Source organism: Flavobacterium sp. (assembly GCF_027490375.1).
In the GTDB taxonomy this organism is placed as follows: Bacteria; Bacteroidota; Bacteroidia; order Flavobacteriales; family Flavobacteriaceae; genus Flavobacterium.
Window position 1 is genome coordinate 1 of sequence record NZ_JAIXYH010000071.1, and the last position, 47,817, is coordinate 47,817.

Here is a 47,817-nt window from a genome sequence, read left to right on the forward strand (position 1 = left end):
GCGATGAACGACAAAGAACGCTTCTATATCTCGTTAGAACGCGCGCTTCATAACTTCCTGAAAGCCAAATTGCAAATTGAAACTTCGGAAATGAGTAAGGTGAAAATTGCCGAACTTCTGCAAAACAAACACGCTACCAACGAAACGACTTCGGCGCTAATTCGACTCATCGAAAGCTGCGAATTTGCACGTTATGCGCCGACCTCAGAATCGGTTATAAATGCCGATTACGAAACGGCGGTCGACTTATTAAACCAACTCGAAAAGCAAATTAAGTAAGATGAAAAGGTTTCTTTTTTTTAGCCTGCTTTGCTGCCAGTTTTTAAGTGCGCAGCCGCTTTTTGACAAAGCCAATAATTTTTACCGTTCGGAAAAGTATAGCGAAGCGGCGAAAGCATATGAGGAAATTTTGGCCAGTGGAAAATTCTCTCCCGAAGTATATTTCAATTTGGGAAATACCTATTACAAATTAGGTAAAGTAGCGCCGGCTGTGTACAACTACGAAATGGCACTTTTGTTAAAACCCGGCGATGAAGACATAAAAAACAACCTCAAATTTGCCGAACAGCTGCGTATCGACGATATCAAAGAAGTCGGCGAAGCGGGTTTTGCTGTTTTGCTTGCCGATACTTTTCCAGGCTTTAACCACAACAGTTGGGCAAAAATTGCCGTAGTATTTATGCTTTTGGCCTGCGTTGGCATTGGCTTTTATTACTTTGGTTCACGACGCTTAGTACGAAAACTCAGCTTTATCTTTGCGAGTATTGCATTTTTTCTCGGAATTGTTGCAGGCGGATTCGCACAACTAAGCTTTACAAGCAGTAACAGCAAAAGAGAAGCTGTGGTTTTTGCAGAGAATTTACCGGTAAAATCGGAACCTAAAGCGCAATCGGCCGACGCGTTTTCAATACACGCTGGAACCAAAGTGCGCATACTCGAAACACTCGATCGTTGGTTTCACATTCAATTGCAAAACGGCAACGAAGGTTGGGTACTAGCTTCGGAAGTTAAAGAAATCAAAAGGCAGCGTTAGCTTCAAAGTCAAATCGGGGAAATACAAAACACGCCAAACGCATAGATTGCTGGATGATCGGATTTTCATAAAACCAAAAAAATTCGGGATAGTACTGCATTTCGAATGCGCGTTCGAAATAGCACATCAAAATTCCAAAAATCAACATAAACTGTACCGTGTAAGCAGCAACGCCAATAAAGTTGTTTATGATGCCCAAATTTTGAAAACGGTAGGTAGATGCTAAATCGATTATCTGCGAACGTTGATACGCCTCTAACAGAATGTAAGCACCTATAAAAGCGCAATTTTGACAAATTTGACGAGGCAATTCGAATAAAAGTCCGATTAACTGCGCCAACGACGGCTGAATTTGTAAAGCCGCATACACCACAAAAAAACGCCAGGCAAGTAACATACACGACGTATATCCCGCTAAATATAAGCCACGCAACATCGCAAGGATGAACAAAAAGTACACAGCCAATTCTTGATACATCGGACAACTATAATTTCATTCGAATTTAAATTAAAGTAAACCTAAGTTTCTAATTATTTTTGTCGAAATTAAACGAAAAACATAAACTAAAAATGTCGAGAGACCAACAATTAAAAGAACGATGGGAAGCTGTGGTGAAAAAACTCTCGGACCAATTTGCCGACGGGGAAGAACTCGACCTCGACGCCATAATTTACCTCATTGGCGTTCAAGAACTGGGACAACTGCATCGCAAGTTCGAAAAAGACGAGAAGCTCAATTTAATGCACATCGCTATCTGCCGATTGTTACAGCCGTATGGTTATTACGAACTCGACTATGTAGATGCCGAAGGTTGGCCACATTACCGCATTCTCGAACCGCTTCCGCCACTAAAAGCCGGCGAACAACGGTTGTTAATGACCGATGCCGTGGTAAATTATTTCCTCGAAACTAAGTATATTCAGTAATGTTTTTCAAGCAAAAAGGAATTAAACCCTAAATTTGCACTTTCAAAATTTGCTATGATCGATCAGATACATGCCTACATTCAAGAAGTAGAAGCGTTTCAAACTACCGACAAAAACGAACTCGAACAATTTCGAATCAAGTTTATTGGCTCAAAAGGTATTTTGAAAGATTTATTTGCCGCCTTTAAAGCCGTTCCAAACGAAGAAAAAAAGGCTTTTGGCCAATTGATTAATCAGTTGAAAAATGCTGCTGAAGAAAAAGTAGCACAAATCACGGCCACGCTCGAAGCCGCTACACTTTCGGCGCCTACGCTAAACGACCTTACGCGTCCTGGCGAAGCTTTTAATTTAGGTGCAAGACATCCGATCTCGATCGTGAAAAATCAGATTTTAGACGTATTCGCATCCATTGGATTTAATGTTTCCGATGGACCCGAAATCGAAGACGATTGGCACAATTTCACGGCTTTGAACTTGCCCGAATACCATCCGGCACGCGATATGCAAGACACCTTCTTCATACAAACCAATCCGGATATCTTGCTGCGCACCCACACCTCAAGTGTGCAAGTACGCTACATGGAAGCAAACAAGCCGCCTATTCGTACCATTTCGCCCGGACGCGTGTTCCGTAACGAAGCCATTTCATCGCGATCGCACTGTATCTTCCACCAAGTCGAAGGTTTGTACATCGATAAAGATGTTTCTTTTGCCGATTTGAAGCAAACCCTACTCTACTTCACCAAAGAAATGTTCGGTAAGTCGAAAATTCGTTTGCGACCGTCTTACTTCCCGTTCACGGAACCAAGTGCCGAAGTTGATATTTATTGGGGACTAAAAACCGAAACCGATTACCGAATTACCAAAGGAACTGGTTGGCTCGAAATTATGGGCTGCGGTATGGTTGATCCCAACGTTTTGAAAAACTGCAACATCAATCCCGACGAATTTACCGGTTTTGCCTTCGGAATGGGCATCGAGCGCATTGCCATGCTGCTTTATCAAATCGGCGACATTCGCATGTTTTACGAAAACGACGTTCGTTTCTTAAACCAATTCAGCAGCGCCATTTAAATCGTAAAAACGATGCTAAAAGATTATCAAACTCCGGAAGTAAAAAACGTATTCTTCGCTGCTGTGCAGGAATGGAGCGACGATTTTATGGCCGATGTTTGGTACATTTACTTAATAAACGACAGTGATTTCGACATCGACAGCGTGATGGTTGTTTCAAAGGCCTTCGGAACGATAGACGGCGAAATGAAAAAAACCTCGCTCTTACGCCACGCTTTCATGCAAGTTCCAGCGGTTAGCGCCATAAAAGTCGAGCTCTTAGAAAACAGCCTCATCCAACTCAACAACGAGTTTATGCTCACCTACTTTATCGGAAACACGCTGTACGACAAAAAATTCACCTTCAAAGCCAACAGCGTACACGTAAATCACACCGAAGAAGTTCCGATTTTATTTAAACCTGGCGTAATCGTAAACTAAGTACAGCTAATTTTTTGGGCGTTCCCGCTTCTGTTTTCCCCACTCCGCGAGGCTACGCGCGCAAAACAGTCGCGGTCGGGCTTTCCGCTCTAAGTTTTTTGTGGCTTAAATGCCACCACAAAAAAGCTTTCCGCTATAATCCCTAACGCGGAAAAACGTAACAAACGATCCGACTTAAAACATAATTCGTCGTGAAAAGTCGCGAAACGCAAACAGAAAATCAAACACAACTAAATACCTTTGCAAAAAAAATCTACATGCATTTTCTTTCGGAAGATTTAGAAGATTACATCGCAGCACACTCGCAAGCCGAACCGCCTTTGCTTAAGCAATTAGCCAAAGAAACCTACCAAAAAGTACTCATTCCGCGTATGCTTAGCGGACATTTTCAAGGTCGGGTTTTATCGATGATTTCTAAACTAGTGCGCCCAAATCGCATACTCGAAATTGGTACTTATACCGGTTACGCTACGCTGGCACTTTGCGAAGGTTTACAAAACGAAGGCGAGGTACATACTATCGACATCAAAGAAGAATTACAACCGTTTCAACGCAAGTTTTTCGACCTTTCGCCGTACAGTCAACAAATCACGCAACACCTAGGCGAAGCCATTCACATTATTCCTACGTTAAAACCCGGCTTTGATTTGGTATTTATCGACGCCGACAAAGAAAATTACATCCAGTATTTCGACCTGATTGTGCCTATGATGAACCGCGGCGGCATTATTTTATCCGACAACGTGCTTTGGAGCGGAAAAGTCGTAGAACCGCTCGTTCCCGGCGATGTGAGCACTGAAGTACTACTGGAATACAACAAAAAGGTAAATACCGATCCTCGTGTGGAAACCGTTCTGCTACCAATCCGCGACGGACTCACACTCACGCGCGTGCTTTAAACTACCGCTGATTTCAAGAATTTACTGCCGTAACGCGCACAAACAAATCGATGTAGCGCTAAGGCCAAGGTACCCGACAAAATACCGAAAAGATACCCGCATAGAATGTCGCTCGGAAAATGCAAACCCAAATAAATACGGCTGTACGCAAAAATTAACGGCCAAAGAAATAGCAAGAAAGCATAGCGGTAATGCTTCCGCAGCAGCGCAAAAATAAATACTGCCGACGCCATGGAATTAGATGCGTGTCCGCTGAAAAAAGAAAAGGATTTACTGCTTTTAACTTCACGCATGAATCCTTCGAGAGTCAGATCGTTACACGGACGCAAACGCATGAATGTATTTTTAACCAAATTGGTGGTTTGGTCGGTAAATACTAGCATTAATGCGATAATAAGTATCAGAACCAAAAGGTGTTTCCAACCGTAATTCTTTACCAAAAGATAAAGTAAAAAGAGAAAAAACGGCGTCCAATGCAATTGTTTGGTGATTAACAACCAAAAACCGTCCCAACGTTCTGAACCCAGATTATTCAAAAACAAAAAGACAGCGTGATCGAGCTCCGAAAGATATTCCAACATTAGCGCTGCCGTTTTACGGTTCCTTCTAGTTCTTGAATTCCGGCCTTAGCTGCATCAATTTCCCGATTCACATCGCTAATTAAGGGCGTATCCGGATTCTCGAGAACCTGCGTAATTTCGGTCGGATCGAAGCCTTTTTTCAACTTATCCAACTCCTCGCTCAATCCGCCGGTTAACGATTGCTTGTTAATTCCGTGCTCGTCGGCATTTTTCGTGATCTCATACTTAAGCTCATTGGTAGCGTTTTTGAGCTGCGCCATACCTTTTCCGAGTTGGCGCGCTACTTCGGGAATGTTCTTAGAACCAAATAACATGATGGCAACCAGAACGATAAAAATCATTTCACCACCGCCTATTCCAAACATAGCTAGATTCTTTTAGATTACAAATTTACGCACGTTCCGCGAAATTCAGCTTTAATTATTTCCCAAAAACACCCGAATCTGCCGATTTTGGCCAAGAGTTGTTGCTAACATCCACATCTGCCGTTTCCAACTTCGGATCAACCTTCACACTTTTCAACAACTTTTCGGTTGCAAACACTCTGCTTACTTCAGCGTCGTTAAAACGCCAGATTTGCGCCGGAAAACGATGCATTTCCGTTGTGCCGTCTTCAAAAGTTAGTTCTACCAACAACGGCATTACCAAGCCACCAGGCTTATCAAACGTAATTTCATAGAAATACTTCGGACTCTTCAACTTGGCACGTTCTTCTTCGCTAAACTTCGACTTCAAAAACTCGTCTAAGTTCTTTACATCCTCAATTTTTAGCGGCTTGTTGAGTTCTGTTTTAAAATCTTCGCTCGTTTCAGACAACATATATACCAACGGACCCGAATTTGCCAATCGACGACGGCGACCTACCGGTGGTGCTTTAAAATTCTTAGGCGCATCGTTGCTCACAAAATAACGAGTTACTTGCTTCACGCCAATATCAACATAATCGGTGGTATAAAACCAACCGCGCCAAAACCAATCTAAATCCACCGCCGAGGCGTCTTCCATTGTACGGAAAAAATCTTCTGGAGTTGGGTGTTTAAACTTCCAGCGATTGGCGTACGTTTTAAATGCATGATCAAACAATTCGCGTCCCATAACAGTTTCACGAAGAATATTCAATGCTGCTGCTGGTTTTCCGTAAGCATTATTCCCGAATTGACGGATGCTTTCCGAATTGGTCATAATAGGTTCCAAACCAGTTTGCGCGCCGCCCATGTACGGAGCAATTAAGCGAGCCGGGCCGCGATCAACTGGGAAAGTAGCTTCCCACTCAATCTCTGTTAAATACTCCAAAAAGGTGTTCAAACCTTCGTCCATCCATGTCCACTGACGTTCATCCGAATTCACAATCATCGGAAAATAGTTGTGCCCTACTTCGTGAATAATTACGCCGAGCATGCCGTACTTTACGCGATCCGAATAGGTACCATCGGCTTCCGGACGACCGAAATTCCAGCAAATCATCGGATATTCCATACCCTGATCTTGGGCATTGATGGAAATCGCTTTTGGATACGGATAATCGAAGGTGTATTTAGAGTAGGTCTTTAATGTGTGTGCAACGATTCGCGTAGAAAACTCGCCCCAAAGCGGATTTCCTTCTTTTGGATACAATGAAATAGCCATTGCTGTACCGTTCTGTAACTTCACCGCCATGGCATCGTAAATAAATTTTCGTGAAGTTGAAATACCAAAATCGCGGACATTGGTAGCTTTAAATCGCCATGTTTTCTTCTGATTGCTAAAGCCTTTTTCAGCAGCAATAGCCTCTTCTTGAGTAACAACTACCACAGGTTTATCGAATGTTTTCTCAGCCAATTGATAGCGCTTGAGTTGCTCGGCAGTGAACACTTCCGAACGATTCTGCAAATCGCCGGTTGCTTCCATAATGTGATCGGCCGGAACGGTGATCGCTACATCGTAATCGCCGAAAGGCAAAGCAAACTCGCCCGAACCCCAAAATTGCATGTTCTGCCAACCTTCAACATCGCTATACACTGCCATACGCGGATAAAACTGGGCTAAAACATAAAGTTTATTGCCGTCGGGAAAAGCTTCGTAACCCGATCTTCCACCATCGAGTTGGTAATTGTTTACATTATACCACCACTTGACCTTAAAGCTAAACGACTCGCCTTTCTTCAAAGGTTTTGGCAAATCGATGCGCATCATGGTGTAGTTAATCGTGTACGGCAGTGCCACGCCTTTAGTATCGGTTACGTATTCGATTCGAAAACCACCGTCGAATTTCTCTTCCATAAACCGACGTGAAAATCCGGCAGCAGCCATCGAAGTTTCCATTTTTTGCGAATCGGCTAAAGGTGTTTGCGAATTGCGCGCCTGCTGATTTTGATCAAGCTGCATCCACAAATATTCCAAAGATTCACCTGCGTTATTGGTGTAAGTAACGGTTTCCTCGCCGTACACTTTTTGGTTCTTATCGTCGAGCTCAATCGACATTTTATAATCGGCTTTTTGCTGATAATATGCCGGACCTGGCGCTCCCGAAGCCGTACGATACATGTTTGGCGTTGCTAACAAATCGTACATCTGACGAAACTTACTGGTATCGGTATGTCCGGCCGCAGGTACACGTGGCGTTTCTTGTGCCATCGAAAAAGCGCTAACCAAAAGCGCCGCAGTGCAAAATCTTAGGTTGTATTTCATAAACTCGGATAGGTAAATGTAGGTTCACTGCTGGTGAGAATGACACTCTTTTTGGTACCGTTCCACTCCAACTGAATTATATTTTGTTGTTCGTCGTAAACTTCTGTAATACATGGGTTTGAAAGCTGAATACGATTTATCTTCCCTTTAAACTTCACCCGAAGGTAAACGATAATGGTGTTGTCTTCACGTTCAAATTTCAAATATTCTAACGGCTGTTGTTTGCCGTTTATCAAAAAAGTAAATTTCTTTTGTAAGTAACTTTCTAAAGCCAGTTCGTCGGCTGCTGTGTGTTTGTTGTCGCCTAAATACGTTTTGCGTTTGATAAATGCGGTTAACGCTTCGTTTAAATCATCTATGAAAATGCGACCAGTAATTTCAAATTGAGCGGCTTTAGCATTGTGAATTACTTTGTAAAGCGACACGTAGAATTTGTGTGCGGGCCTTTCGGCGGAAGCCACCGCAGTAGCCATCAGTAAAAACAATACAAAGCACTTTTTCATAGGCCAAAAATACGGATTCTATGGCAGCAATTTATGCCTTTCGGCGTTCTTTACTTTTTGAGATGTTCTTGATAAATCACCCAATAGCGAGAAAGTTGAAACAAAAGTGCCGAATCTGTTGCTTCTTTGGCTATTTTTTGGAATTCAGGTTCCTCTGCCGCAAAACGCACCATATCTTCAACTTGCTGTTTATCAATTTTTAATCTTTTTGCTAACTCAGTAGCATCAAATTTATCGAACACACGCTGTCGAGCAATTTCAGCCCGCTCTGCATCGAGCGCACGTTTGTACTTCCGAATACCGCCATTAAGTTTATTCATAATCGGATCTAAACTAAAAGAAACTCCGCCTACTCCTGGGCCTAGACCCACACTAGGATCTAAACTAGCAATGCGTTTAAAACGCCGTTCGGCCACAGTATATCTCTTGGGTGTATAGCCAATGATACCGGCCATCATGCCGTCGTAATTCGCAATTTGAACCTCTTCCAGCGGAATTGCTTTTGCCGTTAAATTCACGCGCATGCCTAACTTGAAATGATTTTCCTCGACCAACACGCGAAAAAAATCGATGCCCTCGCCATAAAACAACAACAAATCGTCGGCTTGGCACAAAATCTCAAAACTGCCATTTTCTGCTATTTGGGTTTCCTGCTCGGTCGTAGCGTTTTGCACAAAAACCGCCGATGTCGTATAGCCGGAAATCGCAACGGTACCTTTTAAAATACTGCGCTGCGCCACTACTGTAGTCATAGAAAGACAAAAGAACAACAGGCGTATCATCTAAAACTTTTTAAATTCGGTGGCTAATTCACTCAAGGCAAACATAATTTGAAATCGATTTCCGCTCGAAAGCACAACCGTGAATTTCTGATTTTCAGCGGCGTAATACAAAAATCTTGCTACATCATCTTTCGGAATTTTTAAAGATTCTGTAAAGTAGGATTCTTCAAACATGCGATTCAACTTCTCATAATTGCGTTCATACCGCTCATGCTTGGCAGCGCGCTTCAACATTTTAGTGCGACCCGATATCGCATTTATTAATCCATCTATGGTTGTCGATTGTGCCGTATACAACCGTCGTTCGGCAACCGTTAATCGCTTAGGTTGCTTCTGTAAAATGCCCATCTTCACCAAATCATACGACTGCGTATACACGATTACTTCCTCCAATTCTTCAGGTTTTTCTTCCATGAGCAGACTAAAGTTACCCGAAAAATCGGCTTTCTCAACCAAATGTCGAGCTTTCACGTAGCCTGTTTTCTCAAACAAAATCAAGTCGTCTTCCGAAGCAGCAATACTAAATCGGCCCAGCTCATCGGTTCGGGTTTCTTGTTCGGTGCTCAAATTTAAAACAATCACACGCGGCAAGGTTCCGTTAACCGACTTCACGGTGCCGTTCAACATCTGCGCCTGAGCACACGCGGTTAACAAAAAAAGAAAACTGAAAATCGGACGAAACTTCATATAAAAATCAAATTTAAAAGTATCCCGATTCCGTTTTCAGCGTGGTACTATAAAGTTGTGTTAATTTGCCAAAAACTTCTTTTATGCGCAAACTCATCATCGCCAGTACCTCAACACTGCACGGAACCGCTTATTTAGAATACCTAACCGATACACTGGAATCTCATTTTCAAGGTGTTACAAAACTCGTTTTTATTCCGTTTGCACGTCCCGGTGGAATCTCTCACGACACTTACACCGAAAAAGTTGCAGCCGCTTTCGCGAAATTGCACATAGAAGTTGTGGGTTTACATACTTTTGATGATGCCGCAGCAGCGCTTACCCAAGCGCAAGCTATTTTCACCGGTGGCGGAAATACCTTTGTTTTGGTTAAAGAAATGCACGAACGCAACTTGTTTCCTACACTTTTAGCTGCTATAAATGCAGGAACGCCGTATTTAGGTTGCTCGGCCGGATCTAACATTTGCGGACAATCCATGCAAACCACAAACGACATGCCCATAGTCATGCCGCCGTCCTTCCAAACCTTGGGTGTGCTGCCATTTAACTTAAATCCGCATTTTCTGGATGCCGATGCCCAATCGAAGCACATGGGAGAAACACGTGAAACGCGAATTCAAGAATACCACGCCTTCAATTCAACACCCGTACTCGGACTACGCGAAGGAAGTTGGCTCGAAGTTTCCGGCGAAAAAATCATTTTAAAAGGAGCGCTAACCGCACGTTGGTTCACACCGCAACAAAATGCAACTGAACTCGAACCGGAAACCGATTTAACTAAAATGTAGTTTTTTTTGGGCGTTCCCCACACTTTTTTTACGTCGGCCTAAAGGCACTTCTGCAAAAAAGCGTGGGTCAGGCCATTCGCTGTATCCCAAAAATCCCCGACTGAGGGCCAAGGCAATTTTTGGGGATGCCGCTGCTGTCCTTAACGCGGAAAAGTCGTTATCAAAAAATGGTTTCTAAGGAAGATTAGCCCTTTACATTTTTTCATTTGTAATATTGCAATATTACCTCGCATAAATAACTGCCTATTAAGCGATTAATCGTCCAAATCCCGACTGAAAAATCAAAGATTAAGCCTAATTCAAAACTAACTTACTTGCACGAATTGCCTCAATAGTAGCACAGCGACGTCGGTTGGTATCTACAAGTCCGAAACGGAAAAGTTCTTCTTTGAAAAAAATGGTTTTTACGAGATATTCAACTTTACATTTTTTCATTTGTAATATTGCAATATTACCTTTTATAAACAATTGTTTATCAAACTATTAATTGTAAAAAATACGACTAAAAAATCAAAGATTAAGCTTAATTCAAAACTAACTTACTTGCACGAATTGCCTCAAGAGCAGCATCCCAAAGTCCGATGCGCGCTTTCAAAGCTTCGATGGTAGCAGCAGTTGCAGCTTCCCACAAAGCAGCATCGGTTCCGCACAACTCTGAAGTCATTTCTAAAGCTAAATGACTGTGATGACCGCCATCAACTTCAATATGACGCTCGATATAATATACAAACGATTTCAGTGCGTCGGGTGAATCAACGGCCATATCGCGCAGCAGCGAGGTAAACATATTTGGGATCAAGTCTTCCCGACCGAAGGTAAAAACTGCCGCCTGCAACGACACTTTACCGCTTGCTATTAAATTAAAGGTAGTGTTCAGAAATTTCGTAACGCCAGTTGCTAAATCGGCTTGTTCAATGACGTTCTTTACTGCAACACCCGACTGCAATTGCTGCAAAAACGAGGTAATGCCCGAAGTATCGGCACCGGCATTTTGCATGGCTTTCAAATACATTTCAAAATGACTCATGCGAATACCGTTTTCATCCACATCCGACTCTTCGCCACAAACAATTTCGTTGATTAAAAATCGGGTATTGGCATTTCCAACCGGAATCCAAGGAAGATCCACGCAAGTTAATCCGCGTTGCAAACTTTTCAATAAACTCATAAAGTCGAATACCGCAAAAACGTGGTGTTGCATAAAAATCCGCAAGTCGGCTAAGGTTTCCATCTCAGCGTAAAGTGAATGATTTAAGATTTGCTCGCGGTACGGAGCGATTTGCAACTGTAACTTTTCTACGTGGGCGTTCATATTCAAAATTTTTGCGAAATTACGTTCTAATTTTATCGTTTTTTAAAACTTTAGAATTTCCTTACCACTTGTTAAGAACCTTTTGCGTCCGCAGATTCCTTACAATTTCTCAAAATAAAAACTACATTTGATTTTTACTCTAATCATTATGTGGAAAAATCATCCTAAAGCACTTCCTTATTTGTTCTTGTCCGAAATGTGGGAACGTTTCGGTTATTATCTCATGATCGGCATTTTCACGCTGTACCTCAAAGACGTTGAAGCAGGCTTTGCTATGACCGAAAAAGAATCATCTGATTTATACGGAACTTTCATCGCTTTGGTTTTCTTGACACCGTTTTTAGGCGGACTCATCGCTGATCGTTATTTAGGCTATAAAAAATCAATAATCATCGGCGGTTTGTTAATGGGTGTGGGCTACTTTCTAATGGGTGTTCACAACATAACGGTCTTGTACATTGCCATGACATTAGTAATTCTCGGCAACGGCTTCTTCAAACCTAATATTTCGACTTTACTCGGTAATTTCTATTCCAAAGCGCCCTATTTGGATAAAAAAGATGAAGGATACAACATTTTCTACATGGGTATTAATATTGGCGCCTTTGTCTGTAACTTCTTTGGTGCGGCCTTAAAAATTGCACTGGGCTGGCAATGGGCTTTTATGGCAGCTGGTTTGGGTATGTTTGTAGGCGTCTTGGTTTTTGTTTTAGGAAGTAAACACTACCACGGCTATGAAGAAAAGAAAGGCGTACAGCCGGGCGATATGCCTTTTTCGAAGATTTTACTTTACATTTTGTTACCCTCTGTTGGCTTTGGAATCATTGGTTGGTTATTGAAAGGAACTGCTTCAGATACAAATCCAGACAGCTACATTTTTGGATCAGACTCAACAGATGCATTCATTTTTGCATGTATTCCGGTCGTTGCATTTTATGCTTCCCTGTATTTTCGCGCTAAAGCAGAAGACAAACGACCCATTGGCGCCCTACTCGCCATCTTTTCTGTGGTAATTTTGTTTTGGGCTGTTTTTAAATTAAACGGCTCTGCCTTAAATACTTGGGCCGACAGATACACGGATCGCGAAGTTTCAGGTTCTACACAAGAGGTTTTTAGTTCTTTAAAACTTTCACAAGAACTCGATTACAAAAAAGATACGGTTGAAAAATACGACGAACAATTTCGCCTTCAAAAAGTAGATGGTTTTGTTCAAAAAGAAGTTGCTTATCCGCTCTATTTCAGAAATGTGGCAGACGAAAAAAAACCTCAAGACGGAGCTACGATTAGCGTTTGGGCAACCAACTTAAGCCAGTCGATAAATCCGGGTTGGGTTATTTTACTCACGCCGCTGGTCGTAGCGTTTTTCACTTGGTTACGCGGTCGCGGAAAAGAACCGGGAACACCAACAAAAATCGCTTTCGGATTACTGATTTCAGCACTTTCGGTCTTAGTAATGGTCGCTGCGGTAAATGCAGGTGGAAACGGCGCCGAAAAAGTAAGCGTTTGGTGGCTCATTGCTAATTACGGCATCATAACCATTGGCGAATTATTTCTGAGTCCGATGGGATTGTCTGTCGTCTCGAAATTGAGTCCACCGAAAATTACCTCACTAATGATGGGAGGTTGGTTTCTTGCGACGTCAATCGGAAACAAATTAAGCGGCGTTTTAGCTAGTTTATGGGACACTTATCCGGATAAAGCCAATTTCTTCTGGGTGAATTTCGGTCTATTAATGATTGCTACGTTAATGATGTTTGCCTTATTGCGTCAACTCAATCGCGTGATGGCCGAAAAAGGACTGAAATAATGACAGCAGCTATTCAAGATTTTCAGGGTAAGTTTCCGAAGCAACTCTGGCCGCTATTTTTCAGCGAAATGTGGGAGCGTTTCTGCTTCTACGGGATGCGCGGAATGTTGATTATTTTTATGGTCGACGTACTACTGCTCGACACTGAAAAAGCCAATTTACAATACGGCGCCACGCAAGCTTTCGTTTATGCTTTTACGTTTATTGGCGGCTTGTTTGCCGATAAAATACTTGGCTTTCGGAAATCGCTATTCTGGGGCGGCTTACTGATGATTACTGGAAGCGTCATTTTGGCAATCGACCCAAAATCGTTCTTCTTTCTAGGCATCAGCTTTACGATTATTGGAACCGGATTTTTCAAACCCAACATCACAACCATTGTAGGCATGCTTTATAAAGAAGGCGATACGCGTCGAGATGCGGGCTTTTCGGCCTTTTATGCAGGCATCAATCTGGGCGCACTTTTGGGAGGTTATTTATGCATTTCCGTTGGAAACGGATCGCTTTTTTCAGACTATGTTCCAACACATTTGCGCTGGAATGTAGCCTTTAGCTTCGCAGCGGTAGTAATGATTATCAGTTTACTCACATTTATCAATACGCAAAAAAAGTTGGGAACCATCGGTATGAGCCCGTTATTGCATCTAACGGTGTCTAAACGTAGGTTGGTTGAAGCCAGCGTTTTTCTGGGAAGTTTGGTAACTATTCCGATCCTGATGAAACTAGTATCAGTTACAGAATACACCGATATTTTTATGGCAGTAATTGGTCCAGCTGCACTTTTATATCTCTTTTATGAAATGCGAAATTTCTCTCTAGTTGAAAACAAAAAATTGATTGCAGCATTAATATTCATTCTGTTTTCGATTGTTTTTTGGGGATTTTTTGAACAAAGTGGTGGTTCACTGAGCTTATACGCGGCTGAAAATCTGCACAATACATTCTTTGGTCTCACACTCGATCCAAACGGCGTAAACAACTCTGCAAATTCATTATTTGTTATCCTTTTTGCAACTCTTGTTGGTTTGTTTTGGGTTTGGCTCTCGATAAGAAAACGAGAACCTTCAACAACCTCGAAATTTGGATTTGGATTTTTATTTCTAGCAGGCGGATTTCTAATTTTCTTTCTCGGTAAGAACTTCGCTTCAGCAAGCGGACTTACTTCTCTTGAATTATTTACTTTGGGATGGCTGGTGGTTACTTTCGGTGAATTGTGTTTGTCGCCTATTGGAATGTCGGCAATAACAAAATTAGCTCCTGAAAAAATTCAAGGAGTGATGATGGGAATGTGGTTTTTAGCGAGTTCGTACGGACAGTACATGGCTGGAATTTTAGGCGCAGGAATCGCAAAATCGGCAAAAAACATGTCGAATTTTGAGAAACTACAAGTCTACACCGCTGAATACAAGCTGCTGGCATTATATGCGTTATTAGCAGGAATTTTACTATTATTGCTTTCGCCTTATATAAAGCGATTAACAGGCAGTGTAAAATAATTTCAGGCACGAATTTTGTAAAATTGTTAGTATGAAAAAAATACTCTTATTCGGTTTTCTTATGGTCTCATTTTTGGGAATGAGCCAAGAAGTTAAATGGCTTACTTTGGAAGAAGCCCTAGTTGCGCAACAAAAAAATCCAAAACCTATTTTCATGGATGTGTACACCACTTGGTGCGGACCATGTAAAATGTTGGATAAAAACACTTTCGTTGATCCGAGCGTAACAGCTATTATTAATGAAAAATACTACGCAGTAAAATTCAACGCAGAAGGTAACGGCGAAGTGAACTTTAAAGGCGAGACCTACTCAAATCCGGGTTACGACCCAAACAAAAAAGGTCGTAATTCCCAACATCAGTTTGCGCAATTCTTGAAAGTTCCCGGTTATCCATCGATGGTTATTATTTCTCCAGAAGGCGAGATCAAAGAAACGATCGTTGGCTACCACACTCCAGAAAATTTGATTGCACGAATTAAATAAATATGAAAAACACTCTTAAGTTACTGCTAATCTGCCTTCTATTTGCCGCGCCTTCCATACAAGCCCAAGAATTAAAGTGGTATACAAACATGGAAGAAGCTTCAACGATTGCCGTAAAGAAAAAGAAGCCTTTGATGCTTTTTTTCACAGGTTCAGACTGGTGCGGCTGGTGCATTAAATTGCAAAAAGAAGTTTTTCAAACACCCGAATTTAAAAGTTGGGCAGCAAAAAACGTGATTTTAGTTGAACTCGATTTTCCAAGAAGAAAAGCACTCGACGAGAATATTAAAACGCAAAATATGAATCTGCAAAAGTTATTTAACGTTCGCGGTTATCCTACGGTTTGGATTGTTGATGTCGATAAAAAGAACACAGCAAATCTCGAACGTCTTGGAAGTACTGGTTACGTTGCTGGTGGCCCGGCGGCTTGGATTACGGGTGCCGAACAAATCATAGCCAACAAAAAGAAGTAATTTTATCAATAGAATATGAGCTAAGCCGTATTTCTTAACAGGAATACGGCTTATTTTATGGTGATTGCTCCACGCTCGCGAACACTGTAAAAACGAATACGATTTGCGCTGCAGCTTTCTTTCCACATTCGTTCTAAATAAAGCGGAACATCGGCGCAAGCCACCACATACTCTGGTTGGTATTGCTCGATCAATCGCTGTACATTGATTCGTGCCGCCTTATTTAGAATGAAGATATGTGCGTTGCGAAGCGATTCATCTACAAAATTTGTGTCCACATACACCAATTGCTTTCCTTTTACTCGAAAATAATGCTTCGACGAAGCGAAACTCCAATCACGAACTTTTGCTTGGCGCACATAATCATTCAAAACAGATTGACTAGTAGATCTCTTCGCAGTAAAAACAGTTGCGCGATCATTCTTTTGTTCAATTAAAATTGGTGCCGACCGTTGATACACTACCGTTAAAGTATGCGTATCAGATAAAATTAATTTCTCCGCTAAACTTCCGACTTGAAAACTTAGCAACATCACACCTACTGCATAGAGATATTTGTAACGTCTAGTAATACAGTACAAGATCAAAAAAACCAGCAAAAAATAGGTTAGCAGACATTGCCAGCCTGAAAAAGATATGTTCTCAAAAACCAACTGCCTGAAATCAGATAGAAAGGCTACACAGCTGTTCATACCATCAATTAAAAACGAAACTACTTTTGCGTAAAAGTCCGGTATAACTGTAAACAAACTAATCATTACAGCTAAAGTTGCTGCTATCATAACTATTCCCAAAACAGGAATTAAAATCAAATTCGAAATCAAAAATAAAAACGAAAACTGATGAAAATAGAGTACTGTTAATGGTGCTGTGCCCAGTTGTGCTGCGAGTGAAACACTCATCAAATCACGAAAGTAGTTCACAATTCGAAATTTGCTTTCAAACAAGGAAGAGAAACGCGGTTGCAGAATTAAAATCGATAGCAACGACAAATAACTTAATTGAAATCCAACGTCGAATAAATAAACCGGATGAATCGCCAATAAAATTACTGCCGAGGCAATGAGTGTATGAATGGAATTTGTTTTGCGGTTGATGAACTTCCCAATCAAAACAAAGGACACCATAAATACCGAACGTACAACCGAAGGACCAAATCCTGCTAAAAAAGCAAACAGCCACAAAATCAGCAGCAAAGTCAGTAATTTACCGAAGCGCCAAGCAGGCGTGTTTGGTAATTTGTTCAAAAACGCATACATACAAAGCACCAAAATGCCAATATGCAAACCACTAACCGATAAAATATGAACGGCGCCGGCAACGCGATATTCCTCCGTGACGTTATCACTCATTCCTTGCTGCTGCCCTAAAACAAGTGCCATAAGCATGGCTTGCACGTTTGCCGACAATTGGCTGCGCGATAAGTTTTGCTCAGCGGTATTGCGCCACGATTCGGCAACGGTTCGAATACTCCAATCTGTCGAACGAGCAGTGGTGTACGCACAACGGTTCAAATAAATCTGCGCACTAATACCCTTCCGATTTAAATACGCTTTGTAATCAAAAGCTCCTGGATTTTTTGGAGGCTGCAACTTTGAAAAACGACCGTACGTATGAACGATACGTCCAATGGCAACGGCTGTGTCGGCTTCCGAAACGTATACAACTGCATTTCCTAAATACGCTTTCTCTTTAGTTCGATAAACTTTAGCATAAAAACGTTTGTTGTTTGAACTGTTTCGTAGGCGTTCAAAAGGCTTTATCAAAACGTGTTCAGGTTTGTTAAATTGAAAATTAGAAACCTGATTACGGCTGTACAGGCCCGTACAAATTGCTCCACAAAAAAGCGCTAGAAAGTACATCGCAAGGCTTCGAAATGTACCGCGGGTATCGAATGCACTGCGAAACTTTCCGACCGAAAACCAACAAAGCAGCAGACTCGCCGGAACTAACAACAGCAACGGAATCGCACAAAAGAAACCCAGCACGATTCCTATAAGAAACGCAACTGCTGTTTTCGATATTGGAAATTGCAACTGATTCATGAGAAAAAAAGGAGCCGAAGCTCCTTTTACAATTAAATAACCCAGTCGAAATCAGCAAAGGCCTTCCACTTAATTATCTACGTGGCATGAGATTGGATGTTTCGGAAAACAATCGCTTCTTTCAACACGGTAAAAGTAAAAGGGTCGGAAAAAATAATTTTACGGAAAAACCGTAAATTTCAAAAAAATTACGCTTTGTTCGGAATTCGGTTTATTTGAACGAAACTCCTTTTGTAATAAGGCTCTTTTGTAGAAGAAATTATAACGCCTTTATTAGTCGACGAGTGAATGAATTTAATTTCATCGCCGATAATCTCGACAACCATACCCACGTGATTGATGACGCTTCGTCCGTTGGTTTTGAAAAAAATCAAATCGCCGGCTTGTACATCGGCTAAATCAACTTTTTCACCTACTTGCGCCATTTCGTGGGAACTTCGCGGCATTTTGATATCAAAAATATTGAGTACCGCAGTTACCATGCCCGAGCAGTCCATACCTGCAGGAGTGGTTCCACCACCGCGGTAACGAACGCCGAGAAATCCCATAGCATTATTGATCATTTGGTTGCCCAAATAATTTGTGAAAGACGGAAACACCAAGTCGGAATCGGGTTCTTCATTGATGATATTCTTTTTTGAAGGCTTTGCTTGTGGTTTAGGTTTTGCAACCGCAACTTCGGGTTTCGGAGCTGGTTTCTGAGTTGCTGCTGGCTTTGTTACGGCCGGAACTTTTTGCGTTGCTGCAGACGTTTCAGTAGAAGTTTTTGTTGCAGCAGGCGACGTAGTTTCTGTACGCGGTTGGTAAACGCCTTTTTTCATGGCTTGCTTCTTAGACGTAATAATTTGCGACGAACCCACAAATGTGAACATCAAAAAGGAAATCAGAAAAAAGAATCTCAATCGCGTCATAGTTTACTTTTTATTTTTCAGACGATGTCTTTAGCTTTATTAATAAAACTGTGTCGGAGCATAACGGCAAAATTCGTGCCGTAGTACATTACTCGGACCGCAAAAATAGAAATAATTGCCTGAATTTCGATTCGAAAAAATCTTAATAACTGTTAATTAACAACTTGCAAATCGGCGAGAATCAATTCCGCTGTGCGTCGACTCGCACCGAAACTCCCCAGTTTTGCAATCAATGCCTCGTAATCGTGCAACATTTTCGCGCGGTGTTCCGGAGCTAAGCAGCGATCTAGCTCCGACTTTAAATTCTTTTCATTAAACCGATCTTGTATCAATTCGGTTACAATTTCTCGATCCATGATCAAATTCACCAACGAAATATATTTCAAAGTCAAAATACGTTTTGCAATTTGATAGGAAATAAAACTACCGCGATAGCAAACAACTTCGGGAACTTTGAACAAAGCCGTTTCTAATGTTGCCGTTCCAGAGGTTACCAAAGCAGCAGTAGCGTGATGCAGCAAATCGTAAGTAACGCCAAAGAGTAGCTTCACTTGATAATTGGAAATAAACTTTTTGTAAAACGCTGCTTCTTGCCCAGGCGCTCCTGCAATGACAAACTCGTATTGCGGATAATACGCTACCATCTTAAGCATCTGCGCAAGCATTTTCTCGATTTCTTGCTTTCTACTACCTGGCAAGAAAACAATCTTCGGTTTGTTGTTTAATTGATGCTTGGCGCAGAAGGTGTCGAAATCGTCGTAACTGCGCTGAGCCATCGCATCCAACAAAGGATGTCCGACGTAATCCACTTTAAATTGGTGTTTGTCTTCGTAAAACGATTTCTCAAACGGTAAAATAACAAACATGCGATCTACATCTCGCTTTATCGCCTTAATCCTACTTTCTTTCCAAGCCCAAATTTGTGGCGATATATAATAATGTACGCGAATGCCATTTTGTTTCGCCCACTTGGCAATTCGCATATTAAAACCGGGATAATCGATTAAAATCAATACATCGGGTTTAAATACGGCGATATCATTTTTGCAAAAAGCAATATTCTTTAAAATTGTTCCCAGATTCTTTACCACCTCAGCAAAACCCATGAACGCTAAGTCACGGTAGTTTTTTACCACCTTCGCTCCCGCACTTTTCATCAATTCGCCACCCCATGCGCGAATTTCAGCTTGGACATCGAGCTGCACCAATTCTTTAATCAAATTCGAACCGTGTAAATCGCCCGAAGCCTCTCCAGCTATAATGTAATATTTCATGTTACAGGAACAAAGTTAAAAGCGTAAGCAAAATGGCACCCAGTACAATACCACGCGCCAGAAAATCGCGCTTCTTGTACATCAACCAAAAAAATAGTCCCAAGTTTGGGATACTGCAAATGGTAATAAGTTTTCCCAACTTATGCTGCTGATGAAGCAATTCAAGTCCAGGCAAATAACTATACGGTGTTAGCAAATAGATAAACAATACCGACGTTACTACTGTCAGAAGTATTGCCAATAGCGCTCCAATAATAAGTTCTTTCCAATTACTCATTCCAATTCCATGTATTAAGTTCTGAAATGGCGTGATGCGCCGTTAAATCGAACTGCGTCGGAACAATCGAAACGTAGCCTGCTTCCAAAGCATGCTCATCCGTATCGGTTCCCTGATCCAAATTTACAAAGGTTCCGGTAAGCCAGTAATAACTTTTCCCTAATGGCGAAACGCGCTTATCGAACTTTTCTTGCCACATAGCATTTGCCTGCCTGCAGATCTTTACTCCTAGAAACTCCTTGTCCGGATGCGGAAAGTTCACATTTAAAACCACACCTTTAGGTAATCCGTTTGCCAAAACCTGAGCCGCAATACTGCGAACAAAAGGTCGGCACGGCTCAAAGTTTGCATCCCAGTTGTAATCGCTGAGCGAAAATCCAATAGCAGGTATACCTTCGATCCCAGCTTCTACAGCCGCGCTCATCGTTCCCGAGTAAATAACATTGATCGACGCATTACTGCCGTGATTGATTCCCGAAACACACAAATCGGGCTTTCGATGCAAGATTTCATTTACAGCAAATTTCACACAATCTACCGGCGTACCCGAACAACTGAACTCTTCAAAACTACCGTCGTTGCTCAACTTTTGCAGATACAGTGTATTGTTAATCGTAATTGCATGTCCCGTGGCACTTTGTGGTTTGTCGGGCGCCACAACTAAAACATCGCCAAGTAAACACATTTCCGAAATTAGCGTACGAATGCCGGGTGCGGTAACCCCATCGTCGTTGGTAACTAGAATTAAAGGCCTGCTTGTTTCACTAGACTGCATGACAACTATTGTTTAAATTTGTAACGAACGCGAAGACATTGCGTCAAACCCCAAAAATAACTAATTTTAGTGGGGCAACTAAGCTGATTTCGCTTCCGATTCGTTTCTGACACCAAAATGCACTAACAATCAATAAACCAAACAGTTATTGGTTTAACAAAAAATTATAGCGCAGCAAAAAGTATCGGCACGGTTTTTACTTACCTTAGTTATTGTTTTAGATGAAAACTCTGATAGATTTTATGAAAAAGAATTTTAAGATAATCGCAGCACTATTAGTGCTTTGCGTGGCATTGTGGTCGTTTTTTCCAAAGTCGTCCAACAATGATGAAAAAGACAAATTACTACTCGAATTGCTTGCCTTTGTATTACAAAAAGGACATTATGATCCGAAAAACATCGACGATAATTTCAGTAAAAGCGTGTACAAAGAGTACATCGAGGCGCTCGATCCAGCGAAACGCTTTTTCCTAGCATCGGATATCGAAGAGTTTAAAAAATACGAATTGGAAATCGACGATCAAATCAATAATAAAGATCTGACATTTTTTAATCTCACTTACAATCGTTTGATGGAACGCATGCAAGAAAGCAAATCGTTTTACAAAGATCTGCTCGCAAAACCGTTCAATTACGACGAAAACGAGACGTTTGATACCGATTACGAGAAAATGCCCTACGCGAACTCAATCAGTGCGCTCAAAGATCGTTGGAGAAAACAAATCAAGCTCGGAACCTTGTCGTCTTTAACCGATAAACTTAAATTGGAAGAAGACAAAGCAAAAGCCGATGCAAACTATAAAGCAAAATCGTATGCCGATTTAGAAAAAGAAACCCGCGAAAGCTCTGAAAAATCGCTCGACGATTATTTCAGCTTTGTAAAAGATTTGAACCGCGAAGACTGGTTTGCCATCTTCGTTAATTCTATTGCCGAAGGTTTTGATCCGCATACCAACTACTTTGCACCGGAAGATAAAGACAAATTCGACCTCAGTATTTCGGGAACTCTCGAAGGAATTGGTGCCCGTTTACAAAAGAAAAACGACTTCACTGAAATTACAGAACTCATTTCTGGCGGACCTGCTTGGCGCGATAAACAACTCGAACCCGGCGACGTGATCATGAAAGTGGCACAAGGCGCTGCCGAACCCGTTGACGTTGTGGGTATGCGTCTCGACGATGTCGTGAAGAAAATTAAAGGTAAAAAAGGAACCGAAGTGCGCTTAACTGTGAAGAAAGTAGACGGTTCGATTAAAGTAATTTCGATCATTCGCGATGTGGTTGAAATCGAAGAAACTTACGCTAAATCGAGCGTGGTAGAGAAAGACGGCAAACGTTACGGCATCATCCACCTTCCGAAATTTTACATCGATTTTGAAAACAAAGACCGTCGCGATGCTGCCAAAGACGTTGCGTTGGAAATCGAACGTTTGAAAAAAGAAAATATCGACGGCTTGGTCATGGATTTGCGCGATAACGGCGGAGGATCCCTACGAACTGTGGTTGATATCGCTGGTTTGTTTATTGATAAAGGTCCGGTAGTTCAAGTGAAATCGGCAGGTAAAGAACAGGAAGTTTTAGCTGATACCGACTCGCGCGTTCAATGGGACGGTCCGCTGGTACTTATGATCAATAACTTCTCGGCTTCGGCTTCGGAAATTCTGGCTGCTGCGATGCAAGATTACGGTCGTGGCGTAGTTATCGGAAGCAAGCAATCGTACGGAAAAGGAACAGTTCAAAACGTAATCGACCTCAACCAATTGGTTCGAAACAGCTCGGTGGGCGATTTAGGCGCGGTGAAAACTACAACGCAAAAGTTCTACCGCATTAACGGCGGCTCTACGCAACTAAAAGGTGTGAGCAGCGATGTGAGCATTCCAGATCGCTACAGTTATATCGAAATTGGCGAGCGCGACATGCCTAATGCAATGGCGTGGGACAAAATTGCACCCGCCGATTACAAAACGTCGACATATAAAACGGCCATTCAAGCGGCTATCGAAAACAGTAAAAAGCGTGTGGCGGCGAGCAAACAGTTTCAGCTTATCGATCAAAATGCCAAATGGTTGAGCAAGCGCAAAGACGAATTGGTGTACAGTTTAAATTTACAACAGTTCAAAAAAGAGCAAGATCAGCTGGAAAACGAATCGAAAAGATACAAGTCGATTAACGATTACAAAACCAACTACGTGTATAAATCGTTGCCTTACGAGTTGGCGCAAATCGAAAAAGACAGTATTCTGAAAGAAAAACGCAACCGTTGGCACGAGCAACTTCAGAAAGATGCGTACATGGAAGAAGCGCTTAACGTTTTGAGCGATTTAAACAACGTGTCGGGAACCAAGCCCGTGGTAAACGTAAAGAAGAAAGAAAAAGCAATTAAATCGTAATTTTTTTCTGGGCGTTCCGACAAAACAGCTAACCGCAGTAGTACACGAACCGTATAAAAGTTTATGCCCGTTCACTACTGCGGTTTGCTATTTTTGCCGTCAGGCCATGCGCTGATATAAATTTGGTCAAAAGCCATTGGTACAACGCCAGGGCAAGCTTCCGTTGGTCGCTTTCCCTTGTCGGTACCAAAAGCCTTTTGCCAGCAATTTATACCGCTGCTGTCCTTAACGCAGAAAATCGTAACACAAAAATCATCATGAATAAATCACCTCAAATGAGTTTCCCAAAACGCGCGTTCTCTATCATTGTCCTTATCGTTGCGTTTTTGTGTTTACCACTCATTCTAATGCAATTTACCGACGAAATTTACTGGACTTCAGCCGATTTCCTTGCCATGGCTGGCATACTTCTCGGCTTTTGGCTTTTTCTTGAAATCTTGTACCGTTTCGTTCACAAAAAAGCGCAACGAATTCTAGTGGGATTCATTGTACTAATCGTTTTTATACTGATATGGGCGGAACTAGCCGTAGGTATTTTCAACTCGCCGTTCGCCGGAAACTGATTTCAGGACAATGATTGCCCGCGTGAGGTGGCAACGCGAAAATAGAAAAACCGCCAGCGCTATTGCTACTTTTTACAACTGGCGACCAGCGGAAGCCCATTTGTAAAAAAAGAGTAGCAAAGCACTGGCGATTTTACTATTGCAGCAGCGCAACCGACCCCGCTCTATGTATTTCCACTAAATAGCGGGGGCACGCCCAACTACAAAAAAAGCATTAATTAATCGCGGAGCTTACGCAAGCTTTTCTCTTTCTTTTCGAGTTTAATTTTCAGATCGTTAACGCGAATTTGCTGTTTGTTGCATTTTTGCTCCATTTTCAAAACGTCTTCGTTCGAAGAGTTGCTTTTCTCGCGTACACGTTGCAGCTTTTCTTCGAGCTTCGCCAAATCTTCCTGTTCGTTTTCGATACGTCGATTTATCTTCCGGATGTCGTTTTCAGCCGTTGCAATCTTATTCTGGCGTTTTTCCAACGCTCTTTGTGCTTTTTCGGTTTTACGCTGTTCTTTAGCAATTTTCTTTAGGTTTTTTTCCGACTCCTGTTGAGCTTGCTCGGCACGCTTTTGTGCTTGCTCGGCTTCTTTTTGAGCATTCTCGGCTCGTTTTTGCGCATCGATTGCAACAGTGTTGTTAATTTGACGATACATTTCTTTATTGACCAGGGTGCTGTCGCGCTTAACCGCTAGTGAATCTGTTGGCGAAATAACGTCGTTTTCTTGCGCGTTGGCGAGTGCTCCCGTAAGGAACAATGCCGTAAATAAAATCTTTTTCATAGCTTAAATTTTTACCACTCGTTGACTTTGTTGGCATCCATCTTTACGAATATAAAAATTAGAATGCTGAAGCCCCACAAGCTAGAACCTCCGTACGAGATCATAGGTAAAGGTACGCCAATGGTTGGGAAGAGTCCGAGAACCATGGCAATATTAACAAAGAAATGTATAAATAGTATCGAAACGACGCAGTAGCCGTACACCCTACTGAACTTGGTTTTTTGTCTTTCGGCGAGGTATAAAATTCGAAACATGAGTCCAACGAACAAGCCAATAACGAGTAGCGATCCGAGAAAACCCCACTCTTCGCCGATCGTGGTAAAAATGTAATCGCTGTGTTGTTCCGGCACAAAACCGCCTTTAGTTTGTGTTCCTTCTAAAAAGCCTTTTCCGAACCAACCGCCCGAACCAATAGCAATTTTCGATTGGTTGATGTTGTATCCGATTCCGCGAAGGTCGACTTCCTTGCCGAGTAAAATATTAAAACGATCGCGGTGGTGTTGCTGAAAGACGTCGTTAAATACGTAGTTTACCGAGAACGTAAACAGTACAATAATCACAAATGCCGATGCGCTTGCAAGGATGTTTCGGTTTGCAATGCGACTTCGGTAATACGTTAAAATAATAATAGCTGCCGCCGCACCAATAATGTAAATAGGATCAAAGAGCAGGCACAGTACAAAGATGATGATGGCAATAAAGCCGGTCCATAAATACCATGCTGGCAAACCTTCGCGATACATAACCAAGATTAGCATGGTAAAAATTAAGGCACTTCCCGGATCGTGTGGCGCAATAAGAATGATGGGCAGCAAGATAATTCCGAAGGCTTGAAACTGCCGTGCAGAATCGCGCAAATTGACTTGCACATCACTTAAAAACTTGGATAGTGCTAGCGCGCAACCTACTTTAGCAAACTCGGCGGGTTGCAAACTAAAACCGCCAATTGCGTACCAGTTGGTTTGTCCGTTCACGGTTTTTCCGAAAACAAATAAACCAGCTAACAGAAATAAAGTGATGATATAAAATACAACAGAAAATTTCTCGTATACTTTACTATCCAACGACAAAACAATAATAATCAGTGGAATAGCAAGCAAGATATTAACGAATTGCTTCGTAAAAAACTGCGACAAATCGAAGAACGAGAATTCACCCTCAGGAAAACTCGACGAAAAAATATTGCACCAACCCAATAATACCAAAAGGCTGTACAGGGTAACTGTTACCCAATCGATGTGATCTCTAGTACTTTGATTCTTCATATCAGAGTTCCAATTTACCTATGGTATCGCCCACGGGTTTAATTTCACGATTGTTATATAGGGAGTCGTTTGTTTTTTTGGTGTAGCGGTTGTACTCGGCTTCCAAACTTTTGTTTAGGATAAACTTCTCCAAATCGGTACGCGTAATTTTCTTGCGCACGTATTTCTCGATCATCAGTGTAGCAATAGGTCCGGCGATAGTCGCACCAAATCCGCCATTTTCAACAAATACGGCCAAAGCAATTTTAGGGTTTTCCATCGGTGCAAACGCTACAAAAATCGAGTGATCTTTCAACTGTACTTTCTTACCTCCTATTCGAGCAAAGTTTTCAGCAGTTCCGGTTTTTCCACAGATGTTAATGCCATCAATTTGCAAATGACTTGCGGTTCCGTTCGTGTACACGGCGTGCAAGCCCCGAATTACGGGCGCAAAATACTTACGATCGATTGTGGTGGTATGCTTTTCGCGAAACTTTGGATCGATTTTACCGCCTTTTATGTATTTAATGATGTGCGGTGTGTAATAATAGCCACGATTTGCAACGGTTGCAATCATGTTTGCAAGCTGTATCGGTGTTGCGAGCACCTCGCCTTGCCCAATAGCGTTTGAAACAATTGCTGTAGAACGCCAGCCACCGTTGGGATAAATACGTTTGTAGGTTTTTGAAGTCGGAATCAGTCCGCGTTTTCCTGTTGGAAGATCGTAACCCATAAAATCGCCCAAACCAAAGCTTTTCGCGTGTTTTGCCCAGATATCAACAGCCTGTGGTGGCTTTAAATATTTGTTTATGGTTCGCATGTACACCGTTCCGAAATAGGCGTTGCACGAATTGTAGATCCCGTTGTGTAATTGGTGCGGCCCGAAGCCGTGGCAACGCATAAACCGCCCGCGCGCGTAACTGAAACCGTGGTGACACATAACGGTTGTATTCTCGTCGATTACACCTTCTTGTAGCGCAATTAAACCGGTAACGATTTTAAATGGCGAACCTGGTGCGTATTGTGCAAGTAATCCGCGGTCGAATAAAGGCTGTGCTATCGAATCGCGGTAGAGTTTGGTGTAGTTTTTAGAGCGCTGACGGCCAACGAGAATCGACGGATCGTAAGACGGTGCGGTGACCAACGCTAAAATCTGTCCGGTTTTCGGATCTAGGGCAACAATTCCGCCGCGTTTGTTTACCATAAGTTCTTCGCCGTATTGTTGTAATTCGGCGTCGATAGTTAGGGTAATGTCTTCGCCACGCACGGCTTTTACGTCGAATTTTCCTTGCTTGTACGAACCGATATCGCGGTTAAATTTATCTTTCTGACGATACTTCACGCCTTTTACGCCGCGCAATACTTCCTCGTAACTTTGCTCAACACCTTGAACACCGATTAGATCGCCGGATTGGTAGTACGGATTTTTATCAATCGTACGCTGATTTACTTGTGTTATGGAACCAAAAACATTTGCAGCCACTTTCACTTGGTAATCGCGTAGGGAACGTTTTACAATTTCAAAACCTTGAAACTTTCGTTGCTTTTCTTGAAAACCAGCGTATTCTTTCTTGTTTAGTTGCGATAAGAAAACCGACGGTAGCCGCGGACTGTACACCTTAGCTTTTTCCATTTTTTTTATGAAATCTTCCTTGGTGATGTTCAGTAAATCGCAAAACTCGGTTGTGTCGATGTTTTTTACTTCACGCGGCGTAACCATGATGTCGTACGAGGGCTGATTGGCTACCAGTAGCTTTCCGTTTCGGTCGTAAATGTACCCGCGTTCCGGATATTCGTAAATGATTTCAATAGCGTTGTTTTCTGCTTTAAGCTTGAGCTCATCGTCGATAATCTGCAGATAGAAGAGTCGCATCACGATCAGAATAACTGATATGATAATGATGGTGGGCAACAATACCTTTCTCATCTTTTAGACGGCTTAAATAAGTGAATAATGATGATACAAAGTACAATAGTAAACAAAGTAGAGAATAGCGTTCGCAGCAAGATATCCCAAAAGAAACTGAAACGGAAAGTCTCTAAAATAAACAAAATTAGGTGGTGCGTCATCACCGAAACTAAAATAAACGAGAAGCGTTCTGGGGTAAGGCGATCGTTGATTTTAATGGTCTGATATTCGTACGAAACACCAAAGGCAAATCGAAAAAAAGCGGGTCGGACATAGGCTAAAGTAACCGACGCTGCCGCATGAACGCCTCCAGAATTAGCAAACATATCGATGAGTAAACCGAGTAAAAAACTCGCCGCTAACAAGCTGTTTTTGTTGCCGTTTACCGGATAAAGCAAAATAAACAACACGTACGGATACGGGTTGAGATAGCCCCAAAACTGAATGTTGTTAAAAATGAGGATTTGTGCCGCAAGCAGCAAGATAAATCGGGCCGTATTGAATAAAACATTACTGTTCATTTGGCTGCGCTGTTTCTTGCTCTACTTGTAAAATCTCCTCGCGATCTTTGGTTTTAATGATATACACGTGACCCAAACTCGTCATATCGTTAAAGAGCTTCACGTCGAGTGTGTAATAATTGGTTTGATCGTCAATGTATATCTTGTAGATCGTTCCAATACCGATATTTTCTGGGAAAATTTTGGAATCCGCACCCGTTACAATCGTATCGCCTTTTTTAATCTGCGCCAAACGAGGCACGTCGATTAATTGGGCATATCCAGTGTTCTTGCCGTTCCAAATTAAGGTACCAAAATGATCAGACTTCTTGAATTTGGCGTTAATTTTCGACTTGATGTTCAAGATACTTTGTACGGTGGCGTAATTCGGACTCACTTTTTCAACGATACCTACAATTCCGAGATCGTTTATCACACCCATATCGCTTTTAACTCCTTGCTTGCTGCCCGAATTAAGCGTCAAATAATTTTCAGGCACGTTGAAGGAATTGTGAATCACTTTCGATAAAATGACATTCACTTTCTTAACGCCTTTAATCGTATCGGGTAGTTTTAGTGCTGCGGTGTCGGCCGAATTAAAAAGTAAAGATTTCAGTCGCGCATTTTCAATAGCAAGTTCCTGGTTACGTTCTTTCAAACTAAAATACTCGCTCACGGCATTCATTTGCTCGTAAACACCGCCCGCCAAGAAATTTGCCGAACTAATGACTTTACTTTTGTGATAGGAATGTGCCTGAATAGTAAGAGACAGCGCTATTATCAAAAGCAGCAAAAACAGCAACTTATGGCTGTTTTTAAGGATAAAATTCAATATCTGCTGCATAAGTGTCTGTTGACGCTAGTCTGATAAATCGGTTGCTTTATAGAGAAGTTCCGAATTACTTAATCAGGATACTTCTAAATTTATTGATGTTTTTCAAAGCCATACCCGTTCCACGAACAACGGCGCGTAGTGGATCTTCGGCGATGTAAACAGGCAAATCGGTTTTTTGAGAAATACGCTTGTCGAGTCCGCGCAACATCGAACCACCACCCGCTAAATAAATACCGGTGTTGTAAATATCGGCTGCTAATTCAGGCGGCGTCTGCGAAAGCGTTTCCATAACAGCATCTTCAATTCGCTGAATAGACTTGTCGAGTGCTTTAGCAATTTCGCGGTACGAAACTTCAACTTGCTTTGGCTTGCCTGTAAGCAAATCGCGTCCTTGAACCGACATATCGTCTGGTGGCGATTCTAAATCTTCCACGGCAGCACCGATTTCAATTTTAATTTTCTCTGCGGTACTTTCTCCCACAAATAAGTTGTGTTGGGTACGCATGTAGTACACGATATCGTTGGTGAAAACGTCGCCGGCAATTTTAACCGACTTATCACATACAATTCCGCCTAGAGCGATAACTGCAATCTCCGTTGTTCCACCACCGATATCGACTATCATATTTCCTTTTGGCTGCATGATATCCACTCCGATACCAATTGCCGCAGCCATAGGCTCGTGAATCAAATACACTTCTTTTCCGTTCACGCGTTCGCAAGATTCTTTTACGGCACGCATTTCCACTTCTGTAATTCCCGATGGTATACACACAACCATTCGCAAGGCAGGTGTAAACATTTTCTTTTTCAATGCCGGTATGCTCTTGATAAACATACTGATCATTTTTTCCGAGGCATCGAAATCAGCAATAACACCGTCTTTCAACGGACGAATCGTCTTGATGTTCTCGTGGGTTTTTCCCTGCATGAGGTTGGCTTCTTTACCAACGGCAATGATTTTCCCAGAAATACGATCGCGTGCTACAATAGACGGACTGTCAATTACAACTTTGTCGTTATGAATAATCAGGGTGTTGGCAGTACCAAGGTCTATCGCAATGTCCTCGGTCATGAAATCGAAAAATCCCATAGGAAATAATAAGGATTAAATTACAGTTTTTTAACGAGCAAAGGTATACAAATTAATGTTTGAAATGACGCGTACCCGTAAATACCATTGTCATATTTTGACTATTGCAATAATCGATGCTCAATTGATCTTTAATACTACCTCCGGGTTGAATAACCGCAGTAATTCCCGCCTGATTTGCAATCTCTACACAATCGGGAAACGGAAAAAAAGCATCGCTCGCCATAACAGCATCTTGCAACGAAAACCCAAAAGTTTGCGCTTTCTCAATAGCTTGCTTTAACGCGTCAACGCGAGAAGTTTGTCCGGTACCCGACGCCAGTAAAACGCCGTTCTTCGCCAAAACAATTGTATTCGATTTGGTATTCTTACAAATTTTAGATGCAAAAAGTAAATCGTCTATTTGTTCCTGAGTTGGCGAAACATTTGTTACCACTTGCAAATCGGAAGCCTGATCCGTTTTGTTGTTTCGATCTTGAACCAACAAGCCGTTTAAAGCTGTGCGGTATTGCACTTGTGCCAGTTCTTCCGGCTTCTGAACCAAAACAATGCGGTTTTTCTTTTCGCTCAAAATTGCAACCGCTTCGCCAGCATAAGCCGGAGCTATCACTACTTCACAAAATAGTTTATTAATTTCCTGTGCCGTAGCTTCATCAATTGCTGTATTCGCGATAAGCACACCGCCGAAAGCCGATGTCGGATCGCAAGCTAAAGCCGTAACATACGCATCGTATATCGTTGCAGCAGTGGCAATTCCACAGGCATTATTGTGCTTAAGAATGGCAAACGTTGGCTTATCTGCTTTAAATTCTTCAATCAAATTCACAGCAGCATCAACGTCGAGTAAATTGTTATACGACAATTCTTTACCATTCAACTTTGTAAACAAAGCATCGAAATTTCCGTAGAAACTTCCTTGTTGGTGCGGATTCTCGCCATATCGCAACGGCATTTTATGGTCGAATGCTACTTGTAAACGATCGGCAGCACCCGAAAAATAATTGGCAATTGCCGTATCGTAATGCGAGGTTACACGGAACGCTTCCAAAGCAAAGTTTTTGCGCTGCTCGAGCTCGGTAGCTCCAAGCTGATTTTTCAGTAATTCGAGCAAAACCGAATATTGACTCATATTTGAAACAATAACCGTATCGGCAAAGTTCTTGGCTCCAGCTCGAATCAACGAAATGCCACCAATGTCTATTTTCTCAATGATTTCTGCTTCCGATGCCCCTGAGGCAACTGTATCTTCAAACGGATACAAGTCTACAATCACTAAATCAATCTGCGGAATGTCGTGTTGCTCCATTTCTTCGCGATCCGAATCAACTTCCGATCTGTTGAGAATACCTCCAAAAACTTTAGGATGTAGCGTTTTTACGCGTCCGCCTAAAATCGAAGGATAACCCGTTACGGCTTCAACCGGCGTTACCGTATAACCCAATTGTTCAATGAATTGCTGTGTTCCGCCAGTAGATAAAAATGAAACTTCGTTTGCTGCCAGTTCGTGAATTAAGGGCGCCAATCCTTCTTTCGAATACACCGAAATAAGTGCTGTTTTGATGATTTTTGTAGTCGACATGTGTGTGTTGTGTTAAAAGCTGCAAAAGTACTTTTTGAAGTTCAAAATATGGAACCAAACTGTAACAATTTTTTAAAAAAGTACTCCAATAAAAAATACGCTAATGCCTACCTTTACATATGATTGTTTACCTGCGTTTAATTAAAGAGAGTTTTTCGTTTGCCGTGAGTGCACTGGTGAACAACAAACTGCGCACATTTTTGTCGCTACTCGGCGTCACTATTGGTATCTTTTCGATTATCGCCGTTCTAGCAGCGGTCGATTCGCTCGATCGAAAAATCAAAAAAGACCTCAGCGCCTTAGATAAAAATACCATTTACCTATTGCGGTTTTCTTTCGGACCTTCCGACATTCCCGAATGGAAGCGCGATCAGTTTCCAAACGTAAAATACGACGAATATACCTACCTAAAAACAGCATTAGCCGACGATGCACTCATGGCGTTTCAAGTATTCACCGGTCCGCAAACACTTAAATTCGAAAACAAACAAGTAAGTTCAGTAAACATTGTTCCGGTTTCGCACGAATTTATCGATATCCAAAATCTCGAATTTTCCTCTGGGCGTTTCTACAATGAAGCCGAGTCTAATTCCGGCGCACGCGTGGTGGTAATTGGCGAAGAAATTGCACAATCGCTATTCGATACGCCCGATGCAGTAGGCAAAGAAATCAGAATGTACGGACAACGCTTTCAAGTAATTGGCGTTTTGAAAAAACAAGGCGCAGGAATGTTTGGCGATAGCAACGACAGTTCGGCATTTATTCCCGTGAATTTTATCCGACGCTTTTACGGCGACTCAGGTACGTGGCAAACCAACGTTATTATCGTAAAACCAAATAAAGGCCTCGATATCGATGCGTTTAAAGAAGAATTGGGTATGAAATTGCGCAACTACCGCGGATTGAAAGACGGCGATATCAATAATTTCTTCATCAACATCTTAGCCGGATTCACCGATCTACTCGACGGCATTATAGCCATGCTTAACTTAGGCGGCTGGCTCATCGCTGGCTTCTCGTTGCTCGTAGGCGGTTTCGGTATTGCAAACATCATGTTCGTATCTGTTAAAGAACGCACCAACCTCATTGGCATCCAAAAATCACTAGGCGCAAAAAACAAATTCATCTTGTTTCAATTTTTATTCGAAGCCATCATTTTGTGCTTGTTTGGCGGTGCCGTTGGTCTAATTTTAGTTTGGATCATCACCATTGTTATGTCGAACGTGGCCGATTTCGAATTTGTTCTAAGCCTCGGAAACGTAATTCTGGGAACTTCCCTCGCCATAATCATCGGACTAATCGCAGGTATTGTACCGGCATTTACAGCATCGCGACTCGATCCTGTCGAAGCCATTCGAAGCGGCATGTAAACTAATTTTATGATTTTTTGGGCAACTGGCCGGCGCGCTTTTAGTTGAATTAAGGTGCCGGCCACCGCGCTTTGCAAGTCAAGGTACTTCTAAAAAGCTACAACAACTACCCGTCTTTCAGCTTCCGTTGGTCGCTAAAAGCCTGCGTGCTGTTGTACGCTTTTAAGTTCGTACGCTTGCTTTTGCAATCGCTGTTGCGAAACAATACGCAAACAAAAGACTTCAATGGAGTCTGATGGGTACAAAACCACAAAAAAATAGGCCGCTCTTTCGAAGCGGCCTAACCCCTATACTACTTAAGTAGTTCCACAAACAAAATGGAATTCAAAAATCTATCTATTTCCCGACAAATCAATACCTACTTATAGGTATTTTTTGGGTGTTTTTTCGCTGTATTTTCCTACAATAAAAAACTACAACTCAATATCTATCTGATTTCGAATCAAATCGTCGAACGATTCTGGTTTCGTGATTAGGAGCGGTTGCCCCTTATGTATCAAAATTTCCGCCGGCTTGTACCGCGAGTTGTAGTTCGACGACATGCTGTAGCAGTACGCACCCGCGTTGTGAAAAGCCAAAACATCGCCTTCATGAATTTCGCTAATGCGGCGGTTGGTTGCAAACGTATCGGTTTCGCAGATGTAGCCCACAACGGTATAAAAGCGTTCCTTTCCTTTCGGATTAGAAATATTGCGAATGTGGTGTTGCGAACCGTAAAGCATCGGCCGAATTAAGTGATTAAAACCGCTGTCAACACTAGCAAAAACGGTAGAGGTTGTTTGTTTCACCACATTTACGCGCGTTAAAAACGTTCCCGCTTCGCTTACGAGAAACTTACCGGGTTCGAATGCTAAAGTTAGCGGCTTTCCGTACTCCTTTTGAAATTGCAAAAAGCGTTTACTGAGCTTACGACCTAGTTCTTCGATATCTGTTTCGATATCTCCTTTTTTGTACGGCACTTTAAAACCGCTTCCGAAATCCAGGAAGTCGAGATTTGGAAAATGTTTTGCCGTATCGAATAAGATTTCGGCTGCATATAAAAATACTTCGATATCGAGAATATCCGAACCGGTATGCATGTGCACGCCGTTTATATGCATACCAGTGTTTTGCACAATGCGCAGCACATGCGGCAACTGATGAATGGAAATACCGAATTTACTGTCTATATGTCCGACGGAAATATTGCTGTTTCCGCCAGCCATCACATGCGGATTAATTCGGATGCAAACCGGATGTTGCGGATGCTTGCCTCCGAACTGCTCGAGAATCGACAAATTGTCTATGTTTATTTGAACACCTAAAGCGGCAGCTTGCTCGATTTCGGAAAGCGAAACACCATTGGGCGTAAAGATAATCTGCTCAGGTTGCATTCCGGCATACAAACCCAATTGTACTTCTTGAATGGAAACAGTATCTAAACCTGCACCTAGGCTCTTAAACAATTTAATGATAGCTGTATGCGACAGTGCTTTTACAGCATAGTTAATCCGCAATTGTTCGATTTTCGAAAAAGCCTGACGCAAGCGGTTGTACTGCGCAATGATTTTCTCGCTATCGTACACATACGCCGGCAAAGGGAATTGTTCTGCAATTTGTTGCAGTTGCTGGTTTTCCATAGATCAAAATTTTGGCAAAAGTAAGAGAGCACAGTAGTTCTTCAAATTTTTCAACAAAATACAACATTTTAAAACAAATTGTGTTTTTTGAAACAATTTCAAGAAAATAAATTCTTTTTAAAACAAAAAAGCTGCGCAAGGCAGCTTTTGGAATTTTTAGAAAAATGATTTTTATGCTTGAACTTCTTCGTGCATTTTCTTCTGTAAAAAGCTTGACAAGAAAAACAATATTCCTGCTGCAGCGCCAGTCATTACAATGAAAACGATAAAGAATTCGTACAAGTTAGTAATTTGAAAACCTACTATACTAGGGAAATCAGTGACGGCTGATCCGTCGGGATTTGCTGTCGGTGGAATCAACGCACTTAATGTACCTGCAAATTTATTTGCAGCCGCATTTGCCAAAAACCAAGTTCCCATTAGCAGCGATGATAGGCGTAACGGTGCTAATTTAGAAACCATAGATAAACCAATTGGAGATAAGCACAATTCGCCCATAGAGTGAATTACGTATAGCGCAAACAACCACCACATGGAAACTTTATCCGATGCTCCTATTCCCTTCACGGCAAAAGCAATTACTACATATCCTAAGGCAACTAATGCTAAACCAAGTGCCATCTTCTTTGGCGAACTCGGCTCCAATTTCCGGACATACAAAAAGCCCCAAATCAAAGTAAAAACAGGAGCTAATAAAATTACCGCAAGTGGATTGACAGATTGAAACCAGCTCGCAGGGACTTCAAACCCGAAGAAGTCACGATCGGTTTGTCTATCTGCAAATAAAGTCAGTGAAGCACCCGCCTGTTCAAACGCTCCCCAAAAGAAAATCACGAAGAAAGCCAAAATCAAGATCACAACAATACGCTGCATTTCAACATTGGTTAATGATTTATCTGTCAAAATGATAATTGGCATCAGAATCATCGCTCCGTAAATGAAATAACTGATAATATCAACATCCGTTTGAAACAACGTCTTAAAATTCAGCATAAAATAGATGATACCAATAGATCCAATTATCGCTAAAATATTCGGAACATCTAATTTCTTCACAGGCAAGCCAATTTCTTTTCCTTCCTCAGAAATCAAGTACTTCTTTTGTCCAATCACAAATGCGCCAAGACCCAAAAGCATTCCGATACAAGCAGCTAAAAATCCCCATTTAAAATCCATCGAACCACAAACTAAAGGCGAGAAAAATGCGCCCAAGTTTATTCCCATGTAAAAAATAGTGAAAGCACTATCAATTCTACGGTCGTTCGCAGGGTATAGTTGCCCTACCATCGTAGAGATATTTGGTTTGAAAAATCCGTTACCAATAATGATTGCCGTTAATCCGGCCCACATTAAAGCCACACCGCCATCGGCACCAGCAGATGCACTTAGAAACATCAAAAACTGACCTATTGCCATTAACAAACCGCCAATAACAATACTTCGTCGGTTCCCTAAAAAGCGATCACATAAATACCCCCCTAGAAGTGGTGTTAAATAAACCAGTCCGGTGTAACTGCCATAAATCTCCGACGCATCAGCGTCAGAAATTAGCAGTATTTTGGTCATAAACAGAATGAATATGGCACGCATGCCGTAGTAACTAAATCGTTCCCACATTTCTGTGAAAAACAAGAAATAAAGTCCTTTTGGATGTCCGGTTTTTATTTGAGTTTGCTCCATGTAAAGAGTTTTGGTTGGTTAAAGATTATTCTTAATAAAGTCTGTCATTTTATTGTAAAGCTGTATACGAGTCATGCCTCCGTAGATACCGTGATTTTTATCGGGATAAATCGCCCAATCGAATTGCTTGTTGGCTTGCACCAATGCTTCGATCATGCGCATTGAGTTTTGTACATGTACGTTGTCATCTGCCGTTCCGTGAACCAATAAAAACTTTCCTTTCAGTTGCTTCACAAAATTAATCGGCGAATTATCATCGTAACCTTTCGCATTTTCCTGCGGAGTAGTCAAATAACGTTCCGTGTAAATCGAATCGTAAAAACGCCAATTAGTTACTGGTGCCACGGCAATAGCCATTTTGAAGATGTCGGAACCTTTGAGCAAACAGTTTGCCGACATAAATCCGCCGTAACTCCAGCCAAAAATTCCAATACGATTGGCATCAATGTAGTCGAATTTTGCCAAGCTTTTAGCAGCAAAAATCTGATCTTGAACCTCTAAGTTTCCTAAATCGCCTTGCGTACACTTCTTAAATGCAGCGCCTTTATAACCGGTGCCACGACCGTCAACACAAACAACAATGTAGCCCTGCTGCGCCAACATTTTGAACCAATAATCGTCGTAATCGTTCCAGCTGTTGCTCACTTGTTGCGAACCCGGACCCGAATACTGATACATAAAAAGTGGATACTTCTTCTTCGCATCAAAATCTGTTGGCTTTACCATCCATGCATTTAAATCTTGTCCGTCTGCCGACTTCACGGTCATAAAAACCTTTTCCGGCATTTTGAATTCGGCTACGCGCGAACGCAAAGCCTCGTTTCGCAACAAAACCTGAATCGATTTTCCAGTCACCGCATCGTTTAACGAAACCTGTGGAGGTGTTGCGCTGTCGTGAAAATTATTAATGAAGTGCGTAAACACCGGACTAAACGTGGCGCCGTTGGTACCCACTTGCTGCGATAACTTTTTTCGATTCTTGCCGTCGATTCCAATACTGCTGATCGTTCTATTGATACTACCTTCCTCAGTCGATTGGTAAAAAACACGCTTCGTTTTTTCGTCAAAACCATAATAAGCCGTTACTTCCCAATTTCCTTGTGTAATTTGGTTGATTAGTTTACCGTCGCTCCCGTACAAGTACAAATGATTGAAGCCGTCTTTTTCACTACTCCAAATGAAGCGGTTTTTAGATAAGAAAGTTAAGTTATCGGTAATATCAATATATGCCTTATCGGTTTCGGTGAACAGCAATTTTTTTTCGGCTGTTTGTGCATCTACAAAATAAAAATCGAGTTTGTTTTGGTGTCTGTTCAAAATCTGTACACTCAAAAAGCGGGCATCAGCGCTCCATTTTATTCTCGGAATGTAAAAATCGGTGTATCCCGTTAAATCCACTTTCTTGGTTGCCTGCTGCGCCACATCGAAAAGATGTAAACTCACTTTAGCATTGGCCTCTCCAGCTTTTGGATACTTAAATGTTTCGTTACCGGGATATAAATTCTGTCCGTACACATTCATGGTAAATTCAGGAACCTCAGATTCATCGAAGCGAATAAATCCGATCGTTTTACTGTCGGTACTCCACTGGTAGGCTTTCACAAAGGCAAATTCTTCTTCGTAAACCCAGTCGGTTATACCGTTAATGATTTTGTTTTTTACACCGTCGGTTGTAATAGCACTAACCGCTTTGCTTCGAACGTCAAAAAGATACAGGTTGTTTTCTCGAGCAAAACAAATTTTCGAACCATCCGGACTTAATTGCGGCTCTTGAATCAAATCTTCTGTAATGGCAGTTAGTTGCTTGGAAACCGTGTCGTACAGAAAATAACGCGCAAGAAAGGAGTGTCGATAAATAGGCGTTGATCCCGCGGTTATCAAAATGTATTTATCGTCTTCACTGAATTGAAAGCCGTCGATGCCTGCTTTAGTTTCTGGAAATGTAGCCGTACCGAAAATGGTTTCAATTTTCTTACGAGTCGCAAAATCATACAGATTTATCGACATACTACTGCCTTCTTCTTCTAAAACCGCATAGGTATTGGATTTGTGGAGAACCTGAAGTTCTTCTAGATTTTCGGTTCTAAAATAGCCCCGATAAATTTGATCAATTGTGATTTGTTTTTGTGCGTAAACCCACGTGGTTAGCACTAAAAAGAGATACAAAAATTTGCTGTTGCGCATAGAAACGAATTAAAGTGTCAATTTTAGTAAAAAAAAGGGTGCAAAAGCTATAAATGGGCATAAAATAAGCGTTCAGACATCAGAATAAAACTGTTAAAAACTACGATATCTTGTATCTTTGCAACTTAATTCGTTTAAAATGACAGATTCTGCAGCAAGCTTCTCGAAGTTAAGCAAGTTGGAAAAAATAGATTTTATTGCTTCTTCGTTTTTCAAAGAACCCACGCTCGCAAAAAACGTACTTCGAAATTATTGGAACACCGACGAAAAGTTGCAACAACTTCACGACGATTTCATCGAAAATACCATCAGTAACTTTTACTTACCGCTGGGTGTCGCGCCCCATTTTTCGATAAATGGCAACGAATATTTTGTGCCGATGGTCATCGAAGAAAGTTCGGTGGTGGCTGCTGCTGCCAAAGCCGCCAAATTTTGGAAAACGCGCGGCGGATTCTCCACTCGAATTATCGGTCAGGAAAAAATCGGACAAGTACACTTTACCTATAACGGAGCAAGCAACGAATTACAAGATTGGTTCGCAAATTGCCAGTCGCTTTTCCGCCAAGAAACCGCTTTCATCACCAAAAATATGGAGAAAAGAGGCGGCGGAATTTTAGCCATTGAACTTCGAAACGCTACCGATAAACTTCCAAATTATTACCAACTCCACGCAACTTTCGACACCAAAGATTCGATGGGTGCTAACTTTATAAACAGTTGCTTAGAACAATTTGCAGCTGTGATGCGGCGCGAAGCCGATAAACTCAACGGACAACTCGACGTTATTATGAGCATACTCTCTAATTACGTGACCAATTGCGTGGTCGAAGCTAAAGTGTCGTGCTCGATTGCCGAGTTGAAAGATAAAGGAATCGACGATCCGGAACTTTTTGCCAAGCGCTTTAAAATGGCTGTCGATATAGCACGAGCCGAACCATACCGGGCCGTGACACACAACAAAGGAATCATGAATGGTATCGACGCTGTGGTTTTAGCTACTGGCAACGATTTTCGCGCCATCGAAGCCGCTGCACATGCCTACGCATCGCGCGATGGGCAATACCGCTCGTTGTCGTTTTGCGAACTTACCGATACACAGTTTACGTTTGGATTACAAATCCCGTTGGCTCTCGGAACCGTTGGCGGCTTAACGTCGTTACATCCGCTGGTAAAATTTAGTTTGGAACTGCTTAAAAATCCGAGTGCCGCACAACTCATGGAGATAGTTGCCGCTACGGGCTTGGCACAAAATTTCGCTGCACTGCGCTCGTTAACAACGACAGGAATTCAGGCCGGACACATGAAAATGCACCTCAACAATATTTTAAATCAGCTTGAAGCAAACAGCGAAGAACGCAAAGCAGTTCAGGCAGAGTTTAACGGAAAAGCGGTGTCGCACGCCGGTGTTCACGAGTTTATCGATAAGCTCCGCCAGTCATGAACGAACAGATGTATCGGGCAAACGGCAAACTTCTCATCACAGGCGAATACGCGGTACTAGACGGAGCGCTTGCACTGGCGATTCCCACAAAATTGGGACAGCGATTGCGAGTAAGCGAGTTTGAAGACACACAAAAAATAGCCTGGGAAAGCTACAATGCTGCAGGCGAAAAATGGCTCGACACGCGGTTTACCCAAGAAGATCTTGAAAATGCAACGCAAATCGCCGATCCGGTACGACAAGCCTTGGCCAACGTATTAAATCAGGCGATAAAACGCAAAACAACCGCACCACTTTTTGGAAAGAAATTTAGCACACAGCTGGAATTCCCAAATAACTGGGGATTGGGAAGCAGCTCCACGCTGATCAGTTTGGTGGCGCAATACGTTGGTGTCGATGTATTTGAACTATCCGATGCTACTTTTGGCGGTAGCGGATACGACGTGGCGTGCGCGACAGCAAACGGACCTATTTTTTACCGGAAAATCCCAAAAGGTCGCGAAATTCGATCGGCTAATTTTCCAACAGAACTAAAAAATCACATGTATTTTGTGCATTTGAATCAGAAACAAAACAGTCGGTCGGCGATTGCACAATACAAGCAGTTGCCGAAAAGCACGGTGTTTCTTGAAGCCGTTTCCGCGATTACGAGCGCTGTAGCACAAACAACCCAATTTGCGGACTTAGCAGATTTACTGCAACGACACGAGGATTTACTGTCGGCACAACTCCAAATTCCGACCATAAAAGCACAACTTTTCAGCGACTATCCGAGTGTGATAAAGAGTTTGGGAGCATGGGGAGGCGACTTTGTTTTAGCACTCTCCGAAGCACCACCACAGCAGTACTTTACCGCGAAAGGTTTTGCTACATGCCTAGCTTTTGACGAGCTGTTCGATGTTTAATCAAACAACTTTTTTAACTGGTCTTGGAAACACTTCGGCAAGGAGCAACACAACACTTGATCGATTTAGAGAACTCGCGGGGCAGCAAACAGTGCGCAGGTAATAACCTTTTTTTACGGTTGACCACATAGGCACATAGTTTTTTGACCACCAAAAGCTCGTTTTGCTGGTTGCGGCTGACCACATAGGCACATAGTTAATTAACCACAAATTAGCGGTTTTGGTGGTTACGGCTGACCACATAGGCACATAGTTTTTTGGATACTAAAAGCTCGTTTTGCTGGTTGCGGCTGACCACATAGGCACATAGTGATTTACCACATACCTGCTCTGATGGTTACGGCTGATCACATAGGCACATAGTTTACTTAACACAAACTGCTGGTTTTGCTGGTTGCGGCGGACCACATAGGCACATAGTTAATTAACCATAAATTAGCGGTTTTGGTGGTTACGGCTGACCACATAGGCACATAGTTTTTTGGATACTAAAAGCTCGTTTTGCTGATTACGGCTGATCACATAGGCACATAGTTTATTTAACACAAACTGCTGGTTTTGCTGGTTGCGGCTGACCATATAGGCACATAGTTTTTTGTAAACCAAAAGTTCGTTTTGCTGGTTTACGCGGACCACATAGGCACATAGTTTTTTGGCAACTAAAAACTCGTTGCGCTGGTTTTGCTGGAACACATAGGCACATAGTTTATAAAAAAAACTTTGCAAGTATTCGAGTCCAAGTATTTGGGGTAAACGAGACAAAAAAAGAATTGACAAATTTCTTGGGCGGCATTTCGCGCTGTTCGTTGCAATAAAACCGCACGGCGCCGGTGCTGGCAGTCTTTCGCACAGCTTCCGCTGGTCGCTGTGCAAAAAACGCCACCACACGTTGCCGCTACAGTTTTATTTTCACTGCCATCACGGCCGCGAGAGACGTTGCCTAAGAATCGTTAATGTAATTCATAAAGCGTTAATTAATCATCCAACGAATACCGAAACACAAAATTTCATTTTCAATGTCTTGCCTGTGGTAATATTGCAATATTACGTTTGTTAAAATTCGAGTGTTTTGGTAAGGTTTTATCAGCAAACGAAACGCCGGTAACGACTTTGCGGCCCGGATGGTAGCGAAAAGCCTTGCCAAACGCGGTGCGTGCAAAAACAAAAACCGCAGAGCGACCAGCGGAAGCTCCTGCGGTTTTTAGTTTTTGCCGTACAGCGGTGGCAAGCTTGCAGCGAACAGCCGGAAGTGCCGCCCAAAATAGAATGATAAACCGAGGGTAGTGCAAAAAAAAGTCCTGCGTAAAGCAGGACTCTTATTAGGTATGTTGCCGATAATTAGAAGAACAATCTGCGGTTATCCTCGATTTGGGCAGCATCTTTAAGTGCGTTCAAAATTCGTCCCGGTGCGCTTCCGTTCTGAGCTTGTAGTTTAGCTACATAATCTTTAAAGTCTTTTATAGCAGGCGCGGCAGTAACTGCTTTTGCACTTACTACATACACACCTGAAACGCCTTCGATTGGAGCCGACAATTTGTTAGCGCCCAGTGCCATTGCCGTTGCAATTACGCGTGGTTCCGGACCAACACCTTCGAGTACACCTGCTTCGATTGTTACATCAGTTGCTACTTTCACGGTAGTCTTGTTAGCAGCAGCCATAGCAGCAAGGTTTGCACCCTTCAATTTCGCTTTGATGAGCTCGGCTTTTTTCTTGTTCTTTAATTTTACCTCCAACATCGGGCGTGCTTGATCGAGCGCCATCAAACCTTCCTCATTGTATTTCTTAATGCTTACAATAGCATTTCCTACATTAGGAATATCGAATTTTTTGAAAGAACCCACTTCGTTTCCATCATCGTACGCCCAACGAACAATCTGACGCTGATTTCCTAGTGCTCCAACAACTTCGTCCATTGGTTGTACTTTTACCACAGGCGCAACAGTAAGTTTGTAGGTTTTTGCTACTTCAGCAATTGATTTCGATTTTAAATCGTTCTCGATTTTTGAAGCGGTTGCAAAGTTCTTGTCGTTTGTTTCCTCAGACGCTTCGATTTTACGAGCAATTGTAGCTAAACGAACAGCATCTTGCTTGTCGGTTACTTTAATAATGTGGTATCCGAATTCGGTCTCAACTAAACCAACAGAGTTTACTGGATTGTTAAAAACGTAGTCGTTAAACTTGGTAGTCATTTGTCCTGGCTCAAAATAACCAAGATCTCCACCATTTTGTTTAGAACTGTCGTCGCTATTTACCATAGCGAGCATCATAAAGTTGTTTGGATTCGCTTTTACTTCGTTAAGAAGTTCGGCGGCTTTTGCAGCAGCTTCTTCTTTGGTTCTGGTTACATTTGGCTGTGCGCGCATCGCTCCTTTGTAAGCAAGTAATATGTGTGATGCACGAGCGTTTGCTCCTGCTTTACGACCCATTCCTTTAGATATTGCATAATATCCGTTGAACATATAAGGCCCGTAAACAGAACCCGCTGGCAAATTAAATAACGCTTCTGCGTGTTCAGCTGGCAAACGGTTCTTAGCAATATAAGAAGAATCGTAAGGAATATCTGAATTTTCTGAAACGAATTCCTCTGTATTTTTCGCGTTCATGAAACTCGGAATCGTATCGTTTTTACCGGTTTCTTCGTTAAGTTCCACGCGAGGTGCCATGAGGCTATTGATGGCGTTTTTAACCTCTGCCTCATCTTCTGCCGACGGTTTATCTTCAACGAGAATGTATTCTAACTCTATGTTTTCCTCAGCTTTGAATCGCTTTTGATCTTTACGCATTTCTGCGATAATTTCTTCGTCAGAAACTTTTACGTCCGAATCTTTGATTGAAGAATACAAAACTTGTACGTAGTCGAAAGAAACTTTATCAGCTTCGAGCTTATACTTCAATTTTCCTTCGAAAGCAGGTGTGTACATTCCGCCGCGAATCATGCTTCCGTACGATTGGAATTTAGCATTAAGTGCTGCTTCTTTCTTTCTTTCTGCTATTTGTTTTGCCGCTTCAGGATTTGAAGTTAGAAACTCGTCGAATTTCTTTTGGTCAAATAAACCGTTTGCGTTAACAAACATAGGATTTTGTCCGATATCTTGACTTTGCTTGAGAATATCCATGATTTGTTCTTCAGAAGAACGGATACCGAGCTTTTCAAACTCTTCAGTTAGCAACACGATGTTAACTTCTTGATCCCAAATACGATTAGCCGCTTGTGTAGTGGTCATTCCTTGCTGACTTTTCTCAAGGTTAACTACTTTTTTATTGAAATCTTCGAAGCTTATTTCTTCATCGTTTACTGTACCAACATATCGCGAAGCGCCACTAAACGCACCGCTTTGAAAGATATCACCTACGATAAAAGCGAGAAGACAAAATCCGATTACTGCAATGAGTAAAAACGAACGCTGTCTAATTTTGGATAAAACTGCCATAGTTTCTCTCTTATTTTTAAATTCAGTCTGCGAAAATACAATTATCTGCCAAATTACGGCAAGGGTAAATTTTTATTTTTTACAATGTGTCTATAAGCCTTAATTTACGGCTGTTTTTGCTGATTTTTTTTTGCTCTTTCCTCAAATTTTTTGAAATACCATTGTCTAAAAAAGAACATTCCAAGTGCCGCAAAGGTAAAAAGGAGGTATAAGTAGCGCTCGTCGGTACCGCTATTCCATAATTGTGTAGTTCGGTAAGCCATAAAAGCTGCGGCAACTAAGTAAACGTATTGAGTAAATCTTAGAAATTTCATTTTATTCTGCTTTGTTTATTTGTCCTCGAACTTGCTGGTAATTGATTCGCTTAAAGTCTTTGTTAAAATCGATTCCAGTTCCTTGAGTTGATCCGCCTTCGGGATCGGTGAATAAAAACGGTTTTTCGGTAAAGAACCAGCCATTTTTCTGGTCGAAGAACAGTTGTTCGGTTTCCAACCTTTGGCTTTCTTCGGATCGAATTACGACATTTTTTCGCAAATCAATTAAATCGCTTCCTCTATAAGAAATAGCATATTGCGCCGTAATAAAGGTCTTTTTTCCCTTTTTATCGTAAAGAGTCAGATCAATTCCTTTCGGAAATTCTGTAAAAGGATGCTTTACGGTTGCAAAATCGCGCATTTGCTTTGCTGCGAGAACGGCGGTAATGCGCCCTGAATCGGTATATTTGAGTGCCAGGGAATCGGCTTCACCACTCGGCGTGAAAGTTGCTAAATTACTTTTGTTCACGGCTTTGATTCGATCTTCGCAGGCCGTGAATGTCGCTGTAACAAGCAGAAACAAAAGCAAATGATGTAATTTCACGATTAGTCGTACTTACGTTTAACAAACCAGCGGTCGTTTAGCGATAAACTGATTGATATGTTTGTATATCTCTCCTGAACCAAACCCGCTGCAGTTGTACCGCGCTTCCCAATTTCGCAACCCAAATTAATATTTGAAAAGGTTCCGCGTAGTGGCAATCCGAAACCAAAAGTCACTGCTCTGTCTTCTATGTCTTTATTGTTGACGACAAGTCCGGTTCGTTCAAAACGAGCACCCACACGATAAGTAACTCTATTAAAGTATCCCGAAAAGGCATTGTATTTAGGAATGTAATAACCTCCTAAACTAATTTTCGCGCCGTTTTCGTAATCCACGTTTTGAATATCTGAGAACCTGTTTGCGAAACCGTTGTTAGAAGTAAGCGCAATTTCTGTACCTATCAACCAATGACGCTCTTCGCCGAAGCCTGCACCAAAGGTAAATCGTTGAGGCATTTTCAATCTGGAATCTGCTACGTTAACCTCAGTTTCTGAATCAACAGTCTCGGCATTTGCAGTGATTAAAACTGTTGCAATAAATCTGCTGTTATCTAGCTTTAAGGAAGTACTAGGAGAATAAGTCAGACTGGTGTAAAGCCTATTTTTCTTGCCTACTTTTCGTTGATACATCAATCCGGTATTCACGGTAAAGCCTGAGAGAGCCGACAAACTTAACTCACGTGTTCCCAATTGTACACCCGGTATAGTGGCCAACGTACTGGTTTCGATTTCTCCGAAATTGTACTGAAAATCGGTTCCAAAACTTAAGTTTTCGGAAAAATTATAGGCCAATGAAAAGAACACCCGGTTAAGACCTCCAGAACCAGAATATCTGCGATTTGCTGGGTTTGTCTCGGAAGCGGAGGTTTGAATTTTATATCCAACCGAGGTAAAAGGCATCAATCCGATACCTGCTCCGAACTTTTTTGTTACTGGAATAGCAAAGGCTAGGTAATCGATACTTGTTCTTCCTGCTTCGTCGTTAATAGTATTTGTTTGGAAACGTGTTTTGTTATTGGTTGCTGCAACCGAAAATGAGGTAAACTTCAAGCCGCCGTATGAAGCCGGGTTTTGCAAATTGATGTGAATACTGTCGGTAAACACGGCCACGCCGCCCATTGATCTGTTTTCAACAGAACCACGGAAGGTGACTTCTCCAATACCGTAAAAAGAATAGATAGAAGGTGTTCCGTTTTGAGCGTGAGCAACTAAACTCATAAAAAGGCTCACTGACAGCAGAATTCGTTTAATCATTAGGGTTGTAAAATTGGTACAGTGCATACAAAGCTCGCTGCATGAAATTTGAATCGGCAAATATGCCATTTTTTAATTGGGTTGCCAAAAATTCGGCATCCCCGCCCGTTAAAATTATCGTAAAGTCGGCATACTGCTCCTTATAACGGTTAATGATTCCAATTATTTCGGCTACCATTCCATTTATTACACCCGATTGTATCGCGGTTATTGTACTATTTCCGATCAAAGCTGTTTCTTGAACGTTCGAAACCAACGGAAGTTTAGCAGTAAATTCGTGTAGCGCGCGAAATCGCATGTGCAAGCCCGGTGAAATCGCACCTCCTAAATAAGAAGAATCGGGCAATAGAAAGTCGTACGTAATACACGTTCCGGCATCTATAATTAAGCACGATTTTCCTTTTTCCAGTAAAGTAGCGCCGGCGGCAAGAACTTTTCGGTCGATTCCGAGCGTCTCAGGAGTGGTGTATCGGTTAATAAATGGCCAATTAGACAGATGGGCGACATCAAAAATGCCGAGATTCGGAAAGGAATTTTGAAAAAAAGGTACTAAATCGGCAGCAACGGAACTAAAAACAACATTTTTAACATTTGGATGTTTACGCAGTAGCTCGGCAGTTTCATCGGGAAACGAATCGTGGCTAACCGTCGTAGTATCAAATTTTTGCCCATCGGATGTTAGGTGTAATTTGATGCGTGTATTTCCGTGATCAACGAGTAGTAACATGTTTTTACAGCTAGGACGGCAAGTTACAAATGAATTTTTTTAAAGATTTCTTTTGCACAAATAAAAACTCGGTTATATTTGCACCCGCATTAGCAAGGTACCTTAGCTCAGTTGGTAGAGCAACGGACTGAAAATCCGTGTGTCCCTGGTTCGATTCCTGGAGGTACCACATCCGACCCTTGATTTCTTAATGATTTCAAGGGTTTTTTGTTTTTAGTCGTGTCCCTGGTTCTTCCGATAGCTATCGGAA

General features: G+C 41.9%; 44 protein-coding genes, 1 tRNA gene and 1 pseudogene. 17 read left to right on the forward strand and 29 right to left on the reverse strand.

The window, feature by feature from the left end; genetic code table 11:
• Positions 1-279 (forward strand): annotated as a pseudogene (locus Q0064_RS10215) (protein BatD); the annotation flags it as partial.
• Position 280: 1 nt separating this feature from the next.
• Positions 281-1,033, forward strand: coding sequence for a tetratricopeptide repeat protein (locus tag Q0064_RS10220; RefSeq protein ID WP_298148049.1), 753 nt, complete (start codon positions 281-283; stop codon positions 1,031-1,033).
• Here the strand turns inward: Q0064_RS10220 and Q0064_RS10225 are convergent.
• Positions 1,017-1,511 carry a hypothetical protein gene (locus Q0064_RS10225; RefSeq protein WP_298148051.1) on the reverse strand — a complete coding sequence of 165 codons (495 nt, stop codon included), beginning with the start codon at positions 1,509-1,511 and terminating at the stop codon, positions 1,017-1,019. The genes Q0064_RS10220 and Q0064_RS10225 overlap by 17 nt on opposite strands.
• 92 nt (positions 1,512-1,603) lie before the next feature.
• Between Q0064_RS10225 and Q0064_RS10230 the strand changes: the two genes are divergently transcribed.
• The 4 genes from Q0064_RS10230 to Q0064_RS10245 all read left to right on the forward strand — a co-directional run bounded on the left by Q0064_RS10230 (position 1,604) and on the right by Q0064_RS10245 (position 4,353).
• Positions 1,604-1,960 (forward strand): hypothetical protein, encoded by a 357-nt coding sequence (locus Q0064_RS10230; RefSeq protein WP_298148053.1) that lies wholly within the window; start codon positions 1,604-1,606, stop codon positions 1,958-1,960.
• 54 nt (positions 1,961-2,014) lie between these two features.
• On the forward strand, positions 2,015-3,034 hold the full coding sequence (gene pheS, locus Q0064_RS10235) for a phenylalanine--tRNA ligase subunit alpha (RefSeq protein WP_298148055.1): 1,020 nt from the start codon (positions 2,015-2,017) through the stop codon (positions 3,032-3,034).
• Positions 3,035-3,046: 12 nt separating this feature from the next.
• Positions 3,047-3,454 carry a hypothetical protein gene (locus Q0064_RS10240; RefSeq protein WP_298148057.1) on the forward strand — a complete coding sequence of 136 codons (408 nt, stop codon included), beginning with the start codon at positions 3,047-3,049 and terminating at the stop codon, positions 3,452-3,454.
• Between the two features lie 257 nt (positions 3,455-3,711).
• On the forward strand, positions 3,712-4,353 hold the full coding sequence (locus Q0064_RS10245; protein ID WP_298148059.1) for an O-methyltransferase: 642 nt from the start codon (positions 3,712-3,714) through the stop codon (positions 4,351-4,353).
• Here Q0064_RS10245 and Q0064_RS10250 read toward each other — a convergent pair.
• The 6 genes from Q0064_RS10250 to Q0064_RS10275 are packed head-to-tail and all read right to left on the reverse strand — an operon-like array spanning position 4,350 to position 9,573.
• Positions 4,350-4,934, reverse strand: coding sequence for a phosphatase PAP2 family protein (locus Q0064_RS10250; protein WP_298148061.1), 585 nt, complete (start codon positions 4,932-4,934; stop codon positions 4,350-4,352). The two genes, Q0064_RS10245 and Q0064_RS10250, sit on opposite strands and share 4 nt — an antisense overlap.
• Entirely contained in the window at positions 4,934-5,299 is a 366-nt protein-coding gene (locus Q0064_RS10255) for a twin-arginine translocase TatA/TatE family subunit (protein ID WP_094487092.1), read from the reverse strand. Before Q0064_RS10255 ends, Q0064_RS10250 begins: the two co-directional genes overlap by 1 nt.
• Before the next feature lie 55 nt (positions 5,300-5,354).
• Positions 5,355-7,547 carry a M1 family metallopeptidase gene (locus Q0064_RS10260; protein ID WP_298148126.1) on the reverse strand — a complete coding sequence of 731 codons (2,193 nt, stop codon included), beginning with the start codon at positions 7,545-7,547 and terminating at the stop codon, positions 5,355-5,357.
• A 50-nt stretch (positions 7,548-7,597) separates the two neighbouring features.
• The gene (locus Q0064_RS10265) at positions 7,598-8,104 is read right to left on the reverse strand and encodes a DUF6702 family protein (protein WP_298148064.1); all 507 of its coding nucleotides are present in this window, start codon (positions 8,102-8,104) and stop codon (positions 7,598-7,600) included.
• A gap of 50 nt (positions 8,105-8,154) precedes the next feature.
• Entirely contained in the window at positions 8,155-8,886 is a 732-nt protein-coding gene (locus Q0064_RS10270; RefSeq protein WP_298148066.1) for a hypothetical protein, read from the reverse strand.
• Complete coding sequence (locus tag Q0064_RS10275; RefSeq protein WP_298148068.1) at positions 8,887-9,573, reverse strand: hypothetical protein; 687 nt, start codon at positions 9,571-9,573, stop codon at positions 8,887-8,889.
• Between the two features lie 83 nt (positions 9,574-9,656).
• Here Q0064_RS10275 and pepE point away from each other — a divergent pair, with 83 nt between their 5' ends.
• Complete coding sequence (gene pepE / locus Q0064_RS10280) at positions 9,657-10,361, forward strand: dipeptidase PepE (RefSeq protein ID WP_298148070.1); 705 nt, start codon at positions 9,657-9,659, stop codon at positions 10,359-10,361.
• Positions 10,362-10,884: 523 nt separating this feature from the next.
• On the opposite strand, the gene Q0064_RS10285 is transcribed toward pepE, so the two are convergent.
• A complete protein-coding gene (locus Q0064_RS10285) occupies positions 10,885-11,673 on the reverse strand; it encodes a DUF3050 domain-containing protein (protein WP_298148072.1) in 789 nt (262 codons plus the stop codon).
• Between the two features lie 148 nt (positions 11,674-11,821).
• On the opposite strand from Q0064_RS10285, the gene Q0064_RS10290 reads away from it, so the two are divergent.
• Genes Q0064_RS10290 through Q0064_RS10305 form a run of 4 tightly spaced genes read left to right on the forward strand, consistent with a single transcriptional unit; the run spans position 11,822 to position 15,933 of the window.
• Positions 11,822-13,480 carry a peptide MFS transporter gene (locus tag Q0064_RS10290; RefSeq protein ID WP_298148128.1) on the forward strand — a complete coding sequence of 553 codons (1,659 nt, stop codon included), beginning with the start codon at positions 11,822-11,824 and terminating at the stop codon, positions 13,478-13,480.
• Positions 13,480-14,976, forward strand: a complete 1,497-nt coding sequence (locus tag Q0064_RS10295; RefSeq protein WP_298148074.1) for a peptide MFS transporter — start codon at positions 13,480-13,482, stop codon at positions 14,974-14,976. Before Q0064_RS10290 ends, Q0064_RS10295 begins: the two co-directional genes overlap by 1 nt.
• Before the next feature lie 31 nt (positions 14,977-15,007).
• Complete coding sequence (locus Q0064_RS10300) at positions 15,008-15,460, forward strand: thioredoxin family protein (protein ID WP_298148075.1); 453 nt, start codon at positions 15,008-15,010, stop codon at positions 15,458-15,460.
• Positions 15,461-15,462: 2 nt separating this feature from the next.
• On the forward strand, positions 15,463-15,933 hold the full coding sequence (locus Q0064_RS10305) for a thioredoxin family protein (RefSeq protein ID WP_298148077.1): 471 nt from the start codon (positions 15,463-15,465) through the stop codon (positions 15,931-15,933).
• A 50-nt stretch (positions 15,934-15,983) separates the two neighbouring features.
• Here Q0064_RS10305 and Q0064_RS10310 read toward each other — a convergent pair whose 3' ends face one another.
• The 5 genes from Q0064_RS10310 to surE form a co-directional block, all read right to left on the reverse strand.
• Complete coding sequence (locus Q0064_RS10310) at positions 15,984-17,978, reverse strand: ComEC/Rec2 family competence protein (RefSeq protein ID WP_298148079.1); 1,995 nt, start codon at positions 17,976-17,978, stop codon at positions 15,984-15,986.
• 188 nt (positions 17,979-18,166) lie between these two features.
• Complete coding sequence (locus Q0064_RS10315) at positions 18,167-18,889, reverse strand: C40 family peptidase (RefSeq protein WP_298148080.1); 723 nt, start codon at positions 18,887-18,889, stop codon at positions 18,167-18,169.
• Between the two features lie 152 nt (positions 18,890-19,041).
• On the reverse strand, positions 19,042-20,163 hold the full coding sequence (gene lpxB, locus Q0064_RS10320) for a lipid-A-disaccharide synthase (RefSeq protein WP_298148082.1): 1,122 nt from the start codon (positions 20,161-20,163) through the stop codon (positions 19,042-19,044).
• A 1-nt stretch (position 20,164) separates the two neighbouring features.
• Complete coding sequence (locus Q0064_RS10325) at positions 20,165-20,440, reverse strand: hypothetical protein (protein ID WP_298148084.1); 276 nt, start codon at positions 20,438-20,440, stop codon at positions 20,165-20,167.
• Positions 20,433-21,215, reverse strand: a complete 783-nt coding sequence (surE, locus tag Q0064_RS10330; protein ID WP_298148086.1) for a 5'/3'-nucleotidase SurE — start codon at positions 21,213-21,215, stop codon at positions 20,433-20,435. Before surE ends, Q0064_RS10325 begins: the two co-directional genes overlap by 8 nt.
• Before the next feature lie 221 nt (positions 21,216-21,436).
• Here surE and Q0064_RS10335 point away from each other — a divergent pair, with 221 nt between their 5' ends.
• Both Q0064_RS10335 and Q0064_RS10340 read left to right on the forward strand, forming a co-directional pair.
• Entirely contained in the window at positions 21,437-23,605 is a 2,169-nt protein-coding gene (locus Q0064_RS10335) for a carboxy terminal-processing peptidase (protein ID WP_298148088.1), read from the forward strand.
• A gap of 257 nt (positions 23,606-23,862) precedes the next feature.
• Positions 23,863-24,168 (forward strand): hypothetical protein, encoded by a 306-nt coding sequence (locus Q0064_RS10340; protein ID WP_298148089.1) that lies wholly within the window; start codon positions 23,863-23,865, stop codon positions 24,166-24,168.
• Between the two features lie 218 nt (positions 24,169-24,386).
• Here the strand turns inward: Q0064_RS10340 and Q0064_RS10345 are convergent, their stop codons facing one another.
• The 7 genes from Q0064_RS10345 to purH are packed head-to-tail and all read right to left on the reverse strand — an operon-like array spanning position 24,387 to position 32,098.
• Positions 24,387-24,938, reverse strand: coding sequence for a hypothetical protein (locus Q0064_RS10345; RefSeq protein WP_298148091.1), 552 nt, complete (start codon positions 24,936-24,938; stop codon positions 24,387-24,389).
• A gap of 11 nt (positions 24,939-24,949) precedes the next feature.
• Positions 24,950-26,203, reverse strand: coding sequence for a rod shape-determining protein RodA (gene rodA, locus Q0064_RS10350; protein WP_298148093.1), 1,254 nt, complete (start codon positions 26,201-26,203; stop codon positions 24,950-24,952).
• A 1-nt stretch (position 26,204) separates the two neighbouring features.
• The gene (gene mrdA, locus Q0064_RS10355) at positions 26,205-28,109 is read right to left on the reverse strand and encodes a penicillin-binding protein 2 (RefSeq protein WP_298148095.1); all 1,905 of its coding nucleotides are present in this window, start codon (positions 28,107-28,109) and stop codon (positions 26,205-26,207) included.
• Positions 28,106-28,612 (reverse strand): rod shape-determining protein MreD, encoded by a 507-nt coding sequence (locus tag Q0064_RS10360; protein WP_298148097.1) that lies wholly within the window; start codon positions 28,610-28,612, stop codon positions 28,106-28,108. The genes mrdA and Q0064_RS10360 overlap by 4 nt, the downstream gene beginning before the upstream one ends.
• Positions 28,602-29,435, reverse strand: coding sequence for a rod shape-determining protein MreC (gene mreC, locus Q0064_RS10365; protein ID WP_298148098.1), 834 nt, complete (start codon positions 29,433-29,435; stop codon positions 28,602-28,604). Before mreC ends, Q0064_RS10360 begins: the two co-directional genes overlap by 11 nt.
• 55 nt (positions 29,436-29,490) lie before the next feature.
• The gene (locus tag Q0064_RS10370; protein WP_094485162.1) at positions 29,491-30,519 is read right to left on the reverse strand and encodes a rod shape-determining protein; all 1,029 of its coding nucleotides are present in this window, start codon (positions 30,517-30,519) and stop codon (positions 29,491-29,493) included.
• Between the two features lie 52 nt (positions 30,520-30,571).
• Positions 30,572-32,098 carry a bifunctional phosphoribosylaminoimidazolecarboxamide formyltransferase/IMP cyclohydrolase gene (gene purH / locus Q0064_RS10375; protein WP_298148101.1) on the reverse strand — a complete coding sequence of 509 codons (1,527 nt, stop codon included), beginning with the start codon at positions 32,096-32,098 and terminating at the stop codon, positions 30,572-30,574.
• A 119-nt stretch (positions 32,099-32,217) separates the two neighbouring features.
• Here purH and Q0064_RS10380 point away from each other — a divergent pair, with 119 nt between their 5' ends.
• Positions 32,218-33,468, forward strand: a complete 1,251-nt coding sequence (locus Q0064_RS10380) for an ABC transporter permease (RefSeq protein WP_298148103.1) — start codon at positions 32,218-32,220, stop codon at positions 33,466-33,468.
• Between the two features lie 413 nt (positions 33,469-33,881).
• On the opposite strand, the gene lysA is transcribed toward Q0064_RS10380, so the two are convergent.
• The 3 genes from lysA to Q0064_RS10395 all read right to left on the reverse strand — a co-directional run bounded on the left by lysA (position 33,882) and on the right by Q0064_RS10395 (position 38,951).
• Positions 33,882-35,087: a diaminopimelate decarboxylase gene (gene lysA / locus Q0064_RS10385; RefSeq protein WP_298148105.1), complete on the reverse strand. Its 1,206-nt coding sequence runs from the start codon at positions 35,085-35,087 to the stop codon at positions 33,882-33,884.
• A 171-nt stretch (positions 35,088-35,258) separates the two neighbouring features.
• Positions 35,259-36,767, reverse strand: coding sequence for a peptide MFS transporter (locus Q0064_RS10390; RefSeq protein WP_298148107.1), 1,509 nt, complete (start codon positions 36,765-36,767; stop codon positions 35,259-35,261).
• Positions 36,768-36,785: 18 nt separating this feature from the next.
• Positions 36,786-38,951, reverse strand: coding sequence for a S9 family peptidase (locus Q0064_RS10395; protein WP_298148108.1), 2,166 nt, complete (start codon positions 38,949-38,951; stop codon positions 36,786-36,788).
• Positions 38,952-39,069: 118 nt separating this feature from the next.
• On the opposite strand from Q0064_RS10395, the gene Q0064_RS10400 reads away from it, so the two are divergent.
• The gene (locus tag Q0064_RS10400) at positions 39,070-40,392 is read left to right on the forward strand and encodes a hydroxymethylglutaryl-CoA reductase, degradative (protein ID WP_298148110.1); all 1,323 of its coding nucleotides are present in this window, start codon (positions 39,070-39,072) and stop codon (positions 40,390-40,392) included.
• Positions 40,389-41,297: a GYDIA family GHMP kinase gene (locus tag Q0064_RS10405; RefSeq protein WP_298148112.1), complete on the forward strand. Its 909-nt coding sequence runs from the start codon at positions 40,389-40,391 to the stop codon at positions 41,295-41,297. Before Q0064_RS10400 ends, Q0064_RS10405 begins: the two co-directional genes overlap by 4 nt.
• 435 nt (positions 41,298-41,732) lie before the next feature.
• On the opposite strand, the gene Q0064_RS10410 is transcribed toward Q0064_RS10405, so the two are convergent.
• The 6 genes from Q0064_RS10410 to Q0064_RS10435 form a co-directional block, all read right to left on the reverse strand.
• Positions 41,733-42,185, reverse strand: a complete 453-nt coding sequence (locus Q0064_RS10410) for a hypothetical protein (RefSeq protein ID WP_298148114.1) — start codon at positions 42,183-42,185, stop codon at positions 41,733-41,735.
• 450 nt (positions 42,186-42,635) lie between these two features.
• On the reverse strand, positions 42,636-44,729 hold the full coding sequence (locus Q0064_RS10415; RefSeq protein ID WP_298148116.1) for a peptidylprolyl isomerase: 2,094 nt from the start codon (positions 44,727-44,729) through the stop codon (positions 42,636-42,638).
• Between the two features lie 104 nt (positions 44,730-44,833).
• Positions 44,834-45,043 (reverse strand): hypothetical protein, encoded by a 210-nt coding sequence (locus tag Q0064_RS10420; RefSeq protein ID WP_298148118.1) that lies wholly within the window; start codon positions 45,041-45,043, stop codon positions 44,834-44,836.
• A gap of 1 nt (position 45,044) precedes the next feature.
• Positions 45,045-45,587, reverse strand: coding sequence for an LPS export ABC transporter periplasmic protein LptC (gene lptC / locus Q0064_RS10425; protein WP_298148120.1), 543 nt, complete (start codon positions 45,585-45,587; stop codon positions 45,045-45,047).
• Between the two features lie 2 nt (positions 45,588-45,589).
• On the reverse strand, positions 45,590-46,840 hold the full coding sequence (locus Q0064_RS10430) for a hypothetical protein (RefSeq protein WP_298148122.1): 1,251 nt from the start codon (positions 46,838-46,840) through the stop codon (positions 45,590-45,592).
• The gene (locus tag Q0064_RS10435; protein WP_298148124.1) at positions 46,833-47,567 is read right to left on the reverse strand and encodes a type III pantothenate kinase; all 735 of its coding nucleotides are present in this window, start codon (positions 47,565-47,567) and stop codon (positions 46,833-46,835) included. Before Q0064_RS10435 ends, Q0064_RS10430 begins: the two co-directional genes overlap by 8 nt.
• 96 nt (positions 47,568-47,663) lie before the next feature.
• Between Q0064_RS10435 and Q0064_RS10440 the strand changes: the two genes are divergently transcribed.
• Positions 47,664-47,736: transfer RNA gene (locus Q0064_RS10440), tRNA-Phe, on the forward strand.
• Positions 47,737-47,817: the final 81 nt, after the last annotated feature.

What these genes read in the sequence shown, in the direction of transcription:
- Q0064_RS10420 (WP_298148118.1), bottom strand. Translation starts at nt 45,043, where the DNA reads ATGAAATTTCTAAGATTTACTCAATACGTTTACTTAGTTGCCGCAGCT.
- Q0064_RS10270 (WP_298148066.1), bottom strand. Translation starts at nt 8,886, where the DNA reads ATGATACGCCTGTTGTTCTTTTGTCTTTCTATGACTACAGTAGTGGCG.
- mreC (WP_298148098.1), bottom strand. Translation starts at nt 29,435, where the DNA reads ATGCAGCAGATATTGAATTTTATCCTTAAAAACAGCCATAAGTTGCTG.
- Q0064_RS10390 (WP_298148107.1), bottom strand. Translation starts at nt 36,767, where the DNA reads ATGGAGCAAACTCAAATAAAAACCGGACATCCAAAAGGACTTTATTTC.
- Q0064_RS10405 (WP_298148112.1), top strand. Translation starts at nt 40,389, where the DNA reads ATGAACGAACAGATGTATCGGGCAAACGGCAAACTTCTCATCACAGGC.
- Q0064_RS10305 (WP_298148077.1), top strand. Translation starts at nt 15,463, where the DNA reads ATGAAAAACACTCTTAAGTTACTGCTAATCTGCCTTCTATTTGCCGCG.
- Q0064_RS10315 (WP_298148080.1), bottom strand. Translation starts at nt 18,889, where the DNA reads ATGACGCGATTGAGATTCTTTTTTCTGATTTCCTTTTTGATGTTCACA.
- Q0064_RS10225 (WP_298148051.1), bottom strand. Translation starts at nt 1,511, where the DNA reads ATGTATCAAGAATTGGCTGTGTACTTTTTGTTCATCCTTGCGATGTTG.
- Q0064_RS10260 (WP_298148126.1), bottom strand. Translation starts at nt 7,547, where the DNA reads ATGGCACAAGAAACGCCACGTGTACCTGCGGCCGGACATACCGATACC.
- Q0064_RS10345 (WP_298148091.1), bottom strand. Translation starts at nt 24,938, where the DNA reads ATGAAAAAGATTTTATTTACGGCATTGTTCCTTACGGGAGCACTCGCC.
- Q0064_RS10430 (WP_298148122.1), bottom strand. Translation starts at nt 46,840, where the DNA reads ATGATTAAACGAATTCTGCTGTCAGTGAGCCTTTTTATGAGTTTAGTT.
- Q0064_RS10265 (WP_298148064.1), bottom strand. Translation starts at nt 8,104, where the DNA reads ATGAAAAAGTGCTTTGTATTGTTTTTACTGATGGCTACTGCGGTGGCT.
- pepE (WP_298148070.1), top strand. Translation starts at nt 9,657, where the DNA reads ATGCGCAAACTCATCATCGCCAGTACCTCAACACTGCACGGAACCGCT.
- Q0064_RS10255 (WP_094487092.1), bottom strand. Translation starts at nt 5,299, where the DNA reads ATGTTTGGAATAGGCGGTGGTGAAATGATTTTTATCGTTCTGGTTGCC.
- Q0064_RS10275 (WP_298148068.1), bottom strand. Translation starts at nt 9,573, where the DNA reads ATGAAGTTTCGTCCGATTTTCAGTTTTCTTTTTTTGTTAACCGCGTGT.
- surE (WP_298148086.1), bottom strand. Translation starts at nt 21,215, where the DNA reads ATGCAGTCTAGTGAAACAAGCAGGCCTTTAATTCTAGTTACCAACGAC.
- mrdA (WP_298148095.1), bottom strand. Translation starts at nt 28,109, where the DNA reads ATGAGAAAGGTATTGTTGCCCACCATCATTATCATATCAGTTATTCTG.
- rodA (WP_298148093.1), bottom strand. Translation starts at nt 26,203, where the DNA reads ATGAAGAATCAAAGTACTAGAGATCACATCGATTGGGTAACAGTTACC.
- lpxB (WP_298148082.1), bottom strand. Translation starts at nt 20,163, where the DNA reads ATGAAATATTACATTATAGCTGGAGAGGCTTCGGGCGATTTACACGGT.
- Q0064_RS10395 (WP_298148108.1), bottom strand. Translation starts at nt 38,951, where the DNA reads ATGCGCAACAGCAAATTTTTGTATCTCTTTTTAGTGCTAACCACGTGG.
- Q0064_RS10360 (WP_298148097.1), bottom strand. Translation starts at nt 28,612, where the DNA reads ATGAACAGTAATGTTTTATTCAATACGGCCCGATTTATCTTGCTGCTT.
- purH (WP_298148101.1), bottom strand. Translation starts at nt 32,098, where the DNA reads ATGTCGACTACAAAAATCATCAAAACAGCACTTATTTCGGTGTATTCG.
- Q0064_RS10415 (WP_298148116.1), bottom strand. Translation starts at nt 44,729, where the DNA reads ATGGCAGTTTTATCCAAAATTAGACAGCGTTCGTTTTTACTCATTGCA.
- Q0064_RS10220 (WP_298148049.1), top strand. Translation starts at nt 281, where the DNA reads ATGAAAAGGTTTCTTTTTTTTAGCCTGCTTTGCTGCCAGTTTTTAAGT.
- Q0064_RS10240 (WP_298148057.1), top strand. Translation starts at nt 3,047, where the DNA reads ATGCTAAAAGATTATCAAACTCCGGAAGTAAAAAACGTATTCTTCGCT.
- Q0064_RS10250 (WP_298148061.1), bottom strand. Translation starts at nt 4,934, where the DNA reads ATGTTGGAATATCTTTCGGAGCTCGATCACGCTGTCTTTTTGTTTTTG.
- lysA (WP_298148105.1), bottom strand. Translation starts at nt 35,087, where the DNA reads ATGGAAAACCAGCAACTGCAACAAATTGCAGAACAATTCCCTTTGCCG.
- Q0064_RS10285 (WP_298148072.1), bottom strand. Translation starts at nt 11,673, where the DNA reads ATGAACGCCCACGTAGAAAAGTTACAGTTGCAAATCGCTCCGTACCGC.
- Q0064_RS10295 (WP_298148074.1), top strand. Translation starts at nt 13,480, where the DNA reads ATGACAGCAGCTATTCAAGATTTTCAGGGTAAGTTTCCGAAGCAACTC.
- Q0064_RS10310 (WP_298148079.1), bottom strand. Translation starts at nt 17,978, where the DNA reads ATGAATCAGTTGCAATTTCCAATATCGAAAACAGCAGTTGCGTTTCTT.
- Q0064_RS10325 (WP_298148084.1), bottom strand. Translation starts at nt 20,440, where the DNA reads ATGAGTAATTGGAAAGAACTTATTATTGGAGCGCTATTGGCAATACTT.
- pheS (WP_298148055.1), top strand. Translation starts at nt 2,015, where the DNA reads ATGATCGATCAGATACATGCCTACATTCAAGAAGTAGAAGCGTTTCAA.
- Q0064_RS10435 (WP_298148124.1), bottom strand. Translation starts at nt 47,567, where the DNA reads ATGTTACTACTCGTTGATCACGGAAATACACGCATCAAATTACACCTA.
- Q0064_RS10245 (WP_298148059.1), top strand. Translation starts at nt 3,712, where the DNA reads ATGCATTTTCTTTCGGAAGATTTAGAAGATTACATCGCAGCACACTCG.
- Q0064_RS10370 (WP_094485162.1), bottom strand. Translation starts at nt 30,519, where the DNA reads ATGGGATTTTTCGATTTCATGACCGAGGACATTGCGATAGACCTTGGT.
- Q0064_RS10380 (WP_298148103.1), top strand. Translation starts at nt 32,218, where the DNA reads ATGATTGTTTACCTGCGTTTAATTAAAGAGAGTTTTTCGTTTGCCGTG.
- Q0064_RS10335 (WP_298148088.1), top strand. Translation starts at nt 21,437, where the DNA reads ATGAAAACTCTGATAGATTTTATGAAAAAGAATTTTAAGATAATCGCA.
- Q0064_RS10340 (WP_298148089.1), top strand. Translation starts at nt 23,863, where the DNA reads ATGAATAAATCACCTCAAATGAGTTTCCCAAAACGCGCGTTCTCTATC.
- Q0064_RS10300 (WP_298148075.1), top strand. Translation starts at nt 15,008, where the DNA reads ATGAAAAAAATACTCTTATTCGGTTTTCTTATGGTCTCATTTTTGGGA.
- Q0064_RS10230 (WP_298148053.1), top strand. Translation starts at nt 1,604, where the DNA reads ATGTCGAGAGACCAACAATTAAAAGAACGATGGGAAGCTGTGGTGAAA.
- Q0064_RS10290 (WP_298148128.1), top strand. Translation starts at nt 11,822, where the DNA reads ATGTGGAAAAATCATCCTAAAGCACTTCCTTATTTGTTCTTGTCCGAA.